The 57,671-nt window shown below is 32.2% G+C and carries 69 protein-coding genes and 3 other annotated features (1 of these 72 running past the window's edge); all 69 genes read left to right on the top strand.

Going from position 1 to position 57,671, the window contains the following annotated elements; all coding sequences use genetic code 11:
* The first annotated feature begins 235 nt into the window (after window positions 1–235).
* A complete protein-coding gene (locus ACEXNK_RS16390) occupies window positions 236–2,170 on the top strand; it encodes an elongation factor G (RefSeq protein ID WP_373600627.1) in 1,935 nt (644 codons plus the stop codon).
* A 154-nt stretch (window positions 2,171–2,324) separates the two neighbouring features.
* Window positions 2,325–4,628, top strand: a complete 2,304-nt coding sequence (locus ACEXNK_RS16395) for an ATP-dependent Clp protease ATP-binding subunit (RefSeq protein WP_373600628.1) — start codon at window positions 2,325–2,327, stop codon at window positions 4,626–4,628.
* Window positions 4,629–4,732: 104 nt separating this feature from the next.
* Window positions 4,733–6,112 carry a DNA repair protein RadA gene (gene radA / locus ACEXNK_RS16400; RefSeq protein ID WP_373600629.1) on the top strand — a complete coding sequence of 460 codons (1,380 nt, stop codon included), beginning with the start codon at window positions 4,733–4,735 and terminating at the stop codon, window positions 6,110–6,112.
* A gap of 2 nt (window positions 6,113–6,114) precedes the next feature.
* Window positions 6,115–7,185 (top strand): DNA integrity scanning diadenylate cyclase DisA, encoded by a 1,071-nt coding sequence (gene disA / locus ACEXNK_RS16405; RefSeq protein ID WP_373600630.1) that lies wholly within the window; start codon window positions 6,115–6,117, stop codon window positions 7,183–7,185.
* A gap of 87 nt (window positions 7,186–7,272) precedes the next feature.
* Window positions 7,273–8,364: a PIN/TRAM domain-containing protein gene (locus ACEXNK_RS16410; protein ID WP_373600631.1), complete on the top strand. Its 1,092-nt coding sequence runs from the start codon at window positions 7,273–7,275 to the stop codon at window positions 8,362–8,364.
* A gap of 128 nt (window positions 8,365–8,492) precedes the next feature.
* Window positions 8,493–9,170, top strand: a complete 678-nt coding sequence (ispD, locus tag ACEXNK_RS16415) for a 2-C-methyl-D-erythritol 4-phosphate cytidylyltransferase (protein WP_373600632.1) — start codon at window positions 8,493–8,495, stop codon at window positions 9,168–9,170.
* An 18-nt stretch (window positions 9,171–9,188) separates the two neighbouring features.
* Complete coding sequence (gene ispF / locus ACEXNK_RS16420) at window positions 9,189–9,674, top strand: 2-C-methyl-D-erythritol 2,4-cyclodiphosphate synthase (RefSeq protein WP_373600633.1); 486 nt, start codon at window positions 9,189–9,191, stop codon at window positions 9,672–9,674.
* A 33-nt stretch (window positions 9,675–9,707) separates the two neighbouring features.
* Window positions 9,708–9,927 (top strand) — a binding site (T-box leader).
* 49 nt (window positions 9,928–9,976) lie between these two features.
* Window positions 9,977–11,422: a proline--tRNA ligase gene (proS, locus tag ACEXNK_RS16425; protein WP_373600634.1), complete on the top strand. Its 1,446-nt coding sequence runs from the start codon at window positions 9,977–9,979 to the stop codon at window positions 11,420–11,422.
* A gap of 68 nt (window positions 11,423–11,490) precedes the next feature.
* Window positions 11,491–11,703, top strand: a binding site (T-box leader).
* Window positions 11,704–11,758: 55 nt separating this feature from the next.
* Window positions 11,759–13,474: a proline--tRNA ligase gene (locus ACEXNK_RS16430; RefSeq protein ID WP_373600635.1), complete on the top strand. Its 1,716-nt coding sequence runs from the start codon at window positions 11,759–11,761 to the stop codon at window positions 13,472–13,474.
* Window positions 13,475–13,682: 208 nt separating this feature from the next.
* On the top strand, window positions 13,683–15,164 hold the full coding sequence (gltX, locus tag ACEXNK_RS16435) for a glutamate--tRNA ligase (RefSeq protein ID WP_373600636.1): 1,482 nt from the start codon (window positions 13,683–13,685) through the stop codon (window positions 15,162–15,164).
* A 135-nt stretch (window positions 15,165–15,299) separates the two neighbouring features.
* Window positions 15,300–15,464 carry a hypothetical protein gene (locus ACEXNK_RS16440; RefSeq protein ID WP_373600637.1) on the top strand — a complete coding sequence of 55 codons (165 nt, stop codon included), beginning with the start codon at window positions 15,300–15,302 and terminating at the stop codon, window positions 15,462–15,464.
* Window positions 15,465–15,588: 124 nt separating this feature from the next.
* Entirely contained in the window at window positions 15,589–16,986 is a 1,398-nt protein-coding gene (cysS, locus tag ACEXNK_RS16445; RefSeq protein WP_373600638.1) for a cysteine--tRNA ligase, read from the top strand.
* Window positions 16,987–16,989: 3 nt separating this feature from the next.
* A complete protein-coding gene (locus tag ACEXNK_RS16450; RefSeq protein ID WP_373600639.1) occupies window positions 16,990–17,385 on the top strand; it encodes a Mini-ribonuclease 3 in 396 nt (131 codons plus the stop codon).
* A 120-nt stretch (window positions 17,386–17,505) separates the two neighbouring features.
* Window positions 17,506–18,264, top strand: a complete 759-nt coding sequence (thyX, locus tag ACEXNK_RS16455) for an FAD-dependent thymidylate synthase (RefSeq protein WP_373600640.1) — start codon at window positions 17,506–17,508, stop codon at window positions 18,262–18,264.
* Window positions 18,265–18,277: 13 nt separating this feature from the next.
* Window positions 18,278–19,009: a 23S rRNA (guanosine(2251)-2'-O)-methyltransferase RlmB gene (gene rlmB / locus ACEXNK_RS16460; protein WP_373600641.1), complete on the top strand. Its 732-nt coding sequence runs from the start codon at window positions 18,278–18,280 to the stop codon at window positions 19,007–19,009.
* Window positions 19,010–19,016: 7 nt separating this feature from the next.
* Window positions 19,017–19,544: an NYN domain-containing protein gene (locus ACEXNK_RS16465; protein WP_373600642.1), complete on the top strand. Its 528-nt coding sequence runs from the start codon at window positions 19,017–19,019 to the stop codon at window positions 19,542–19,544.
* 61 nt (window positions 19,545–19,605) lie between these two features.
* Entirely contained in the window at window positions 19,606–20,253 is a 648-nt protein-coding gene (sigH, locus tag ACEXNK_RS16470) for an RNA polymerase sporulation sigma factor SigH (protein WP_373600643.1), read from the top strand.
* A gap of 68 nt (window positions 20,254–20,321) precedes the next feature.
* Window positions 20,322–21,515, top strand: coding sequence for an elongation factor Tu (tuf, locus tag ACEXNK_RS16475; protein ID WP_373600644.1), 1,194 nt, complete (start codon window positions 20,322–20,324; stop codon window positions 21,513–21,515).
* Between the two features lie 220 nt (window positions 21,516–21,735).
* Window positions 21,736–21,885, top strand: a complete 150-nt coding sequence (gene rpmG / locus ACEXNK_RS16480) for a 50S ribosomal protein L33 (RefSeq protein ID WP_021121979.1) — start codon at window positions 21,736–21,738, stop codon at window positions 21,883–21,885.
* Window positions 21,886–21,910: 25 nt separating this feature from the next.
* Window positions 21,911–22,132 (top strand): preprotein translocase subunit SecE, encoded by a 222-nt coding sequence (gene secE / locus ACEXNK_RS16485; RefSeq protein ID WP_373600645.1) that lies wholly within the window; start codon window positions 21,911–21,913, stop codon window positions 22,130–22,132.
* Window positions 22,133–22,147: 15 nt separating this feature from the next.
* Window positions 22,148–22,693 carry a transcription termination/antitermination protein NusG gene (nusG, locus tag ACEXNK_RS16490; RefSeq protein WP_373600646.1) on the top strand — a complete coding sequence of 182 codons (546 nt, stop codon included), beginning with the start codon at window positions 22,148–22,150 and terminating at the stop codon, window positions 22,691–22,693.
* 29 nt (window positions 22,694–22,722) lie between these two features.
* On the top strand, window positions 22,723–23,148 hold the full coding sequence (gene rplK, locus ACEXNK_RS16495) for a 50S ribosomal protein L11 (protein WP_180702537.1): 426 nt from the start codon (window positions 22,723–22,725) through the stop codon (window positions 23,146–23,148).
* Window positions 23,149–23,231: 83 nt separating this feature from the next.
* The gene (gene rplA / locus ACEXNK_RS16500; protein ID WP_373600647.1) at window positions 23,232–23,930 is read left to right on the top strand and encodes a 50S ribosomal protein L1; all 699 of its coding nucleotides are present in this window, start codon (window positions 23,232–23,234) and stop codon (window positions 23,928–23,930) included.
* Between the two features lie 54 nt (window positions 23,931–23,984).
* Window positions 23,985–24,114 (top strand) — a sequence feature (ribosomal protein L10 leader region).
* A 34-nt stretch (window positions 24,115–24,148) separates the two neighbouring features.
* Complete coding sequence (gene rplJ, locus ACEXNK_RS16505) at window positions 24,149–24,652, top strand: 50S ribosomal protein L10 (RefSeq protein WP_373600648.1); 504 nt, start codon at window positions 24,149–24,151, stop codon at window positions 24,650–24,652.
* A gap of 74 nt (window positions 24,653–24,726) precedes the next feature.
* Complete coding sequence (rplL, locus tag ACEXNK_RS16510; protein WP_373600649.1) at window positions 24,727–25,089, top strand: 50S ribosomal protein L7/L12; 363 nt, start codon at window positions 24,727–24,729, stop codon at window positions 25,087–25,089.
* Window positions 25,090–25,358: 269 nt separating this feature from the next.
* Entirely contained in the window at window positions 25,359–29,060 is a 3,702-nt protein-coding gene (rpoB, locus tag ACEXNK_RS16515; RefSeq protein WP_373600650.1) for a DNA-directed RNA polymerase subunit beta, read from the top strand.
* Between the two features lie 43 nt (window positions 29,061–29,103).
* The gene (gene rpoC / locus ACEXNK_RS16520) at window positions 29,104–32,592 is read left to right on the top strand and encodes a DNA-directed RNA polymerase subunit beta' (protein WP_373600651.1); all 3,489 of its coding nucleotides are present in this window, start codon (window positions 29,104–29,106) and stop codon (window positions 32,590–32,592) included.
* 302 nt (window positions 32,593–32,894) lie between these two features.
* Window positions 32,895–33,317 (top strand): 30S ribosomal protein S12, encoded by a 423-nt coding sequence (gene rpsL, locus ACEXNK_RS16525; RefSeq protein WP_373600681.1) that lies wholly within the window; start codon window positions 32,895–32,897, stop codon window positions 33,315–33,317.
* A 122-nt stretch (window positions 33,318–33,439) separates the two neighbouring features.
* A complete protein-coding gene (gene rpsG, locus ACEXNK_RS16530; RefSeq protein WP_373600652.1) occupies window positions 33,440–33,910 on the top strand; it encodes a 30S ribosomal protein S7 in 471 nt (156 codons plus the stop codon).
* A 53-nt stretch (window positions 33,911–33,963) separates the two neighbouring features.
* Window positions 33,964–36,030 (top strand): elongation factor G, encoded by a 2,067-nt coding sequence (gene fusA, locus ACEXNK_RS16535; protein WP_373600653.1) that lies wholly within the window; start codon window positions 33,964–33,966, stop codon window positions 36,028–36,030.
* Between the two features lie 90 nt (window positions 36,031–36,120).
* A complete protein-coding gene (gene tuf / locus ACEXNK_RS16540; protein ID WP_373600654.1) occupies window positions 36,121–37,314 on the top strand; it encodes an elongation factor Tu in 1,194 nt (397 codons plus the stop codon).
* 428 nt (window positions 37,315–37,742) lie between these two features.
* On the top strand, window positions 37,743–38,054 hold the full coding sequence (gene rpsJ / locus ACEXNK_RS16545) for a 30S ribosomal protein S10 (protein ID WP_147548011.1): 312 nt from the start codon (window positions 37,743–37,745) through the stop codon (window positions 38,052–38,054).
* Between the two features lie 91 nt (window positions 38,055–38,145).
* Complete coding sequence (rplC, locus tag ACEXNK_RS16550) at window positions 38,146–38,775, top strand: 50S ribosomal protein L3 (RefSeq protein ID WP_373600655.1); 630 nt, start codon at window positions 38,146–38,148, stop codon at window positions 38,773–38,775.
* Window positions 38,776–38,803: 28 nt separating this feature from the next.
* On the top strand, window positions 38,804–39,427 hold the full coding sequence (rplD, locus tag ACEXNK_RS16555; protein WP_373600656.1) for a 50S ribosomal protein L4: 624 nt from the start codon (window positions 38,804–38,806) through the stop codon (window positions 39,425–39,427).
* Window positions 39,427–39,717 carry a 50S ribosomal protein L23 gene (rplW, locus tag ACEXNK_RS16560; protein WP_373600657.1) on the top strand — a complete coding sequence of 97 codons (291 nt, stop codon included), beginning with the start codon at window positions 39,427–39,429 and terminating at the stop codon, window positions 39,715–39,717. The genes rplD and rplW overlap by 1 nt, the downstream gene beginning before the upstream one ends.
* A 31-nt stretch (window positions 39,718–39,748) precedes the next feature.
* The gene (gene rplB / locus ACEXNK_RS16565) at window positions 39,749–40,579 is read left to right on the top strand and encodes a 50S ribosomal protein L2 (protein ID WP_373600658.1); all 831 of its coding nucleotides are present in this window, start codon (window positions 39,749–39,751) and stop codon (window positions 40,577–40,579) included.
* A 33-nt stretch (window positions 40,580–40,612) separates the two neighbouring features.
* The gene (rpsS, locus tag ACEXNK_RS16570) at window positions 40,613–40,894 is read left to right on the top strand and encodes a 30S ribosomal protein S19 (RefSeq protein ID WP_021428212.1); all 282 of its coding nucleotides are present in this window, start codon (window positions 40,613–40,615) and stop codon (window positions 40,892–40,894) included.
* 33 nt (window positions 40,895–40,927) lie between these two features.
* Window positions 40,928–41,263: a 50S ribosomal protein L22 gene (rplV, locus tag ACEXNK_RS16575; protein WP_373600659.1), complete on the top strand. Its 336-nt coding sequence runs from the start codon at window positions 40,928–40,930 to the stop codon at window positions 41,261–41,263.
* Between the two features lie 22 nt (window positions 41,264–41,285).
* Window positions 41,286–42,086, top strand: a complete 801-nt coding sequence (gene rpsC, locus ACEXNK_RS16580; RefSeq protein ID WP_373600660.1) for a 30S ribosomal protein S3 — start codon at window positions 41,286–41,288, stop codon at window positions 42,084–42,086.
* Window positions 42,087–42,119: 33 nt separating this feature from the next.
* Entirely contained in the window at window positions 42,120–42,551 is a 432-nt protein-coding gene (gene rplP, locus ACEXNK_RS16585; protein WP_373600661.1) for a 50S ribosomal protein L16, read from the top strand.
* Window position 42,552: 1 nt separating this feature from the next.
* Window positions 42,553–42,756, top strand: a complete 204-nt coding sequence (gene rpmC, locus ACEXNK_RS16590; RefSeq protein ID WP_373600662.1) for a 50S ribosomal protein L29 — start codon at window positions 42,553–42,555, stop codon at window positions 42,754–42,756.
* A gap of 23 nt (window positions 42,757–42,779) precedes the next feature.
* Window positions 42,780–43,034 (top strand): 30S ribosomal protein S17, encoded by a 255-nt coding sequence (rpsQ, locus tag ACEXNK_RS16595; protein ID WP_021122015.1) that lies wholly within the window; start codon window positions 42,780–42,782, stop codon window positions 43,032–43,034.
* A 25-nt stretch (window positions 43,035–43,059) separates the two neighbouring features.
* Complete coding sequence (gene rplN, locus ACEXNK_RS16600) at window positions 43,060–43,428, top strand: 50S ribosomal protein L14 (RefSeq protein ID WP_021122016.1); 369 nt, start codon at window positions 43,060–43,062, stop codon at window positions 43,426–43,428.
* 22 nt (window positions 43,429–43,450) lie between these two features.
* A complete protein-coding gene (rplX, locus tag ACEXNK_RS16605) occupies window positions 43,451–43,756 on the top strand; it encodes a 50S ribosomal protein L24 (RefSeq protein WP_373600682.1) in 306 nt (101 codons plus the stop codon).
* Between the two features lie 24 nt (window positions 43,757–43,780).
* Window positions 43,781–44,323 (top strand): 50S ribosomal protein L5, encoded by a 543-nt coding sequence (gene rplE, locus ACEXNK_RS16610; protein WP_373600663.1) that lies wholly within the window; start codon window positions 43,781–43,783, stop codon window positions 44,321–44,323.
* 17 nt (window positions 44,324–44,340) lie between these two features.
* Window positions 44,341–44,526, top strand: a complete 186-nt coding sequence (locus ACEXNK_RS16615) for a type Z 30S ribosomal protein S14 (protein WP_021127555.1) — start codon at window positions 44,341–44,343, stop codon at window positions 44,524–44,526.
* A 31-nt stretch (window positions 44,527–44,557) separates the two neighbouring features.
* Window positions 44,558–44,956: a 30S ribosomal protein S8 gene (gene rpsH, locus ACEXNK_RS16620; protein WP_373600664.1), complete on the top strand. Its 399-nt coding sequence runs from the start codon at window positions 44,558–44,560 to the stop codon at window positions 44,954–44,956.
* A gap of 30 nt (window positions 44,957–44,986) precedes the next feature.
* Window positions 44,987–45,529 carry a 50S ribosomal protein L6 gene (gene rplF, locus ACEXNK_RS16625; protein WP_373600665.1) on the top strand — a complete coding sequence of 181 codons (543 nt, stop codon included), beginning with the start codon at window positions 44,987–44,989 and terminating at the stop codon, window positions 45,527–45,529.
* 34 nt (window positions 45,530–45,563) lie between these two features.
* A complete protein-coding gene (gene rplR / locus ACEXNK_RS16630) occupies window positions 45,564–45,932 on the top strand; it encodes a 50S ribosomal protein L18 (protein WP_373600666.1) in 369 nt (122 codons plus the stop codon).
* Window positions 45,933–45,950: 18 nt separating this feature from the next.
* Window positions 45,951–46,460: a 30S ribosomal protein S5 gene (rpsE, locus tag ACEXNK_RS16635; RefSeq protein WP_373600667.1), complete on the top strand. Its 510-nt coding sequence runs from the start codon at window positions 45,951–45,953 to the stop codon at window positions 46,458–46,460.
* Between the two features lie 14 nt (window positions 46,461–46,474).
* Window positions 46,475–46,660 carry a 50S ribosomal protein L30 gene (gene rpmD / locus ACEXNK_RS16640; RefSeq protein WP_021127557.1) on the top strand — a complete coding sequence of 62 codons (186 nt, stop codon included), beginning with the start codon at window positions 46,475–46,477 and terminating at the stop codon, window positions 46,658–46,660.
* 33 nt (window positions 46,661–46,693) lie between these two features.
* On the top strand, window positions 46,694–47,137 hold the full coding sequence (gene rplO, locus ACEXNK_RS16645; RefSeq protein WP_055328195.1) for a 50S ribosomal protein L15: 444 nt from the start codon (window positions 46,694–46,696) through the stop codon (window positions 47,135–47,137).
* A gap of 44 nt (window positions 47,138–47,181) precedes the next feature.
* Window positions 47,182–48,450 carry a preprotein translocase subunit SecY gene (gene secY / locus ACEXNK_RS16650; protein WP_373600668.1) on the top strand — a complete coding sequence of 423 codons (1,269 nt, stop codon included), beginning with the start codon at window positions 47,182–47,184 and terminating at the stop codon, window positions 48,448–48,450.
* Between the two features lie 14 nt (window positions 48,451–48,464).
* The gene (locus ACEXNK_RS16655; RefSeq protein ID WP_373600669.1) at window positions 48,465–49,115 is read left to right on the top strand and encodes an adenylate kinase; all 651 of its coding nucleotides are present in this window, start codon (window positions 48,465–48,467) and stop codon (window positions 49,113–49,115) included.
* Entirely contained in the window at window positions 49,115–49,861 is a 747-nt protein-coding gene (gene map / locus ACEXNK_RS16660; RefSeq protein ID WP_373600670.1) for a type I methionyl aminopeptidase, read from the top strand. The genes ACEXNK_RS16655 and map overlap by 1 nt, the downstream gene beginning before the upstream one ends.
* Before the next feature lie 22 nt (window positions 49,862–49,883).
* Window positions 49,884–50,159 (top strand): KOW domain-containing protein, encoded by a 276-nt coding sequence (locus ACEXNK_RS16665; RefSeq protein ID WP_373600671.1) that lies wholly within the window; start codon window positions 49,884–49,886, stop codon window positions 50,157–50,159.
* Window positions 50,160–50,186: 27 nt separating this feature from the next.
* Window positions 50,187–50,405: a translation initiation factor IF-1 gene (gene infA, locus ACEXNK_RS16670; RefSeq protein ID WP_373600672.1), complete on the top strand. Its 219-nt coding sequence runs from the start codon at window positions 50,187–50,189 to the stop codon at window positions 50,403–50,405.
* Window positions 50,406–50,437: 32 nt separating this feature from the next.
* Window positions 50,438–50,551, top strand: coding sequence for a 50S ribosomal protein L36 (gene rpmJ, locus ACEXNK_RS16675; RefSeq protein WP_003373491.1), 114 nt, complete (start codon window positions 50,438–50,440; stop codon window positions 50,549–50,551).
* 166 nt (window positions 50,552–50,717) lie between these two features.
* A complete protein-coding gene (rpsM, locus tag ACEXNK_RS16680; protein ID WP_021122034.1) occupies window positions 50,718–51,089 on the top strand; it encodes a 30S ribosomal protein S13 in 372 nt (123 codons plus the stop codon).
* 24 nt (window positions 51,090–51,113) lie between these two features.
* Complete coding sequence (gene rpsK, locus ACEXNK_RS16685) at window positions 51,114–51,512, top strand: 30S ribosomal protein S11 (protein ID WP_021127562.1); 399 nt, start codon at window positions 51,114–51,116, stop codon at window positions 51,510–51,512.
* 18 nt (window positions 51,513–51,530) lie between these two features.
* Window positions 51,531–52,154 (top strand): 30S ribosomal protein S4, encoded by a 624-nt coding sequence (rpsD, locus tag ACEXNK_RS16690; RefSeq protein ID WP_373600673.1) that lies wholly within the window; start codon window positions 51,531–51,533, stop codon window positions 52,152–52,154.
* Between the two features lie 77 nt (window positions 52,155–52,231).
* Complete coding sequence (locus tag ACEXNK_RS16695) at window positions 52,232–53,179, top strand: DNA-directed RNA polymerase subunit alpha (protein WP_373600674.1); 948 nt, start codon at window positions 52,232–52,234, stop codon at window positions 53,177–53,179.
* A gap of 19 nt (window positions 53,180–53,198) precedes the next feature.
* A complete protein-coding gene (gene rplQ / locus ACEXNK_RS16700; protein WP_021122040.1) occupies window positions 53,199–53,540 on the top strand; it encodes a 50S ribosomal protein L17 in 342 nt (113 codons plus the stop codon).
* Between the two features lie 191 nt (window positions 53,541–53,731).
* Window positions 53,732–54,565: an energy-coupling factor transporter ATPase gene (locus tag ACEXNK_RS16705; protein ID WP_373600675.1), complete on the top strand. Its 834-nt coding sequence runs from the start codon at window positions 53,732–53,734 to the stop codon at window positions 54,563–54,565.
* Complete coding sequence (locus ACEXNK_RS16710) at window positions 54,553–55,419, top strand: energy-coupling factor transporter ATPase (protein ID WP_373600676.1); 867 nt, start codon at window positions 54,553–54,555, stop codon at window positions 55,417–55,419. Before ACEXNK_RS16705 ends, ACEXNK_RS16710 begins: the two co-directional genes overlap by 13 nt.
* Window positions 55,413–56,210 (top strand): energy-coupling factor transporter transmembrane component T family protein, encoded by a 798-nt coding sequence (locus ACEXNK_RS16715; RefSeq protein WP_373600677.1) that lies wholly within the window; start codon window positions 55,413–55,415, stop codon window positions 56,208–56,210. Before ACEXNK_RS16710 ends, ACEXNK_RS16715 begins: the two co-directional genes overlap by 7 nt.
* Window positions 56,211–56,221: 11 nt before the next feature.
* Window positions 56,222–56,953 (top strand): tRNA pseudouridine(38-40) synthase TruA, encoded by a 732-nt coding sequence (truA, locus tag ACEXNK_RS16720; RefSeq protein ID WP_373600678.1) that lies wholly within the window; start codon window positions 56,222–56,224, stop codon window positions 56,951–56,953.
* Between the two features lie 119 nt (window positions 56,954–57,072).
* The gene (gene rplM, locus ACEXNK_RS16725) at window positions 57,073–57,504 is read left to right on the top strand and encodes a 50S ribosomal protein L13 (RefSeq protein WP_021428215.1); all 432 of its coding nucleotides are present in this window, start codon (window positions 57,073–57,075) and stop codon (window positions 57,502–57,504) included.
* A gap of 28 nt (window positions 57,505–57,532) precedes the next feature.
* Window positions 57,533–57,671: the start of a 30S ribosomal protein S9 gene (gene rpsI / locus ACEXNK_RS16730; protein ID WP_373600679.1), read on the top strand. It continues 254 nt past the right edge of the window; the window shows 139 of its 393 coding nt (coding positions 1–139); the start codon lies at window positions 57,533–57,535; the stop codon falls past the right edge of the window.

Raw genomic sequence — 57,671 nt, forward strand, 5'->3', positions numbered from 1 at the left:
GTTAAGCTCTTTAGCGCCGATGGTACTTGGTGGGAAGCTGCCTGGGAGAGTAGGACGTAGCCGCGTAATCTTTTTTTTATATTTAAATTTAAAACAGATAACACATTACTAAATTTGTGTTATCTGTTTTTTACGTTTCACGTAAAACTATATTAAGTTTTTAAAATAAACGTACATAAAGCTTTATATTAAAAGCATATAAATTATAAAAATGATATAAGGTAGGTGCTTAAATATGAAGGTATATAATAGTAAAAATTTAAGAAGTGTAGCTATATTGGGACATAGTGGTTGTGGTAAGACTAATTTAGTTGAAGCCATGGCATATACTTCTAAAACTATGAGCAAGATGCCTAAGTTAACTGATAAGGTAAACATGACGTACAGTATGAATTTAGTTCCTATAGAATATAAAAACTATAAATATAACTTAATCGATACTCCTGGATATTCTGATTTCACAGGAGATGTTATATCTGCAATAAGTGCTAGTGATGTAGCAGTTATTGTAGTAGATGCAACTACTAATATTCAAGTTGGAACAGAAAAAGCTTTAGAACTTACAGGAGAAAATATACCTAAACTTATATTCATAAATAAAATAGACAATGAAAAAGCTAGATACAAAAACTTAATAGAAGAACTAAGAGAAAAATATAATAATAAGATTATACCTATGTATATGCCTATATATGAAGGTGGAAAATTTATAAAATTACATAATATATTTGAAGACATGAATAATTTATGTAATGAATTTAAAGTAGAAGCTGAATCTATAAAAGAAAGCTTAATGGAATTAATAGCAGAATCAGATGATGAAATATTAGAAAAATATTTTAGTGGGGAAGAATTGACTAATGATGATATTCAAAAAGGAATAACGATTGGAATACAGAGTGGAGATATAATACCTGTTGTATGTGGTTCTACTATAAATAATATAGGAACAGAACAAATATTAGATATTATATTAGACTATTTAGAACCTATATACAGCCACGATGAAAAAAACTTAAAAGCTAATGTATTCAAAACTATGGTTGACCCTTTTATAGGAAAAATGTCATATATCAAAATATTAGAAGGGAATTTAACTAAAGATAAAGATATATATAATATAAATAAATCTTTAAAAGAAAAAGTTTATAATCTATATACAATTAAGAATAAAGAATTAATAGAATTAGATTCTGCTAATGCAGGAGATATTGTTATTTTGACAAAGATAAATTCTTTAAAAACAGGAGATATCATATCTACAAATCAAAATGAGCAAATGGATAATTTTATAAATCTTCCAAAACCACAAATATATTTTGCAGTTAAACCTAAAAATAAAGGCGATGAAGATAAAATTAGTTCTGTACTGAATAAAATATCAGAAGAGGATCCAACTATAACTTGGAATAGAGATGTAGAAACAAAACAAGTTTTAATAGGAGGCCAAGGAGAACTTCATATAAGTATAGCTAGAAATAAGATGAAAGAAAAGTTTGGATTAGATGTAGAACTAACTGATTTAAAGGTAGCATATAGAGAAACTATAAAAGGCAAGTCAGATGTGCAAGGTAAACATAAAAAGCAGTCTGGAGGACATGGACAATATGGTGATGTAAAAATAAAATTTGAAAGATCAGAAAAAGATTTCGAGTTTGCTGAAGATATATTTGGAGGTTCAGTTCCAAAGCAATATATACCAGCAGTAGAGAAAGGTATAAGAGAATCTATGGCTAAAGGTATATTAGCAGGATATCCCGTAACAAATATTAAGGCAACTTTATATGATGGATCATATCATGATGTAGACTCATCTGAAATGGCATTTAAATTAGCTGCGAATATAGCGTTTAAAAAAGGCGTAGAGGAAGCAAAACCTATTTTATTAGAACCAATAATGAAGTTAACAATAGTAGTTCCAGATGAGTATATGGGCGATATTATGGGAGATATAAATAAAAAACGTGGAAGAATATTAGGAATGGAGCCTATAAATAATGGAAAGCAAATAATATATGCTAATGCTCCACAAGCTGAAACATTTAAATATGCTATAGATTTAAGAGCTATGACTCAAGGTAGAGGATATTTTGAGATGGAATTAGATAAATATGAAGAAGTCCCTATGCAAATAGCTCAAAAAATAATTTCAAACACGAATAATAATTAACAAAAAATAAAGGTCCTAGATTAAAATCTAGGACCTTTATTTTTATTAAGATATATTATATTGTAAATTTTATTATGAAAGATGCATAGAATAAATCAATAAAATTTAGAAAATAAAAATAACATATCTAATATTTTTTAGGAAGGGGGATAATATGTATTTTGATAAATTTACAAAAAATGCTCAGAAAGCTATAGATTACTCGATAGAGAGTGCAAAAGATTTCGGGCATAGAGTAGTTGGAACTGAACATATATTGCTAGGATTAATGAGTGTTGAAAAAGGAATAGCATTTAGTATTTTAAAAAAGCTAGAAATTAATGCAGATATATTAAGTAAAACAATAATAGATATATATGGAATCGGGATAAATGACAGCTCAGATGATATATTTTTAAGTCCAAGAAGTAAAAGTATATTAGATATATCAGCTGTATTTGCAGATAAATTAAAAAGTAACCTTATAGATACAGAACATATATTATTAGCAATTTCTCAGGAACCAAGTAGCCTAGCTATGAAAATATTAGAGAGAAATGGGATAAGTGATAAAGTATTAATTGATGAAATATCTAAAGTTTTAAATATAGATAAAATAAAAAGTTATAGTATAAACCAGTTAGAAAATAGCGATAATCAAAAAGAAAAATTTAAAATACCAACATTAGAAAAGTATGCTATAAATTTAAATGAATATGCAAAAGCTGAAAAGATAGATCCTCTAATAGGAAGAGAAAAAGAATTACAGAGAATTATACAGATTTTAAGCAGAAGAACTAAAAATAATCCAGTATTAATAGGTGATCCAGGAGTTGGTAAAACTGCAATAGTTGAAGGTTTAGCTAATAAAATTATAAAAAAAGAAGTTCCGGATTCTCTTTTAAATAAGACTATATACAATTTAGAGATAGGTGGAATGCTTGCAGGAGCAAAGTATAGAGGAGAGTTTGAAGAGAGAATAAAAAAAGTTATAGAAGAAGTTATTTCAGCTGAAGAAATAATATTATTTATAGATGAAATTCATACCATAGTAGGAGCTGGGGCAACAGGAGAAAACTCTATGGATGCATCAAATATACTAAAACCAGTTTTATCTCGAGGAGATATACAAGTTATTGGAGCAACTACAATAGATGAATATAGAAAGAACATAGAAAAGGATGTTGCTTTAGAGAGAAGATTACAAACAATATTAATTGAAGAACCTAGTAAAGAAGAAGCTATTAAGATATTAAAAGGATTAAAACTAAAATATGAATTACATCATAATGTAGAAATAACAGATAAAGCAATTAAAGCAGCGGTAGATTTATCAGATAGATATATAACAGATAGGTATTTACCAGATAAGGCTGTTGATGTAATGGATGAATCTGCATCTAGGGTAAGAATGAATAAATATAAAAAATATAACAAAATAGTAAATGATGAAATTGTTGCGGAGGTTGTAAGTTTATGGACAGGGATACCAACAATTAAAATAATAAAGTCTGAATCTAATAAACTATTAAATTTAGAGGAAATACTTCATAAAAGAGTAGTAGGGCAAGATGAAGCAGTAAAAGCTGTATCGAAGGCAGTTAGAAGGTCTAGGTCAGGATTAAAAGATCCTAAAAGACCAATAGGATCTTTCTTATTTTTAGGGCCAACAGGAGTTGGTAAAACAGAATTATGTAAAGCATTAGCAGAAGCTCATTTTGGAAATGAAAATCAAATAGTTAGAATAGATATGTCTGAATATATGGAAAAACATTCAATTTCAAGATTAATAGGATCCCCACCTGGATATATAGGCCATGATGATGGAGGGCAATTGACAGAAAAAGTTAGAAGGAATCCATATTCAGTTGTACTATTTGATGAAATAGAAAAAGCACATGAAGATGTATTTAATATACTACTACAGATATTAGATGAAGGCAGATTAACAGATTCTAAAGGTAGAACTATAGACTTTAAAAATACGGTAATAATTATGACTTCTAATTTAGGCGCAACATCTATAAAAAGTAGCAAAATAATTGGGTTTACTTGTACTTCTAATGAAAATACAATAGATGAACAAGATTACATGGGGATGAAAGACAAAATAATGTCAGAATTAAAAAGTAGATTTAAGCCAGAGTTTATAAATAGAATAGATGACATAATAGTTTTCCATAAATTAAGTATAAAAGACTTAAAAGAAATATCAGAAATAATGATAAAACAATTAATTAATAGAGTTAAAAAAATTAATATAGATTTAGATATAGAAGAAAGTGTAGTTGAATTTATAGCTAATCATGGTATTGATTTAGAATATGGAGCAAGACCTCTTAAAAGAGCTATACAGAAAGAAATAGAAGATTCTTTTGCAGAGGAAATAATAAAAGGAGAAATAAAAAAAGGTGATTGTGTAGCAATAAAGTTAGTAGATAATAAGATAGTATATAAAAGTAAGCAGAAGAATATATAAAGGAGCTTAATTAAGCTCCTTTATATATTATAAATTTACATATTAATGGTTATATATGTTAAAATTAATAGTAGAATAAAAATTACATAAGGGTGAATTTATAAATGGCAAAAATAAAGACTAAATATGTATGTCAAGAGTGTGGATATGAGAATAGCAAATGGCTAGGAAAATGTCCAGAGTGTAATAAATGGAATACATTTGTTGAAGAAATAGAAGAAAAAAAATCTAAAATCAATAAAGAGGTATTTGTTATAGATAAATCTTCGTCTAGACCTCTAAATATAAACTCTATAGAAACTATAAAAGAGCAGAGATTTTCTACTTGTATAAATGAATTAGATAGAGTTTTAGGAGGAGGAGTAGTCAAAGGATCATTAGTATTAGTTGGAGGAGATCCTGGAATAGGAAAATCAACATTACTTATACAAGTATCAAGTAATGTTGCTAATAGTGGCAAAAAGGTCTTATACATATCAGGGGAAGAATCTGCATCTCAAATAAAAATGAGGGCTCAAAGATTAGGAATACAATCCGATAATTTATATATATTCGCTGAAAATAATTTAAGTATAATAGAAGCTCATTTAGAAAGTGTAAATCCAGACTTGATAATAGTAGACTCTATTCAAACTGTATTTAGCCCAGAAATAACATCAGCTCCAGGGACTGTAAGTCAGATAAAAGAAGGTACATCTAGATTTATGAAAATTTCTAAAAAAATGGGTATATCAACCTTTGTAGTTGGACATGTAACTAAGGAAGGTGCATTGGCTGGGCCAAAAGTGTTAGAGCATATGGTAGATACAGTACTTTATTTTGAAGGAGAAAGATTTAACACATATAGATTGGTAAGAGCAGTAAAAAATAGATTTGGATCTACAAATGAATTAGGTGTATTTGAAATGAGAGAAGTTGGATTAGTAGAATTAGAAAATCCTTCAAAAATACTTATAGCAGAAAAGCCAAAAGATGTAGCCGGATCAGTTATAATTTCTACTGTAGAAGGTACTAGACCTATGTTATTAGAATTACAAGCATTAGTATCTCCTACAAGTTTTGGAATACCAAAGAGAACTGCAACAGGAGTAGATTATAATAGAGTATCATTGCTTATGGCGGTTTTAGAAAAACGTGTAGGTATGCAAATACAAAATCAAGATGTCTATATAAATGTTGTTGGAGGAATAAAAATAAACGAACCTTCAATAGATTTAGGTATTGTTATGGCTATAGCTTCTAGTTTTAGGAATATCCCTATAGATGGAAATGTAGCTATAACAGGAGAAGTAGGATTGACAGGAGAAATTAGAGCTGTAAGTTTTATAGAAAAAAGAATTGCTGAATGTAAAAAATTAGGTTTCAAAAAAATTGTTATTCCAAAGAGTAATTATGAAGCTGTTAAAGATGCAAAAGATATAGACATATGTCCCGTTGATAGTGTAAGACAAGCTATAAATATAGTATTAGGGGGGAATAAATAGACATGGATGACTTTTTTAGTGGTAAAGAAGCAATTGCTACATTAAAAATGATATCTCCTGGTACAAGCTTAAGAGTAGGAATAGACAATGTATTAAAGGCTAAAACAGGAGGTCTTATAGTTATAGCGGATAGAGATGAAGTCATGAGTATAGTAGATGGTGGATTTAACATAAATGCGGATTACTCTCCCGCATATTTGTATGAGCTTGCTAAAATGGATGGAGCAATAGTGCTAAATGGAGATATAAAAAAGATTTTATATGCAAATGCACAGCTAATACCAGACTATTCTATAGAAACCAAAGAAACAGGAACAAGACATAGAACTGCAGAAAGGGTTGCAAAACAAACAGGATGCATAGTAATTGCTATATCTCAAAGACGAAATGTTATAACTGTTTATCAAGGTGATAAAAAGTATGTAGTTGAAGAGATTTCAAAGATATTTACAAAAGCAAATCAAGCTTTGCAAACACTAGAAAAATATAAATCAGTTTTAGACCAAGCTATAATTAGCTTAAATGCATTAGAATTTAGAGATATGGTAACATTATATGATGTTGTTTTAGTAGTTCAAAAAATAGAAATGGTTATGAGAGTTACCAATATAATAGAAAAGTATATAGTTGAACTTGGTGTAGAAGGAACACTTCTAAGTATGCAGGTTGATGAATTAATGGGAACTACAAAAATAGACCAAAATCAAATTTTAAAAGATTACAAAAGAAATGATCTTACTTTAGGTGAATTTAAGAAAAAAATTATATCATTATCATCAGAAGAACTTTTAGATTTAGCAAATATAGCTAAAATATTAGGATATACAGGTTTCACAGAAAGTATGGATATGCCAGTAAGAGCTAAAGGTTATAGAATTTTAAATAAGATACATAGATTACCAAGTACTATAATAGAAAATTTAGTTAATTATTTTGAGGATTTCCAAGATATATTAAGAGCATCTATAGAAGACTTAGATGATGTTGAAGGAATAGGTGAAATAAGAGCAAAGTATATAAAAAATGGACTTATAAAAATGCAAGAGTTGTCACTTATAGATAGACATATATAAAGGATTGATACAACTTTGTTCTTGAATATAATTAACAGTTTGATTATAATAAGAAAATATTAAGGAAAAAATATAGGGGGTGAAAGTTTGTTATCGAAGATAATAAGAGTCATGATAGGAATATTAGGATTTGCACTTGGTATGACAACATACATATCAGCAGCTCAAAATTTTCCTCATCTTTCATTTGGATCAGAACTATATGGATTTATAATTTCTATAGTTGTAGGCTTAATAATAGGGGTCGTATTTTATATAATGGGACCTTGGATTATGAAAAAATCTAAAAAATTAGCTAAAGATATGGATAGGGAAATATCTAAGTATCCTCAAACAGATATAATATTAGGAGCTATAGGACTAATAGGAGGTCTTGTTATAGCTTATCTAGTAAGTCAAATAATACTAATGTTAAAAATACCGATAGTAGGAAACTTATTATCACTAATTACATATATATTCTTAGGATATTTAGGTAGTAGAATTGCATTAAAAAGTAAAGATGATATACTAAATTTAAACAAGTTAACAAGATTGGCACCTAATAGAGATAAAAACTCTAAAAAAGAAGAAAAAAGTATACCACCTAAAGTATTAGATACTAGCGTTATAATAGATGGTAGAATAGCCGAAATATGTCAAACTGGGTTTATAGAGGGAAAACTAGTAATACCTACTTTTGTACTAGATGAATTAAGACACATAGCAGATTCTTCTGATGATTTAAAAAGAGTTAGAGGTAGAAGGGGCTTAGATATACTTAATATAATACAGAAAGAACTGAAAATAGAAGTTGAAATAAGCAACAAAGATTTTGATGATATAGCTGAAGTAGATGCTAAGTTACTAAAATTAGCAGAAACATTGGGTGGGAAAGTTGTAACAAATGATTATAACTTAAATAAAGTTGCACAAGTTCAAGGTGTACAAGTTTTAAATATAAATGAATTAGCTAATGCAATAAAACCAGTAGCTATTCCTGGTGAACATATGATGGTACAGGTTGTAAAAGAAGGTAAAGAATCAAATCAAGGTATTGCATATCTTGATGATGGAACTATGATTGTTGTTGATGGTGGTAAGAAATACATGGGTGAAACTATAAGAGTTTTAGTTACATCTGTATTACAAACACCAGCCGGAAGAATGATATTTGGAAAACCTAATAAAGCAGATTAATAAAAAGTCTTCAGATTTAAATCTGAAGACTTTTTTGTATCTAATCAAATTTTTAACTTTATTAAATAATTAAAGTAATGTATATGTTAAAATGTATATAATATTGAATTTAAAAAGAGGTGATAAAAATGAATGGAGTTGTAATAGTAGCAGCAGGAACTGGGAGTAGAATGAATGCTGATATAAATAAACAATTTATAAAGTTAAATGATAAAGAAGTTATAGTACATACTATAGAAAAATTTTATAAAAATAAAAATATTAACGATATAGTTGTGGTTATAAGAGAAGATGAACAAGAATATTTTAATGAAAATATAATAAATAAATATAAATTTAATAATATAAAGATAGCTTATGGTGGAAAAGAAAGACAAGATTCTGTTTATAATGGAATAAAGAAACTTGATGATAATTGTGATGTAATACTTATTCATGATGGGGCAAGACCATTTGTTACAAACAGTATAATAGAAAATGCAATAAAAGAAGCTAAACAGCATAATGCTGTTGTAGTAGGTGTAAAAGTAAAAGATACAATAAAAGTTGTAGGTGAAAATGGAAATGTTATAGATACACCAAATAGAAGTTACTTGTGGTCTGTACAAACACCACAAGTTTTTAAGTGTGATGTTATAACAAAAGCATATGAAGATGCATATAATAACAATTACTATGGTACAGATGATGCAATGTTAGTAGAAAGAATAGGTTATGATATAAAAATGGTTGAAGGCTCATATGATAATATAAAGATAACAACGCCAGAAGATTTAAACTTTGGAGAACAAATACTAAAAAAATAAATTTAACGGAGGATAATTATGAGAGTAGGAATGGGATATGATGTTCATAAATTAGTTGAGGATAGAAAATTAATATTAGGTGGAGTTGAAATACCACATAAAAAAGGGTTACTAGGTCACTCAGATGCTGATGTATTACTACATGCAATAATGGATTCTATATTAGGAGCACTAGCTCTTGGAGATATAGGTAAGCACTTCCCTGATACAGATGAAAAATATAAGGGTGCAGATAGTATGAAATTATTAGAACATGTATATAATCTAATAAGTGAAAAAGGTTATGCTATAGGAAACTTAGATGCTACAATTATAGCTCAAGCACCTAAAATGGCTCCCCATATATCTAAAATGAGAGAAAATATAGCGCGAGTTCTTAATACAGATATATCTAATATAAATGTAAAAGCAACTACTGAAGAGGGATTAGGATTTACAGGAAGTAAAGAAGGTATATCATCGCAAAGTATTTGTTTATTAATTAACATTGACAATGGGAAATAATTACTATAAAATTTATAATAAATAAATGATATGTAAAAAGCTAAGAAGAGAAATAGTAAAAGATATTAGTTTTTACAGAGAGGAAGCAATGGTGAGAGCTTCTAAAAATAAATCTTTGAACCAGTCTCAGAGCTTAAGAATGTTAAAAAACTCTTACGGTAAGGACCGTTATATCCTATAAAGAGAGTCATTAGAATTAATTTTATGACTAACTAGAGTGGTACCGCGGAAAATATAACCTTTCGTCTCTATATTTTAGAGATGAGAGGTTTTTTTATATAAAAAATCAGGAGGGAAATAAAATGGGAAAAAATTCAAATCAATTTGTTCAAGAGATAACACCAATGGAAGTTGACTTTCCACAATGGTATACCGATGTAATAACAAAAACAGATTTAGTTGATTATGCACCAGTTAAAGGATTTATGGTTATAAAGCCATATGGATATGCTATATGGGAAAATATCCAGGGTTATTTAGATAAAAGATTTAAAGAAACTGGACATAAAAACTGTTATTTTCCATTACTAATACCAGAAAGTTTATTAACAAAAGAAGCAGAACATGTTGAAGGATTTGCACCAGAGGTTGCATGGGTTACACACGGGGGACATAAAGAATTGGAAGAAAGATTATGTGTAAGACCAACTTCAGAAACTATAATATGTACAATGTACTCTAAGTGGTTAAAATCTTACAGAGAACTACCATATTTATATAATCAGTGGTGCTCTGTTGTAAGATGGGAAAAAACTACTAGACCATTCCTAAGAACTTCAGAGTTTTTATGGCAAGAAGGGCACACATTACATGAAACGTCTGAAGAAGCACAAGATGAAACTATAAAAATATTAAATATATATAAAGATATGTGTGAAGAATTACTAGCAATGCCAGTTGTATCAGGACAAAAAAGTGAAAGTGAAAAGTTTGCAGGAGGAGAAAGAACGTATACTATAGAGGCATTAATGCATGATGGTAAAGCATTACAATCAGGTACGAGTCACTTCTTAGGTCAACATTTTACTAAAGCATTTGATATAACATTTGCTGATAGAGATAGCAAACTAGCTCACCCATACCATACTTCTTGGGGGGTATCGACTAGACTTATAGGTGGACTTATAATGACTCATAGTGATAATAGAGGTTTAGTGTTACCACCAAGAGTAGCACCTACTCAAGTTGTTATAGTTCCTATAGCTGCAAAAAAAGGAAATGTAATGGAAAAGGTTGATGAACTATATGCAAACTTAAAGGATAAAGGGATAAGAGTTGAAGTAGATGATAGAGTTAATTACTCTCCGGGGTGGAAGTTCAATGAATGGGAAATGAAAGGTGTACCTGTTAGAGTAGAAATAGGTCCAAAAGACATAGAAAATAATCAAGCAATGATATTTAGAAGAGATTTATTAGAAAAAGATCCGATGTCATTAGATAATATAGAGGAATCAATAGAAGCTTTATTGGAAGATATTCATAAAACATTATTAAATAAAGCAACAACTCATAGAGAAGAACACACATATGAAGTTAAAGATATGAATGAATTTAAAAAGGCAATAGAAGAAACTCCAGGATTTGTTAAAGCTATGTGGTGTGGAGATGCTGAGTGTGAGAAACATATAAAAGATGAAACAGGAGCTACAATAAGATGTTTACCATTTGAGCAAGAAAAGCTAGGTAATAAGTGTTTATATTGTGGTAAAGATGCAGATAAGATGGTATATATAGCAAAAGCTTATTAAAATAAGAATTAAGGGCGTTGACAAGGGAATTTAATTGCTATAAAATAATAGCATCAAATTGTAAATGTACAAAAGCAAAGAAGAGAAATAGTAAAAGATATTAGTTTTTACAGAGAGGAAGCAGTGGTGAGAGCTTCTAAAAATAAATCTTTGAACCAATCTCTGAGCTTAGGAATGGTAAAAAATTCTTACGGGAAGGACCGTTATATCCTATAAAGAGAGTCATTGAATTTATGACTAATTAGAGTGGTACCGCGGAAATATAACCTTTCGTCTCTATTAATTTAGAGATGAAGGGTTTTTTTTATAAATTTAAAATATAGGAGGACGTTAAAAATGAAAATGTCAAGAATGTTTATGCCTACTTTAAGAGAGGTTCCAGCAGATGCAGAGATAACAAGTCATCAATTAATGATGAGAGCTGGGATGATAAAGAAAATGTCATCAGGAGTATATAATCAATTACCTATGGGTATAAGAGTTTTCAAGAAAATAGAAAACATAATAAGAGAAGAGTTAAATAAAAAAGGATGTCAAGAAATAATATGTTCAGCATTAATACCATCAGAATTATGGCAAGAGTCTGGAAGATGGGATGTAATGGGAGCTGAAATGTTTAGATTAAAAGATAGAAATAATAGAGATTACTGTCTAGGACCTACTCATGAAGAAGTTTTTACAGATATAATTAGACAAGAAGTTAACTCATATAAGCAATTACCTTTAAATTTATATCAAATTCAAACTAAGTATAGAGATGAAAGAAGACCAAGATTCGGAGTTATGAGAACTAAGTCTTTCACAATGAAGGATGCATATAGTTTTGATATTGATGAAGCTGGTTTAGATAAATCATACCAAGATATGTATGAAGCATACACAGAAATATTTAGAAGATGTCAATTAGAAAATAGTCCTGTTCAAGCAGATTCAGGAGCTATAGGTGGATCGACTTCAGCAGAATTTATGGTTAAGTCACCAGTAGGAGAAGATGAAATAGTATTCTGTAGTGGATGCGATTATGCAGCTAACATAGAAAAAGCTCATTCAGTAGATGATTTAAAAGCTAAAGAAGATATGAGAGAATTAGAGCCTGTTCATACTCCAGGAGTAACTACTATAGAACAATTATGTGAGTTCTTTAATACAACAGCTGATACTTTTGCAAAAACTTTAATATATGAAGCTGATGGAAAAACAGTTGTTGTTTTAGTAAGAGGAGATAGAGATGTTAATGAAGTAAAAGTAGCTAATGCTATAGGTGAAGTTATAGAGTTTGATTTAGCGAGAGAAGAAGTAGTAAAAGAGTTAACTAATGCAGAAGTTGGATTTGCTGGACCTATAGGAATGAAGGCTGATTATATATTCATAGATAAAGAAGTAGCAGAGCAAAGTAATATAGGTGTTGGTGGAAATAAAACTGACTACCATATAAGAAATGCTAATTTCGGAAGAGATTTTGATGGAATAGTAGGAGATTTTAGAAACGTACAAGTAGGAGATAAATGTACTTGCTGTGGCGCTGAATTAGAAATAGCTAGAGGCGTAGAAGTTGGACATATATTTAAACTAGGAACTAAGTACTCTGAAACTATGGGTGCAACTTTCATAGATAAAGATGGAAAGAGTAAACCAATAGTTATGGGATGTTACGGTATAGGTGTAGAAAGAACAGCTGCGGCAGTAATAGAGCAGCATAATGATGAAAATGGTATAAAATGGCCTTTAGCAATAGCTCCATATCATGCAGTTGTAGTTCCAGTAAATATAAAGAAAGCTGAGCAAATGGAAGCTGCTGAAAAAATATACAAAGAACTTCAAGAAATGGGTGTAGAAGTCTTACTTGATGATAGAGATGAAAGAGTTGGAGTTAAGTTTAAAGATTCAGAGTTAATAGGTATTCCTATGAGAATAACTGTTGGAAAAGATATAACAGATGGTAAAGTTGAGTATAAGTTAAGAAATGAATCTGAAAAAGAATTAATAACTTTAGATGAAATAAAAGATAAAGTTAAAGCTGAATTTGTCAAAAATGAGGTTAAATTAGGATAATTTTTATAAATAGTATATATAATCCACTAAGTTATTAACATTTTTAATAAAATGTGGATATATATACTATTTAATTTTTGTTTAAAATTAAATTTATCCACAGATTATAAAAATATAAAATTAAGTATAAAATATGGTATTTATATTATAAAGATTGAATAAATTTGGTATTATAATAGATATTGATATTAATTAAGGAGGTAAGAATATGAACGTTAGAGTAAGATTTGCTCCAAGTCCGACTGGATTTGTACATATAGGTAGTTTAAGAACGGCTTTATACAACTATTTATTTGCAAAAAGAATGGGTGGAGAGTACATATTAAGAGTTGAAGATACTGATAGAACAAGAATAGTTGATGGTGCTATAGAGAATATGTTAGAGGCTATGGCATGGGCTGGAGTTAACCATACAGAAGGTGTGGTACTAAATGAAAATAAAGAAATAACTCAAGTTGGACCATATGGACCATATATACAATCAGAAAGATTAGATATATACAAAGACTATATACAACAGTTATTAGATAGTGGGAAAGCTTACTACTGCTTCTGTTCAAAAGAGAGATTAGATGAAGTAAGAGAGAAACAAAAAGAAGCTGGTGAAACTCCAAAATACGATGGACACTGTAGAAACTTATCAAAGGAAGAAGTAGAAGCTAAGTTAGCAGCTGGAGAAGAACATGTAATAAGATTAAGATTACCAGAAAATCATGTTATAAAGTTTACAGACTTAGTAAGAGGAGAAACAGAATTTAATACTGATGAATTAGATGATCAAGTATTAATAAAAACAGATGGATTCCCTACTTACCATTTTGCAGTTGTAGTAGATGATTATATGATGAAAATAACTCATGTTATAAGAGGTGAAGAGTGGATATCATCAACTCCTAAACATGTATATTTATATGAAGCATTTGGATGGGAAGCTCCAACATTTGTACATCTTCCAAATATACTTAATAAAGAAAAGAAAAAATTAAGTAAGAGACATGGGGATGTAGCAGTAGAAGACTTTAAGAAAAAAGGATATTTACCAGAAGGATTAGTTAACTATGTAGCTTTAGTTGGATGGTCTCCAGAAGATAACCAAGAGTTATTCACAATGAAAGAATTAGAAGAGCACTTCTCTATAGAGAGAGTATCTAAGAGTGGTGGAGTATTTGATACTGATAAATTAAATTGGGTTAACCAACATTATATAAAAGATGCATCAGATGAATATATAACTGATTTAGCTATACCGTTCTTAATAGAAGCAGGATATATTACAGAAGAAGACGTTAATAATAGATATGAATTTGTAAAAGGTATGGTTTCTGTTGTTAAAGAAAAATTACAGTATGTTAAAGAAGTTACAGATCATGTTAATATATTCTTTGGAGATGAAGTTAAGCTTGAAACTGAAGAATGTGCTGAGTTCTTAAAATTAGAGCATATACCAACATTAATAAATGCATTAGAAGAAAAAATAACTGCAGCAGATGAAATAAGTGAAGAATTCTTTAAAGCTATGTTCAAAGAGATACAAAAAGAGCATGGAATAAAAGGTAAAAACTTATTCATGGGAACTAGAGTTATATTAACAGGACAAATGCATGGTCCAGATTTACCAAAGGCAGCAGCTGTTATAGGTAAACAAACTTGTTTAAATAGAATTAAATATGTAAAAAATAATTTATTATAAAAATAAGACTCATCTTAATAAGATGGGTCTATTTTTATTTTGTAAAATATATAGCTAAAATAGAGGAGTTTGATATTCTTAAACTTAATATATAAAAATAGTTAGATTTTAAATCTATATTTTTAGGAGGCAGACATGCGAATAAATATTAATGAAATAAAGGAGGATTTAAATCAACTTTGTAAAGACTACATAAATATAATTAATAAAATGAAAGAAAATAATATTATAAATAATGAGACGTATGTAAAGTGTATGTCAAATAAGATTGAGTTTTTAGAAACTAAAGAAAAACTGTAAAAGTAAAAGGTTTCTTTATGAATATAAGAGGGTATAATAGTAGTACTGTTAATTAAGCAAAATATAAACTATAATAGATTATATGGTTAAATTTTATATAAATAAAAATAGTGAGGTGAATAGAATGAAGTTATACAATACGTTAACTAGGTCAAAAGAAGAATTTGTACCATTAGAAGAAGGAAAGGTAAAAATGTATGTTTGTGGACCTACAGTTTACAACTACTTTCATATAGGTAATGCTAGACCATTTATAATATTTGAGACATTTAGAAGGTACTTAGAATATAGAGGATATGATGTAAGCTATGTTCAAAACTTCACAGATGTAGATGATAAGATAATAAAAAGAGCTAATGAAGAAGGGATAACTCCGGAACAAGTTGCGGATAAATACATAGAGGAATATTTTAAGGATGCAGATGGACTAGGGATAACAAGAGCAACTGTACATCCAAGAGTAACTGATAATATAAAAGAAATTATAGATTTCATAAAAGAATTACAAGATAAAGGCTATGCTTATGAAGTAGATGGAGAAGTATACTTTGACACTCAAAAATTTGAAGGATACGGTAAACTATCTAAGCAAAATCAAGAAAATTTAGAAGCTGGAGCTAGAATAGAAGTAGATTCTAAAAAGAAACATCCAATGGACTTCGTTTTATGGAAACCTAAAAAAGATGGAGAACCAGGTTGGGAAAGTCCATGGAGTGTAGGTAGACCAGGTTGGCATATAGAATGTTCAGTAATGTCTAAGAGATATTTAGGAGACACTATAGATATACATGCAGGTGGACAAGATTTAGCATTCCCTCACCATGAAAATGAAATAGCACAAAGTGAAGCTAGAAGTGGAAAAACATTCTCTAATTACTGGATACATAATGGATATATCAATATAAATAATGAAAAAATGAGTAAATCTAAAGGTAATTTCTTTACAGTAAGAGATATTGCTGATAAGTATGATTTAGAAGTAGTAAGATTCTTTATGCTTTCTGCTCATTATAGAAATCCAGTAAACTTTAGTGATGAAATGTTAATGCAAGCTAAATCTGGACTTGAAAGATTATACAATACTAAAGAAAAATTAGAGTTTACAATAAGTAACTTAAAAGATGAATCTATAAAAGAAAATGAAAAAGAATTACTAAAAGAGTTAGATTCATATAGAGAGAAATTTATAATAGCTATGGATGATGATATAAATACAGCAGATGCTATAAGTTCTATATTTGAATTAGCTAGATTTATAAATTCTAATGTAAATGAAGAATCATCAATTGAGTTTGCTAAAAAATGCTTAGCAGAATTTGAAGAATTAACTAATGTATTAAATATAGTAAACAAAAAACAAGAAGAAGTATTAGATGCAGATATAGAAAAGCTAATACAAGATAGAGTTGATGCTAAGAAAAATAAAGATTTTGCATTAGCAGATGAAATAAGAAATAAATTATTAGATATGGGTATCGTATTAGAAGATACTAGACAAGGAACTAAATGGAAAAGGGTGTAATAAATGGATAATATAAACTTAGCTACGGTATCACCACTAGTGCTTGCTTATTTAGGAGATACTGTTTATGAATCATATGTAAGAGAGTATCTTATAAGTAAGAATGTAAATAAAAAAGTTAATGATTTACATAAGACAGCGATAAAGTATGTAAAAGCTAAGGCACAAGCTAATATAATACTTACCATAGAAGATTCCTTAACAGAAGAAGAGCACAGAATATACAAAAGAGGCCGTAACCAAAAGTCTCATACATCACCCAAAAATGCAGATATTATAGATTATAAAAATGCAACAGGGTTTGAAGCTTTAATAGGATATCTTCATATGAAAAAAGATTATGACAGGCTTAATGAGATAATGAAAAAAGGAATTGAAATAACAGAAGATAACATGTAACAATAAGAGGGCTATCTCTAAAATAGAGATAGCTCATTTTTTGTAATAAAACTATATTATGACTCATTTTGTCTAAAAATAAGGTATAATATAATAATAAACTATTAAGGAGGTACAATTATGAAAGTTAAAGTAATAGCTCATACACCGGAACCAGAAAAGGTAATATCTATGGCTGCAAAATTATGTTATTCATCTGTTGGAGTTGATGGAATAGAAGAAAATTTAACTGATGAAAGCGTAGAAAAGTTTTTAAATATGTTAATAAATATAGGACATGAATCTCCATTAGAGCATGTTTCATTTACATTTGCTGTAGAAGGTATATCAAGAAGTTGTTCGCATCAAATTGTTAGACATCGTATAGCAAGCTTTTCACAACAAAGTCAAAGATATGTTAAACTTAATCAATTTGAATATATAGTTCCTCCTGAAATAGATCAGATCGAGGAAGCTAAAGAGTTATTTATAGATGCTATGAAGAAAGATCAGGAGAGTTATGATAAGTTAGTAGATATCTTATTTGAAAAACATTATAATAATTTAATAAAAAATGGAAAAAATGAGAAAGAAGCTAAAAGAGATGCAGAAAAGAAAGCAATCGAAGATGCAAGATATGTTTTCCCTAATGCATGTGAAACAAAAATGGTATTTACGATGAATACTAGAAGTTTATATAACTTCTTTAACCATAGATGCTGTGAAAGAGCTCAATGGGAAATAAGAGCATTAGCAATCGAAATGTTAAGACAGGTAAGAGAAATATCACCTATATTATTTAAGAATATAGGACCTAAATGTATAAAAGGACCATGTCCAGAAGGAAAAATGACATGTGGAAAAATTGTACAAATAAGAGAAAAATTTAATAATTTATAGGCGGTGAAGTATTTTGGCAAATATAGAAGGTAGAAACCCAGTTATAGAAGCTATAAAAAATGACAGAGAAATAGATAAATTAATGATAGCCAATGGAGCTAAAGAAGGATCTATAAAAAAGATAATAGCTATGGCAAAAGAAAAAAACATAGTTATTCAATATGTAGATAAACACAAATTAGATGAAATAAGTACAAGTCATGCACATCAAGGCGTAATAGCTAGTGTAAGTGAATATGAGTACTATGAATTAGATGAATTAATTAAAAGTGTAGCTGAAAAAGGAGAAGACCCATTTTTTATAATATTAGATGAAATAACAGATCCTCATAATTTAGGGTCAATAATAAGAACTGCTGATGCTGTAGGAGCACACGGAGTTATAATACCTAAAAGAAGATCAGTACATATAACGCCTACAGTAGTAAAGGCATCTGCAGGTGCTGTAGAGTATGTTCCAGTATGTAAAGTAACAAATATAGTGAATACTATAAAGACATTGAAGGAACATGGATTATGGATTGCAGCAGCTGACATGGATGGACAAACATTCTATGAGCAAAACTTAACAGGACCAATAGGGCTAGTAATAGGAAGTGAAGGCTTTGGAATATCAAGACTTGTCAAGAAAAATTGTGACTTTACAGTTAAGATGCCTATGGTAGGAAATGTTACTTCATTAAATGCATCAGTAGCAGGAAGTATACTTTTATATGAGATATTTAAACAAAGAATGGGTAAGTAAATAGGTAATGAAACGCAAGATTAATCATTATCTAATAATTGATGGATATAATATTATAAATGCATGGGAAGAGTTACAGAAGATTTCAGTTGATGATTTAGATGCGTCTAGAGAAAAATTAGTTGATATTATTATAGAATATGCTGAATTTTCAGGGCAGAAAGCTATAGTAGTATTTGATGCTTATAATGTGAAAAATTCTATGGAAAAAGTTGAAAAAAGAAAGCATATAACAGTAGTTTACACAAAAGAACACCAAACAGCAGATAGTTATATTGAGAAATTAATAACATCTTTATCTAGATATGATGTTGTTAAAGTAGCGACGAATGATTATGCAGAACAACAAATAGTTCTAGGAAAAGGAGCTAGTAGAATTTCAGCAAGAGAGCTAAAAATAGACATTGAAGATGCTAAAAATAAGATGAAAAGTAAACAAATAATATCAGAACGCAAAATACAAAGAAATTGGTTAGAAGATAGATTAGATAAAGAAACTTTGTCGAAACTTGAGAACATTCGTAGAAACCGTTGAAAATACTAAGTTTTTTAAACTATAATATACCTATGAAATTAAGTAATGGGGGAGATTAAAAATGTTAGTAGCTAAAGAAAAGGGGATTGAATTTATAAATAGTTCACAACAAGATGAGTATGAAATAGTATTAAAAGCTAATAAAGGGGATAAACTAGCACTAGAATATATAATTACTAAATATAAAAACTTTGTTAAATCAAAGGCAAAGTCATATTTTTTAGTGGGTGCGGATAAAGAAGACATAATTCAAGAAGGTATGATAGGTCTTTATAAAGCTATAAGGGATTTTGACGGAAGTAAGACGAATTCATTTAAGTGTTTTGCAGAGATATGTATAACTAGACAAATTATAACTGCAATAAAAACTGCAACAAGACAAAAACATATACCTCTTAACTCATATGTATCTTTAAATAAGCCTATATATGATGAGGAATCAGATAGAACTTTGTTAGATATAATTGCTACGAGTATAATAACTGATCCAGAAGAGTTAATAATAAGCAAAGAAGAGCTTAGAAATATAGAATCTAAGATGAATGAAATTTTAAGTAAATTAGAATTAGAAGTTTTAGAATTGTATTTAAATGGCAAGTCTTATCAGTATATAGCTGATAGACTAAATAGAGATGTTAAATCAATAGATAATGCGTTACAAAGAGTAAAGAGAAAATTGGAAAAATATCTTGAAAACAGAAATAATTAATAGTAAAATACTTAGCATAAGCTTAATGTAAGCATTAACAAATTTAATATTAAAGGGAGGAATTCAAAATGGCTAAAGCTAAATTTGAAAGAAATAAACCGCACGTTAATATAGGAACTATAGGTCACGTTGACCACGGTAAAACTACACTAACAGCTGCTATAACAAAAACATTATACGATAGATATCAATTAGGAGAAGCTGTAGACTTCGCTAATATAGATAAAGCTCCAGAAGAAAGAGAAAGAGGAATCACAATATCAACTGCACACGTTGAGTATGAGACTCCAAACAGACACTACGCTCACGTTGACTGCCCAGGACATGCAGACTACGTTAAGAACATGATAACAGGTGCTGCTCAAATGGACGGTGCTATATTAGTTTGTTCTGCAACAGATGGACCAATGCCTCAAACAAGAGAGCATATATTATTATCAAGACAAGTTGGTGTACCATATATAGTAGTATTCTTAAACAAATGTGATATGGTAGACGATGAAGAATTATTAGAGTTAGTTGAAATGGAAGTTAGAGACTTATTAAATGAGTACGAATTCCCAGGAGATGACACTCCAATAGTAAGAGGATCAGCTTTAATGGCATTACAAGATTCTTCTTCAGAGTGGGGAGATAAAATAGTTGAGTTATTCGAGCAAATAGACGAATATATACCAGCTCCAGAGAGAGATGTAGATAAAGACTTCTTAATGCCAGTAGAAGACGTATTCTCTATAACAGGAAGAGGAACAGTTGCTACAGGTAGAGTTGAAAGAGGAGTATTAAAGGTTCAAGACGAAGTTGAATTAGTAGGTTTAGCTGAAGAGCCAAGAAAGTTAGTAATAACAGGAGTAGAAATGTTCAGAAAGTTATTAGATCAAGCACAAGCTGGAGATAACATAGGAGCATTAATAAGAGGTATACAAAGAAATGAAATAGAAAGAGGACAAGTTTTAGCTAAGCCAGGAACTGTTAAGCCTCACACTAAGTTCAATGCAGAAGTATACGTATTAAAGAAAGAAGAAGGTGGAAGACATACTCCATTCTTCGATGGATACAGACCACAATTCTACTTCAGAACAACTGACGTAACAGGAGCTTGTAAGTTACCAGAAGGTGTAGAAATGGTTATGCCTGGAGATAACATCCAAATGACTATAGAGTTAATAAACTCAATAGCAATAGAAGAAGGATTAAGATTCGCAATAAGAGAAGGTGGAAGAACAGTAGCATCAGGTGTTGTTGCTTCTATAATAGAGTAATCTCTTATTCCTTATAAAATAGTTTTTTAAAACTAAAAAAAAGAGGGGGATGTCCTCCTCTTTTTTTAACTTGAAAGTAACAAAAACATTGACATGCCTACTGATTTGTGATAATTTATATGAGGTGATGATTCAAAAATGAGATATTGAACCTATTATACAGAGTAGGCAATAAAGTTAACAATATATATATTGTATTTACGAGTTGGAGGTGTAGCAGATGAGAGTAAAAGTTACTTTAGCATGTACAGAGTGTAAGCAAAGAAACTACAACACTACTAAAAACAAGAAAAATAACCCAGATAGAATAGAACTACAAAAGTACTGTAGATTCTGTAAGAAGCATACTGCTCATAAGGAAACAAAATAGTTTTTATTAAGGATGTGAGTGTGGAATGGCTGCCCAAATAAATGAAAGTCCAAGAAGCAAGAAAAAGTTTAGCTTTTTTAGATATGTTAAAGAAACTAAACAAGAATTAAAAAGAGTTACGTGGCCAACAAAGAAAGAGCTTTTAAAGAACACAGGAGTTGTTTTAACTGTTGTTGTTTCGGCTACTATCTTAGTATGGGCTTTAGATAGTGTATTATCTGGTGCACTAAATCTAATACTAAAATAGAAAGGAAGAATCAGAATGTCGGAATTACAAGAGGCTAGATGGTATGTTGTACATACTTACTCAGGTCATGAAAATAAAGTTAAAGCAACAATTGAAAAAGCTGTTAAAACAAGAGGTATGGAAGATTGCATAACGCAAGTAGTTGTTCCTACTGAAGAAGTAGTTGAGACTACAAAAACTGGTAAAGAAAAAACTAGACAACGTAAGGTATTTCCAGGGTACGTTCTAGTTAAAATGGTAATTACTGATGAATCTTGGTATGTCGTAAGAAATACTAAAGGGGTTACTGGGTTTGTAGGACCAGGGTCTAAACCAGTTCCTTTAAGTGAAGAAGAAGTAATTGCTATGGGCATAGATACAGCTGTTCCTAAATTAGTAAGCGGAGACATCAATTTTGAAATTGGAGAAATTATAAAGGTTGCTAATGGTCCTTTTGAAGGTCAAATAGGAACTATAGAAGAAATAGACCTGGAAACAAAAGAAGTAAAAGTGTGTATAGATGCTTTTGGTAAAAAAACTCTATTTGCAATAGATTACAAAGGCATAGAAAAATATAACTAGAGAATAAATAATCTGAGGAGGTGCGCTCAATGGCTAAAAAAGTTATAGGTCAAATAAAATTACAAATACCTGCAGGGAAAGCTACACCAGCTCCACCAGTTGGACCAGCATTAGGACAACACGGTGTTAATATAATGGGATTCACTAAGGAATTCAATGCTAAAACTGCAGATCAAGCTGGGATGATAATACCAGTTGTTATAACTGTATATCAAGATAGATCTTTCAGTTTCATAACAAAAACTCCTCCAGCTGCAGTATTATTAAAGAAAGCTGCTGGATTAGATACTGCTTCAGGAGAGCCAAACAAGAAGAAGGTTGCAACTTTATCTTCAGCTAAAGTAAGAGAAATAGCTGAGTTAAAAATGCCTGACTTAAATGCTGCTTCTGTAGAAGCTGCTATGAGTATGATAGCTGGTACTGCTAGAAGTATGGGTATCGTTGTTGAAGACTAATTACTAATTAATTTTTAATTAGTTATCTTCACTTGAAAAAGTGGGAGGTAAAAAACCAATATAACCACAAGGAGGACATGAAAATGGCTAAAAAAGGTAAAAAGTACGTAGAAGCTTTAAATAAAATAGATAGAACTAGATTATATGATGCTTCAGAAGCTTTAGCTTTAGTTGCTGAGGTAGCTAGTGCTAAGTTTGATGAGACTGTAGAAGCTCATATAAAATTAGGTGTTGACTCAAGACACGCTGACCAACAAGTAAGAGGTGCGGTTGTATTACCACACGGAACTGGTAAAACTAAAAGAGTTTTAGTTTTCGCTAAAGGAGCAAAAGCTGAAGAAGCTACTGCTGCTGGAGCTGACTTTGTAGGTGCTGAAGATTTAGTACAAAAAATACAAGGTGAAAACTGGTTTGAATTTGATGTAGTTGTTGCTACTCCAGACATGATGGGTGTAGTAGGTAGATTAGGTAGAGTATTAGGACCTAAAGGTTTAATGCCAAACCCTAAATCAGGGACAGTTACTTTCGATGTAGCTAAAGCTATAGATGAAATAAAAGCTGGTAAGGTTGAATACAGATTAGATAAAACTAACATAATACACGTTCCAGTAGGAAAAGTATCTTTCGGTGGAGAGAAATTAGCTGAGAACTTTGCAGCATTAATGGATGCAATAGTTAAAGCTAAGCCAGCTGCTGCTAAAGGACAATACTTAAGAAGTATAGCTGTTACTTCAACTATGGGACCTGGAGTTAAAGTAAACCCAGCTAAAATAGCTGAGTAATAAAAACTCTTGACAATAGTAAATGACGATGTTAAAATAAAACACGTTGATAAATAAAAAAGAATAGATTTGCCGTAGACAGTAGGTGCTTTAAGCTTAATATTCCTACCGAGGTTTTAGATAAATTTTGATGCTAAAGCTTTTGTACGTCTATATAGATTGCAAAAGCTTTTGATATTTACGGCAGATACCTATCGGATAAAGGAGGTGCTGACTAGATGAGAAAAGCTATAGAAGTAAAATCACAAGTTGTTGCTGAAATAGTTGAGAAGTTACAAAACTCTTCTTCTGCTATAGTTGTTGATTACAAAGGATTAACAGTTGAAGAAGTAACTGAATTAAGAAAGAAAATGAGAGAAGCTGGTGTTGAATACAAAGTATACAAAAACACTTTAGTTAGAAAAGCAGCTAAAGAAGTTGGTATAGAACAATTCAATAACGAGTTATTAGTAGGAACTAATGCGATAGCATTTGGATACGAAGATCCAGTTGCTCCTGCTAGAATAATAAAAGAATTCATGGATTCTCATCCTAAGATGGAATTAAAAATGGGTGTAGTTGAAGGAGAATTCTACGGTAAAGAAGATATCGTTGCATTCGCTAACATACCATCAAGAGAAGTACTTCTTGCTAAGTTACTTGGAAGCTTAAAAGCTCCAGTATCAAACTTCGCATACTTAATAGATGCAATGATCAAGAAGCAAGAAGGACAAGAAGCTTAATAATAGCTTGAAATTAAAATAAAAATTAATTAACAATTAATAAATTAAAAGAATATAATTCGGAGGTGCTAACAATGACAATAGAACAAATATTAGAAGCTATAGAAAATATGAAAGTTTTAGAATTAAATGAATTAGTTAAAGCTGCAGAAGAGAAATTCGGAGTATCTGCTTCAGCTCCAGTTATGATGGCTGGTGCAGTTGCTGGTGGAGCTGCTGAAGAAAAAACTGAGTTTGACGTAGTATTAGCAAGCGCTGGTTCTTCAAAAGTTGGAGTTATAAAAGCAGTTAGAGAAATAACTGGATTAGGATTAAAAGAAGCTAAAGAATTAGTTGACAATGCTCCTAAGACATTAAAAGAGGGAGTTTCTAAAGACGAAGCTGACCAAATGAAAGAGAAATTAGAAGGTGCTGGAGCTTCAGTAGAAGTTAAGTAGTTTTCTTTTGAAGAAGATGTCCTTGAGGCATCTTCTTTTTTTTTCTAAAAAATACAGAAAATAGTTGTATATTTTATAAAAAAGAGAATTATAGTTTGATTTTTTGAACATAATAAATAATGCATATTTTATGTCGAACAAAAAAAGTGCAATATTATGCATATACATAAAAGTTATATATTGAAAAAAGCTTGCAATTATGTTAAAATTATTAGATGCGTTAGAATAAACTATGGTTTTATTTTTAATTAATGAGAGGTGAAAAGTGAATGCCACATCCTGTCACGATAGGTAAGAGAACTAGAATGAGCTACTCTAAAATAAAAGAGATAGCTGATGTACCAAATCTTATAGAAATACAATGCGATTCCTATGAGTGGTTTTTAAAAGAAGGTTTAAAAGAAGTGTTTGAAGACATTTCACCTATAGAAGATTATACAGGTAATCTTATATTAGAATTTGTTGACTATTCTTTAGATGAGAAGCCGAAGTATGACATAGAAGAATGTAAAGAGAGGGATACTACATATTGTGCACCTCTAAAAGTTAAAGTAAGACTTATAAACAAAGAAACAGGTGAAATAAAAGAACAAGAAGTGTTTATGGGTGATTTCCCTTTAATGACAGAAAAGGGAACATTTATAATAAACGGAGCAGAAAGAGTTATAGTAAGTCAGTTAGTTAGATCTCCTGGAGTTTACTATGCTCAAGAGATGGATAAATCAGGTAAAAAACTGATATCATCTACTGTTATACCTAACAGAGGTGCATGGTTAGAATATGAAACAGATTCTAATGATGTTATATCTGTAAGAGTTGACAGAACTAGAAAACAACCTGTTACAGTCTTATTAAGAGCATTTGGAATAGGGTCAGATGCAGAGATAATAGAGTTATTAGGTGAAGATGAAAGACTAATGGCTACATTAGAAAAAGATAACACTAAAACTGTAGAAGAAGGTCTTATAGAAATCTACAAGAAATTAAGACCAGGCGAGCCGCCAACAGTTGAAAGTGCATCATCACTATTAAATGCATTATTCTTTGATGCTAAGAGATATGATTTAGCTAAAGTTGGTAGATACAAGTTTAATAAAAAACTTGCATTATGCTATAGAATAATGAACAAAGTAGCAGCTAATGATATTATACACCCAGAAACAGGTGAAGTATTCGTTAAAGCTGAAGAAAAAATATCTTTAGAAGAAGCAATAGCTATACAAAACTCAGGAATAAATGTTGTTGAGTTATTAACTGAAGATGAAAAAACTGTTAAAGTTATAGGAAACAACTTTGTAGACATAAAATCACATATAAGCTTTGATATAGATGATTTAAATATAAAAGAAAAAGTTCACTATCCAACTTTAAAAGAAATTTTAGACGAATATAGTGATGAAGAGGAAATAAAAGAAGCAATAAAATCTAGAATGAAAGAGCTTATACCAAAGCATATATTACTAGATGATATAATAGCTTCTATAAGTTACCAATTTAATATATTCTATGGAATAGGTAATATAGATGATATAGACCACCTAGGAAATAGAAGAATAAGATCAGTTGGAGAGTTATTACAAAACCAAGTTAGAATAGGTCTTTCAAGAATGGAAAGAGTTATAAAAGAAAGAATGACTGTTCAAGATATGGAATCTATAACTCCTCAAGCTTTAGTAAACATAAGACCTGTGTCAGCTGCTATAAAGGAATTCTTCGGAAGTTCGCAGTTATCACAGTTCATGGATCAAACAAACCCATTATCAGAGTTAACTCATAAGAGAAGACTATCAGCACTTGGACCAGGAGGTCTTTCAAGAGAAAGAGCTGGATTCGAAGTTCGTGACGTTCACCATTCTCACTACGGAAGAATGTGTCCAATAGAGACTCCAGAGGGACCAAACATCGGTCTTATAAACTCACTAGGAACATATGCAAAAATAAATGAATTTGGATTTATAGAATCTCCTTATAGAAAAGTTGATAAAGCTAATAAGAAAGTAACTGATGAAATACATTACTTAACTGCTGATGAAGAAGATTTATTCATAAGAGCTCAGGCTAATGAGCCTTTAGATGATAATGATGCATTCGTAAATAGCAGAGTTGTATGTAGAACTGTAAATGGAGCCATGGAATTAGTTCCAACTGATAAGGTTGATTACATGGATATATCTCCTAAGCAGGTTGTGTCTATAGCAACAGCTATGATACCATTCTTAGAGAATGACGACGCCAACCGTGCACTTATGGGATCAAACATGCAACGTCAAGCGGTGCCTCTAGTAAGAAGAGAAGCTCCTATCATAGGTACAGGAGTTGAGTACAGAGCTGCAAAAGATTCAGGAGCAGTTGTAGTAGCTAAAAACTCTGGTATAGCAGATAGAGTAACTGCAAATGAAATAATAATAAAAAGAGAAGACGGAAATAAAGATAGATACAAGCTTCTTAAGTTTAAGCGTTCTAACCAAGGTACTTGTATAAACCAAACACCTATAATAACTAAAGGTGATAAGATTGAGGCTGGAGATGTTATAGCTGATGGACCATCTACAGAAATGGGAGAAGTAGCATTAGGAAGAAACTGCTTCATCGCATTCATGACTTGGGAAGGTTATAACTACGAGGATGCTATATTAATAAATGAAAGACTTGTAAAAGAAGATAGATTATCTACTATTCATATAGAAGAATATGAGTGTGAAGCAAGAGATACTAAACTAGGACCAGAGGAAATAACTAGAGATATACCTAACGTTGGAGAAAGTGCTATTAAGAACTTAGACGAAAGAGGTATAATCAGAATAGGTGCAGAAGTAGATTCTGGAGATATATTAGTAGGTAAAGTAACTCCTAAAGGAGAAACAGAGCTTACAGCAGAAGAAAGATTACTTCGTGCAATATTTGGAGAAAAAGCTAGAGAAGTAAGAGATACTTCATTAAAAGTTCCTCATGGAGAATCTGGTATAATAGTAGATGTAAAAGTATTCACTAGAGAAAATGGTGATGACTTATCTCCAGGTGTTAATGAATTAGTTAGATGTTATATAGCTAAGAAGAGAAAAATAAGAGTTGGAGATAAGATGGCCGGGCGTCATGGTAACAAAGGGGTTATATCTAGAGTATTACCTGAAGAAGATATGCCATTCATGGAGAACGGACAACCACTTGACATAGTACTTAACCCACAAGGTATACCATCACGTATGAACATCGGACAGGTTCTTGAAGTTCACTTAGGACTTGCAGCTAAGACTTTAGGATGGCACGTAGCTACATCTGTATTCGATGGAGCTAAAGAGCCAGATATAAGAAAAGCATTAGTTGAAGCTGGTTATCCAGATGATGGAAAAGTAACTTTATATGATGGTAGAACTGGAGATGCTTTCGATAATAGAATCACAGTAGGATACATGTACATGCTTAAACTACATCACTTAGTTGATGATAAGTTACATGCAAGAAGTACAGGACCATACTCTTTAGTAACTCAACAACCTCTTGGTGGTAAAGCACAATTTGGTGGTCAGAGATTCGGAGAGATGGAGGTTTGGGCACTAGAAGCATATGGTGCAGCTCACATACTTCAAGAGATACTTACTGTTAAGTCTGATGACGTTGTAGGACGTGTTAGAACTTACGAAGCTATCGTTAAGGGTGAAAATATACCTGAGCCAGGTATACCAGAATCATTTAAAGTATTAATAAAAGAACTTCAAAGTTTATGCTTAGATGTAAAAGTATTAACAGAAGAAGATCAAGAAATAGAAGTAAGAGAATCAATAGATATCGATGAAGATGCTAAAGAATTTGAGTTAGACGTTATGGAGAATGTAAGTGAACTTGAAGAAAATAGCATAGTAGAAGAAATCGATGAATTTGAATCAGAAGAAGACGATATACAAGAATTAGATTTTGAAGAAGATGTAGTTTATGAAGAAATAAACTATGAAGATGAAGACTTTGATATATAGTTTCTTATTTTAAGTAAATCTCAAATAGAAGGGAGAGAACTCCTTGTTTGAACTAAACAATTTCGAGTCAATAAAAATAGCATTGGCTTCTCCAGAGAAAATAAGACAATGGTCTAGAGGAGAAGTAAAAAAGCCTGAAACAATAAACTACCGTACGCTTAAGCCAGAGAAAGATGGTCTTTTCTGTGAAAGAATATTTGGACCTCAAAAAGACTGGGAGTGTCATTGTGGTAAGTACAGAAGAGTAAGATATAAAGGTGTTGTTTGTGATAGATGTGGAGTAGAAGTAACTAAGGCAAAGGTAAGAAGAGAAAGAATGGGACATATAGAGCTAGCAGCTCCTATGTCTCATATCTGGTACTTCAAAGGTATACCAAGTAGAATGGGACTTTTACTTGATATGTCACCTAGATCACTAGAGAAAATACTATATTTTGCATCTTATGTAGTAACTAATCCAGGAGAAACTGGATTAAATGAAAAGCAATTATTAACAGAAAAAGAGTACAGAACTGCTGTAGAAAAGTATGGATATAATACTTTTGAAGTAGGAATGGGTGCTGAAGCTGTTAAAAAGCTTTTACAAAATATAGATTTAGAGCAACAAAGTAAAGAATTAAGAGCTGACTTAAAAGATAGTACAGGTCAAAAAAGAGTTAGAACAATAAGAAGATTAGAAGTTGTAGAAGCATTTAAGAAATCTGGAAATAAACCGGAGTGGATGATACTAGATGCAATACCAGTTATACCACCAGATTTAAGACCTATGGTTCAATTAGATGGTGGAAGATTTGCTACATCTGACTTAAATGATTTATACAGAAGAGTTATAAATAGAAATAATAGATTAAAGAGATTATTAGAGCTTGGAGCACCTGATATCATTGTAAGAAATGAGAAAAGAATGCTTCAAGAAGCTGTAGATGCTTTAATCGATAATGGTAGAAGAGGTAGACCAGTAACTGGACCTGGTAATAGACCATTAAAGTCATTATCAGATATGCTTAAAGGAAAGCAAGGACGTTTCCGTCAAAACTTACTTGGTAAGCGTGTTGACTACTCAGGACGTTCTGTTATAGTTGTTGGACCAGAACTTAAATTCTATCAATGTGGTCTTCCTAAGAAGATGGCTCTTGAATTATTCAAACCATTTGTTATGGATAGACTTGTTAAAGAAGGATACGCACATAATATAAAAAGTGCAAAATCTATAGTAGAAAAAGTTAAACCAGAAGTATGGGATGTATTAGAAGATGTTATAAAAGGGCATCCTGTAATGCTTAACCGTGCTCCGACTCTACACAGACTAGGTATACAAGCATTTGAACCAGTTTTAGTTGAAGGAAAAGCTATAAAGCTACATCCTTTAGTATGTACAGCATACAATGCTGACTTCGACGGAGACCAAATGGCGGTACACGTTCCGTTATCAGTTGAAGCTCAAGCAGAGGCAAGATTCTTAATGTTATCTATAAATAACATACTTGCTCCTAAAGATGGTTCTCCTATAACTACTCCTTCTCAGGATATGGTTTTAGGATGTTACTACTTAACAATAGAGGCTCAAGAAGGTGCTAAAGGTACTGGATTAATATTTAAAGACTATAATGAAATGATGCTTGCTTATGACAATGGTGCAGTTACATTACACTCTTTAGTAAAAGTAAGAAGAACTATTGAAGGTATAGGAACTCAATTAGTAGAAGCTACAGTAGGTAGATTTATATTCAATGAAAATATTCCTCAAGACTTAGGTTTTGTTGATAGAAATGAAGATAAATTTGCATTAGAAGTAGATTTCTTAGCTGATAAAAAGTCTTTAGGTAAGATAATAGATAAGTGTTTCAGAAAACATGGAAATACAGTTACAGCTCAAATGCTAGACCACATAAAAGCTTTAGGATTTAAATATTCTACAAGAGGTGGTATAACAGTTGCGGTTGCCGACATGAAGATTCCAGAAGCTAAAAAAGGATATTTAGCTGAAGCTGAAACTAAAGTTGATAAGTATGAAAAAGCATACAGAAGAGGACTTATATCTAATGAGGAAAGATATGAGAGAGTAATAGAAACTTGGACAGAAACAACTGAAAAAGTTACAGACGCTCTTATGGCTAACCTAGATAGATTAAACAATATATTCATAATGGCTCACTCTGGAGCCAGAGGTTCTAAGAACCAGATAAGACAGTTAGCAGGTATGCGTGGTCTTATGGCCAATGCATCTGGTAAGACGGTTGAGATACCAGTTAAATCTAACTTCCGTGAAGGTTTATCAGTACTTGAGTACTTCACATCTTCACATGGTGCTAGAAAGGGTCTTGCCGATACAGCTCTACGTACAGCTGACTCAGGATACTTAACAAGAAGACTTGTTGATGTCAGTCAAGATGTTATAGTTAGAGATGTAGACTGTGGAACAACAGAAGATACAGAAATCTTTGCAATAAAAGATGGAAATGAAGTAATAGAAGAATTATACGATAGAATAGTTGGAAGATATACTATAGAAGCTGTAGTTAATCCAACTACAGGTGAAGTAATCGTTGAAGCTGACTCTATGATACAAGAAGATCAAGCTGAAAAGATTATAGAAGCTGGAATAGAAATAGTTAAGATAAGAACAGTTCTTAATTGTAAAACTAACCATGGAGTATGTTCTAAGTGTTATGGTAGAAACTTAGCTACTGGAAAAGAAGTTAATATAGGAGAAGCTGTTGGTATAATAGCTGCTCAATCAATCGGTGAACCAGGTACTCAGCTTACAATGCGTACTTTCCATACAGGTGGGGTTGCCGGTGGAGATATAACACAAGGTCTTCCAAGGGTAGAGGAATTATTTGAAGCTAGAAAACCAAAAGGTCTTGCTACTATAACTGAAATAACAGGTAGAGTAGAAATAGATGAAACTGGTAAGAGAAAAGAAGTTACAGTAATTCCAGAACAAGGTGAAGCACAAGTTTATGCTATACCTTATGGTTCAAGAATAAGAGTTAAGAATGGACAATCTGTTGAGGCTGGAGAGGCGTTAACTCAAGGATCAATAAATCCTCATGATATAGTAAGAGTTAAAGGAATCGAAGGTGTTCAAGATTACGTTGTTAAAGAAGTTCAAAGAGTTTATAGAATGCAAGGTGTTGATATCAACGATAAACATATAGAAGTAATTGTTAGACAAATGCTATCTAAAGTTAAAGTTGAAGATCCAGGTGATACTGATTTATTACCAGGAGGATATGAAGATGTTCTTACATTCAACCAAACTAATGAAGAAGCAGTAGCTCAAGGTTTAAGACCAGCTTCAGCTACAAGAGTATTACTTGGTATAACTAAAGCTTCTCTTGCAACAGAATCATTCTTATCAGCTGCATCATTCCAAGAAACAACTAGAGTATTAACTGAAGCTGCTATAAAAGGAAAAGAAGATCACTTAATAGGTCTTAAAGAGAATGTTATAATAGGTAAGTTAATACCTGCTGGAACAGGAATGAAGAGATATAAAAATATAGCTGTTGAAAAGATAGAAGAGTAATTTTACTTTACTATATAAAATAAACATAACTTGACATAGTGCATGTGTGATGCTAAAATGTAAAGGTATGTAAAATAAAGATATTGAATATTACTAAGGGATAACTCCCTTAGTAATATTTTAAATATATTTTAATAAAAAAGCATAATAATATGCACCAAACTAAAGTGCTAAAACCACACTTGTGTGTTATAGACATTTATTGTTAATGTAGCTTATGCTACATCTGATATCAATATGAGTTCATATTGATGTAGTTGGCGGTCATTTAAGATCGAAAAATTTGGAAGGAGGTGCAGATGATGCCAACAATTAACCAATTAGTTCGTAAGAGAAGAAAAGCGATAGAGAAAAAATCTACTGCTCCAGCATTACAAAAAGGATATGATTCTTTACACAAGAAATCTACTGATGCTAGTGCTCCACAAAAAAGAGGGGTTTGTACTTCAGTAAAAACATTTACTCCTAAAAAGCCTAACTCAGCTTTAAGAAAAGTTGCCAGAGTTAGATTAACTAACGGTATAGAAGTTTCTGCTTATATACCAGGAGAAGGACACAACTTACAAGAGCATAGTGTTGTTCTTATAAGAGGAGGAAGAGTTAAAGACCTTCCAGGGGTTAGATACCACATATTAAGAGGTACATTAGATACAGCTGGTGTTGATAAGAGAATGCAAGCAAGATCTAAGTACGGTGCTAAGAGACCTAAAGCTGCAAAGAAATAAGCAATTAAAAATCAATTATAGTTCGGTGCTTTAAATATATATATATTTATGGCATCACGGCGTTTTTAAAGTAATGTCGAGTACCTATGATTTAAGATTAAATAATTAAGGAGGGAAGCAAAATGCCAAGAAAAGGTAATGTTCCAAAGAGAGAAGTTTTACCAGATCCAGTATACGGAAGTAAGGTAGTAACTAAGTTAATAAACAATTTAATGATAGATGGAAAAAAAGGAAAATCTCAAAAGATAGTATATGATGCTTTCGAGATGATCGCTGAAAAAACTGGAGAAGAAGCTTTAGAAGTATTCGAAACAGCTATGAATAATATAATGCCTGTTTTAGAAGTTAAAGCTAGAAGAGTTGGTGGAGCTAACTACCAAGTACCAGTTGAAGTTAGACCTGAAAGAAGACAAACATTAGGTTTAAGATGGTTAGTAAACTATACTAGAGCTCGTGGTGAAAAAGGTATGGTTGAAAAACTAGCTAAAGAAATAATGGATGCTGCTAACAATACAGGAGCTTCTGTTAAGAAGAAAGAAGATACACATAAAATGGCAGAGGCTAATAAAGCATTTGCTCACTACAGATTCTAATAATAGGATATATTTGATATCCTATTATTAGGGATATCGTAAGGAGGATAACCATGACTAGAAAGTTTCCTTTAGAAAGAACTAGAAACATAGGGATAATGGCTCATATAGATGCAGGTAAAACTACTACTACAGAGAGAATACTTTTCTATACAGGGCAAACACATAAAATAGGAGAAACTCATGAAGGAGCTTCTCAAATGGACTGGATGGAGCAAGAGAAGGAGAGAGGTATAACAATAACTTCTGCTGCTACTACTGCTGCTTGGAAAGACCATAGAATAAACATAATAGATACTCCAGGACACGTCGACTTTACAGTTGAGGTTGAAAGATCTCTAAGAGTTCTTGATGGTTCTGTTGCAGTTTTCTGTGCTAAAGGTGGGGTTGAGCCTCAATCTGAGAACGTATGGAGACAAGCTGATAACTACGGAGTACCTAGAATGGCATTCGTAAACAAAATGGATATAATGGGTGCTGACTTCTACAATGTTGTAGCAATGATGAAGGATAGACTAGGAGCTAACGCTGTACCAGTTCAATTACCAATAGGTAAAGAAGATTGGTTAGAAGGTGAAGTAGACCTTGTTGAAATGTGCGCACATATATACAAAGATGATTTAGGTGTTGAGATAGTAAAAACTGAAATACCTGAAGATATGAAAGAATTAGCTCAAGAGTGGAGAGAAAAGCTTGTAGAAGCTGTTGCTGAAACTGATGAAGAGTTAATGATGAAATACCTTGAAGGTGAAGAATTTACTGTTGAAGAAATAAAAGTTGCTATAAGAAAAGCTACTATAGCATGTGAAATGAACCCAGTATTCTGTGGTTCTGCTTACAAGAACAAAGGTGTTCAATTATTATTAGATGGTGTTGTTGATTACTTACCAGCTCCAACTGATATACCAGCTATAAAAGGTGTATTAGAAGATGGTGAAGAAGCAGAAAGACATGCATCTGATGAAGAACCATTCTCAGCTTTAGCATTCAAGATAATGACTGACCCATTTGTAGGTAAGTTAGCATTCTTCAGAGTTTACTCTGGAGTTATATCAAGTGGATCATATGTTTTAAACTCTACTAAGAACAAGAGAGAGAGATTAGGACGTATACTACAAATGCATGCTAATACTAGAGAAGAAATAACTGAAGTATATGCAGGAGACATAGCTGCAGCTGTTGGATTAAAAGATACTACTACTGGAGATACTTTATGTGATCCAGCTAGCCCAATAGTACTTGAGACTATGGAATTCCCTGAGCCGGTTATATCTGTTGCTATAGAGCCTAAATCAAAAGCTGCTCAAGAGAAGATGGGTGTAGCTCTTCAAAAATTAGTTGAAGAAGATCCAACTTTCAGAGTTAGAACTGATGAAGAAACAGGACAAACTATAATCTCAGGAATGGGTGAATTACACTTAGAGATAATAGTTGATAGATTATTAAGAGAATTCAAAGTTGAAGCTAACGTTGGTGCTCCACAAGTTGCTTACAGAGAAACTATAACTCAACCAGTTGATATTGAGCATAAGTACTCTAAGCAATCAGGAGGTAGAGGACAATACGGTCACGTTAAGATCAGAGTTACTCCTCAAGAGCCAGGTTCAGGATATAAATTTGAAAATAAAACAGTTGGTGGATCTGTACCGAAAGAGTACGTTGGACCAACTGATGCAGGTATACAAGGAGCTATGGCTGCTGGTGTAGTTGCAGGATTCCCAGTTGTTGACGTTGCTGTTGAATTATACGATGGTTCTTACCATGAAGTCGATTCATCAGAAATGGCGTTCAAAATGGCAGGATCAATGGCTATGAAGGATGCTCTTAAGAAAGGTAATTCTGTATTACTTGAGCCTTACTTCAAAGTTGAAGTTGTTACTCCAGAAGATTACATGGGAGACGTTATGGGTGGATTAAACTCTAAGAGAGGTTTAATACAAGGTATGGAAGCTAGATCTGGTGCACAAGTTATAACTGCATTCGTTCCACTTTCAGAAATGTTTGGATACTCTACTGAGTTAAGATCTTCTACTCAAGGTCGTGCAACTTACACAATGATATTCGATCATTACGAGCAAGTTCCAGCTTCAGTTGCTAAGAAAATAGCTGAAGGTAAATAATTAATTTAATTAATTTTGTATATAATAAGTAAGGTGGGGTTATCTCACCTTACTATAAAAATAAACCAATATTAAAGGGAGGAATTCAAAATGGCTAAAGCTAAATTTGAAAGAAATAAACCGCACGTTAATATAGGAACTATAGGTCACGTTGACCACGGTAAAACTACATTAACAGCTGCTATAACAAAAACATTATACGATAGATATCAATTAGGAGAAGCTGTAGACTTCGCTAATATAGATAAAGCTCCAGAAGAAAGAGAAAGAGGAATCACAATATCAACTGCACACGTTGAGTATGAGACTCCAAACAGACACTACGCTCACGTTGACTGCCCAGGACATGCAGACTACGTTAAGAACATGATAACAGGTGCTGCTCAAATGGACGGTGCTATATTAGTTTGTTCTGCAACAGATGGACCAATGCCTCAAACAAGAGAGCATATATTATTATCAAGACAAGTTGGTGTACCATACATAGTAGTATTCTTAAACAAATGTGATATGGTAGATGACGAAGAATTATTAGAGTTAGTTGAAATGGAAGTTAGAGACTTATTAAACGAGTACGAATTCCCAGGAGATGACACTCCAATAATACAAGGATCAGCTTTAATGGCATTACAAGATCCAACATCAGCATGGGGAGATAAGATAGTAGAATTATTCGAGCAAATAGACGAATATATACCAGCTCCAGAGAGAGATGTAGATAAAGACTTCTTAATGCCAGTAGAAGACGTATTCTCTATAACAGGAAGAGGAACAGTTGCTACAGGTAGAGTTGAAAGAGGAGTATTAAAGGTTCAAGACGAAGTTGAATTAGTAGGTTTAGCTGAAGAACCAAGAAAGTTAGTAATAACAGGAGTAGAAATGTTCAGAAAGTTATTAGATCAAGCGCAAGCTGGAGATAACATAGGAGCATTAATAAGAGGTATACAAAGAAATGAAATAGAAAGAGGACAAGTTTTAGCTAAGCCAGGAACTGTTAAGCCTCACACTAAGTTCAATGCAGAAGTATACGTATTAAAGAAAGAAGAAGGTGGAAGACATACTCCATTCTTCGATGGATACAGACCACAATTCTACTTCAGAACAACTGACGTAACAGGAGCTTGTAAGTTACCAGAAGGTGTAGAAATGGTTATGCCTGGAGATAACATCCAAATGACTATAGAGTTAATAAACTCAATAGCAATAGAAGAAGGATTAAGATTCGCAATAAGAGAAGGTGGAAGAACAGTAGCATCAGGTGTTGTTGCTTCTATAATAGAGTAATCTCTCTTATTCCTTATATATATAAAAGGAAGATACATTGTATCTTCCTTTTTGTTTTGATAATAAGATAATGGAAGTTTAAACTATGCCTAAACTTTGGAAGTATAAAATTCATTGACAAAGTATAAGAAAAAAGATATACTATCGTAGTACCCGTTAAAAGTTCTCGACACTAGTTTTGTAGTAAAGAATACATACAAAAAAATATTTTGTGAAATTATAAAAAAAACTTGAAAAATAGTAAAAAATAATATAAAATATAATAGTGTGCTTGAGAGATGCGAAATCAAAAAGAGTAAAGTAATATCCTAGAGATAGGCGACGAGATACCGAGTTTATGAAAAAACACAACACACCCGGAACTGTGTATCGGTATCAGTCGTGCGTAACTAAAAAAATTAAACGTACGATAAAGGAGGGAAACTAAAATGGCTAACAATGGAAAAATAAGAATAAGATTAAAGTCATATGATCACAAATTATTAGATTTTTCAGCTGGGAAAATAGTTGAAACTGCTAAAAAAGCTGGATCACAAGTTTCAGGACCTGTGCCACTACCAACTGAAAAGCAAGTTGTAACTATATTAAGAGCTGTACACAAGTATAAGGACTCTAGAGAGCAGTTCGAAATAAGAACTCATAAGAGATTAATAGACATAGCAAACCCAACACCTAAAACAGTTGACTCATTAATGAAGTTAGACTTACCAGCTGGTGTTGATATAGAAATAAAGTTATAAGATAAGCCTCTAAGATACGATCCTATAAGGCAACTATCTTAGAATGATTATGCAAAAACATAATCCGCTGTAAGATTATAGGAGGTGCGATATGAAAGGAATATTAGGTAAGAAGTTAGGAATGACTCAAATATTCACTGAAGCAGGGAATGTAGTACCTGTAACTGTTGTAGAAGCTGGACCAGTAGTGGTTACACAAATAAAAACAACAGAAAAAGAAGGATACAATGCAGTTCAAGTAGGTTTTGTAGATGCTAAAGAGAAATCTTTAAACAAGCCTCAAAAGGGACATCTTGCTGCTGCTAACGTATTAAAGAAACACTTAAAAGAATTCAGAATGGATTCTGTTGAAGAGTTTTCAGTAGGACAAGAAATAAAAGCTGACATATTTGCAGCTGGAGAAATAATAGATGTTACTGGAACAAGTAAAGGTAAGGGATTCCAAGGTCCTATAAAGAGACATGGACAATCTAGAGGTCCTGAATCTCACGGTTCTAGATACCACAGAAGACCAGGTTCAATGGGAGCATGTTCTTTCCCAGGTAGAGTTTTCAAAAACAAAAAATTAGCTGGTCACATGGGTAGCGTTACAGTAACTGTTCAAAACTTAGAAGTAGTTAGAGTAGATGCTGATAAGAACCTTATATTAGTTAAAGGTGCTATACCAGGAGCTAAAGGTTCAGTAGTAACTATAAAAGAAGCAGTAAAGGCTTCTAAATAATAACTAACCTAAGAAAGGAGGAAGCACAATGCCAAAATTAAATATATTAAATGTTAATGGACAAAATGTTGGAGAAATCGAATTAGCAGAAGCTATATTCGGTGTTGAAGTTAACGAGCACGTATTATACGAAGTAGTTAAAAATCAATTAGCAAACAAGAGACAAGGTACTCAATCTGCTAAAACTAGAGCAGAAGTTAGAGGTGGCGGAAGAAAACCTTGGAAACAAAAAGGAACAGGTAGAGCTAGACAAGGTTCTATAAGAGCTGTACAATGGGTTGGCGGAGGAGTTGCTTTTGCACCTAAGCCAAGAAACTACAGATACACTTTACCTAAGAAAGTTAGAAGATTAGCTATGAAATCAGCTTTATCATCTAAAGTTCAAAACAACGAAATAATAGTTTTAGATGCTTTAACTATGGAAGCTCCAAAAACTAAAGAGTTCGCTCAAATATTAAAGAACATAAACGCTTCTAAGAAAGCTTTAGTAGTAACTGCTGAAAACAACGAGAACGTTGTAAAATCAGCTAGAAACATAGAAGGTGTTCAAGCTGCTACAGTTAACACTATAAATGTTTATGACATATTAAAGTACGATACTTTCGTAATAACTACAGATGCGGTTAAGAAAGTGGAGGAGGTGTACGCATAATGACTAATCCACATGATATAATAATGAAGCCAGTTGTAACTGAGCAAAGTATGACTGAAATGGTTGGAAAGAAATACACTTTTGTTGTTGCTAAAGATGCAAACAAAACTGAAATAAAGAAAGCTGTAGAAAGCATATTCGGAGTTAAAGTTGATAAAGTAAATACTTTAAACTACGATGGAAAAGTTAAGAGAATGGGTAGATACGAAGGAAGAACTGCAAGTTTCAAGAAAGCAGTAGTTAAGTTAACTGCTGATAGTAAAGAAATAGAATTCTTCCAAGGTATGTAATTGACCTTAATAAACGAAGGAGGGAAAACAGATGGCTATAAAAAAGTTTAGACCAACTTCTCCTGCCTTAAGACAAATGACAGTTTTAGTTTCTGATGAAATAACTTGTAACGAACCAGAAAGATCTCTTTTAGTTTCGTTAAAGAAGAATTCAGGAAGAAACGCACATGGTAAGATAACTGTTCGTCACAGAGGTGGAGGAAACAGAAGAAAATATAGAATAATAGATTTCAAGAGAAATAAAGATGGAATACCTGCTAAGGTTGCTACTGTTGAGTATGATCCAAACAGAACTGCTAACATAGCATTATTAAACTATGCTGATGGTGAAAAAAGATATATATTAGCTCCAGTTGGAATACAAGTTGGAGATACTTTATTATCAGGACCTGAAGCTGACATAAAGCCAGGTAACGCAATGGCATTAAAAGACATGCCAGTTGGTACAGTAGTACACAACGTTGAATTAAAGGCAGGAAAAGGAGCTCAGTTAGTTAGATCTGCTGGAGCATCTGCACAATTAATGGCTAAAGAAGGTAAGCATGCATTATTAAGATTACCATCTGGAGAAATGAGAATGGTAAGCATAAACTGTAAAGCTACTATAGGACAAGTTGGAAACTTAGAACACGGTAACGTTGTTATAGGTAAAGCTGGTAGAAAAAGACATATGGGTATAAGACCTACAGTTAGAGGTTCTGTAATGAACCCTTGTGACCATCCACACGGTGGAGGGGAAGGTAGATCTCCAATAGGTAGAGCTAATCCAGTTACTCCTTGGGGTAAACCAGCACTTGGATACAAAACTAGAAAGAAAAATAAAGCTTCTGATAAGTTAATAGTATCAAGAAGAACTAAGTAATAGATTTACTTTTGCTCGAAAGGAGGAAATAAAATGTCAAGATCAACTAAAAAAGGACCTTTTATACATGCAAGACTTTTAAAGAAGATAGAAGATATGAACGCTTCTGGAAATAGAGAAGTTATAAAGACTTGGTCAAGATCTTCAACTATATTCCCACAAATGGTTGAACATACAATAGCTGTACATGATGGAAGAAAGCATGTTCCAGTTTATATAACAGAAGATATGGTTGGACACAAATTAGGTGAATTCGTTCCTACAAGAACTTTCAAAGGGCACAAGGACGACGAAAAATCTAATAAGAGAAGATAATTAAAGATCTAACTGAGGAAGGAGGAATTTGTAATGGAAGCAAAAGCTACTGCGAAATACGTACGTGTATCACCTAGAAAAGCAGGTCAAATATGCGGCCTTGTTAGAGGAAAGAATGTTGATGAAGCTTTAGCAATATTAAAGTACACTCCAAGAGGAGCGGCTTCAATAATAGCTAAGGTTGTTAAATCAGCGAAAGCTAATGCAGAAAACAATCACGAGATGGATGTTGAAAAATTATATATAGATTCAATAGTTGCTAATCAAGGACCAACTATGAAGAGATTCATGCCTAGAGCTATGGGTCGTGCAACTATGATAAGAAAGAGAACTTCTCACATAGAGGTAGTTCTTAAAGAGAGAAAATAATTAATAGATAGGAGGGAAACAAATGGGTCAAAAGGTTAATCCACACGGTTTAAGAGTCGGTGTTATAAAGGACTGGGACTCAAGATGGTTCGCTACTGATAAAAAAGAGTTCGGAAACTTATTATTAGAAGACCATAATGTACGTAAATTCTTAAAGAATAAATTATACTCAGCTGGTGTTGCTAAGATAGAAATAGAAAGATCAGCAAACAAATTAAAACTAGACTTACACGTTGCTAAGCCAGGTGTAGTTATAGGTAAAGGTGGGGCTGGAATAGAAGCTCTAAAAGCTGAGTTAGAAAAAATGACTAAGAAAAATGTTATAGTTAACATAGTTGAAGTTAGAAATACTGACAGAGACGCACAATTAGTTGCTGAAAATATAGCATTAGCTATAGAAAGAAGAGTTGCTTTCAGAAGAGCTATGAAACAAGCTATACAAAGAGCTATGAAGGCAGGAGTTAAAGGTATAAAAGTTTCTGCTTCTGGTAGACTTGGTGGAGCTGAAATGGCTAGAACTGAAGGATACAGCGAAGGAAATGTACCTCTTCAAACTTTAAGATCTGACATAGAGTACGGATTTGCTGAAGCAAACACTACTTATGGAAAGACTGGTATCAAAGTTTGGATATGCAACGGAGAAGTTTTACCAACTAGAAACGGTGTAAATCCAAGAGAAGATAGAAGAGATAACAATAGAAGAGATAGAAGAGATAACAGAAGAAACGATAGAAGAAACGACAGAAGAAACGATAGATCAAACAACAATAGATCAAACAACAGAGGACCAAGACCTCAAAGAACTGAGAACAAACAAGCTTAGTAAGAGCACAGTTAAGGAAGGAGGAAAATACTCATGTTAATGCCAAAAAGAGTAAAACGTCGTAGAGTACACAGAGGTAGTTTAGCAGGAAAAGCTCATAAAGGTAACAAAGTTACTTATGGAGAATTCGGTTTAGTTGCTTTAGAGCCATCTTGGATAACTTCTAATCAAATAGAAGCTGCCAGAATAGCTATGACTAGATATATAAAAAGAGGGGGAAAAGTATGGATAAAAATATTCCCTCATAAACCAGTAACAAGAAAACCTGCAGAAACTCGTATGGGAGCTGGTAAAGGTTCACCAGAGTACTGGGTAGCAGTAGTAAAACCAGGAAGAGTAATGTTCGAATTAGCAGGTGTTGATGAAGCAAAAGCTAGAGAAGCAATGAGACTTGCGATGCACAAACTTCCAGTTAAATGTAAGTTTGTAAAACGTGAAGATTTAGAAGTAAAAGGTGGTGAATAGGATGAAAGCTAAAGAACTAAGAGATTTAACAAGCGAAGAATTAATGAACAAGTTAAATGGTTTTAAAAGTGAATTATTTAGCTTAAGATTCCAATTAGCTACTGGTCAATTAGAAAATACAGCTAGAATAAAGTTCGTTAAGAAAGATATAGCTAGAGTTAAGACTGTTCTTGCTGAAAGAAAGTTAAACGAAACTAGAGCTTAATTTTGGAAAGGAGGCTGTCAAACATGGAAAGAGGAAGAAGAAAAGTTAGAGTAGGCCGTGTTGTTAGTAATAAAATGGATAAAACAATAGTTGTTTCTGTTGAAGATTTCGTACGTCATCCATTATATAACAAGCCAGTTAAGAGAACTAAGAAATTTAAGGCTCACGATGAAAACAACGTATGTAGCATCGGAGATAGAGTAAGAATAATGGAAACTAGACCTTTATCTAAGGATAAGAGATTCAGACTAGTTGACGTTATAGAGAAAGTTAAGTAGTTTGTAAAGAAGGAGGGATTACGATATGATACAACAAGAATCACGTCTAAGAGTTGCTGATAACTCAGGAGCTAAAGAACTTTTAACTATCCGTGTATTAGGCGGAAGTAAAAGAAGATATGGTAACATAGGTGACGTTATAGTTGCTACTGTAAAAAGTGCAACACCAGGTGGAGTTGTAAAAAAAGGTAAAGTAGTTAAAGCTGTTATAGTAAGAACTAAGCAAGGCGTAAGACGTAAAGATGGTAGTTATATATCATTTGACGAGAATGCTGCAGTTATAATCAAAGATGATAAGACTCCAGTAGGAACTCGTATATTCGGGCCTGTTGCTAGAGAGTTAAGAGACAACGACTTTATGAAAATAGTATCTCTTGCTCCAGAAGTACTATAATAAGGAGGTGCAATAGGACATGATGCGTGTTAAAAAAGGTGACACTGTTGTAGTTATAGCAGGAAAAGATAAAGGTAAAAAAGGTACAGTTACTAAAGTTTTAACTAAGACTAACAAAGTATTAGTTGAAGGTGTAAACGTAATAACTAAACACCAAAAGCCAACTGCTGTAAACCCACAAGGTGGAATAATAAATAAAGAAGCCCCAATACACATATCTAACGTAATGCCAGTTGATCCTGAAACAGGAAAAGGTACAAGAGTTAGATTTGAAGTTAAAGATGGGAAAAAAGTTAGAGTATCAGTAAAGAGCGGAAAAGAATTATAATAAGCTTGAAAGGAGGGACCACAAATGACTTCTAGATTACAAGAAAAATATGTTAAAGAAGTTGCTCCAGCTTTAATGGAGAAATTTGGATACAAAAACGTTATGGAAATACCTAAGTTAGAGAAAATAGTAATAAATATGGGTATAGGTGATGCAAGAGAGAATCCAAAAGGATTAGAAGCTGCAGTTGCAGAATTAGAAATGATAGCTGGTCAAAAGCCTGTTATAACTAAGGCTAAGAAATCAGTAGCTAACTTCAAATTAAGAGAAGGTATGCCTGTTGGTACTAAAGTTACTTTAAGAGCTGACAAAATGTACTACTTCATGGACAAGTTAGTTAATATATCTTTACCAAGAGTTAGAGACTTCAGAGGAGTTAATGCTAATGCATTCGACGGAAGAGGAAACTACGCTTTAGGATTAAAAGAGCAATTTATATTCCCTGAAATAGAGTACGACAAGGTTGACAAAGTAAGAGGAATGGATGTAATATTCGTAACTACAGCTAAAACTGATGAAGAAGCTAGTGAGTTATTAAGATTATTAGGAATGCCATATTCTAAGTAAATAAAGGAGGGATTCCAGTGGCTAGAAAAGCGATGGTTGTAAAACAACAAAAAAAGCAAAAGTACGCAACTAGAGAGTATACTAGATGTACAATATGTGGTAGACCACATTCTGTATTAAGAAAATTCGGTATATGCCGTATATGCTTTAGAGAATTAGCTTATAAAGGTCAAATACCTGGTGTAAGAAAAGCAAGTTGGTAAAACTTGGTTAAAATGGAAGGAGGGTTACAATATGACAATGACAGATCCAATAGCAGATATGTTAACTCGTATAAGAAATGCTAACATGGTTAAGCATGAAACTGTTGATGTTCCTGCTTCTAATATGAAGAAAGAATTAGCTAGAATCTTATTAGAAGAAGGTTTCGTAAGAGGGTACGATGTTATAGAAGATGGAAAGCAAGGAATAATAAGAATACAATTAAAGTACGGACAAGTAGGCGAAAGAGTTATAACAGGATTAAAGAGAATATCTAAGCCTGGTATGAGAGTTTACGCTGCTAAAGAAGAATTACCAAAGGTATTAAATGGATTAGGTATATCAATAATATCTACTTCAAAAGGTATCTTAACTGACAAGCAAGCTAGAAACGAAGGCGTTGGTGGAGAAGTAATCTGCTACGTTTGGTAATAAAAACGAACAATGTAAGGAGGTGCAACTATGTCAAGAATAGGTTTAAAACCAATAACTGTTCCTGCAGGTGTTGAAGTTACTATAGCTGAGAATAACTTAGTTACAGTAAAAGGACCAAAAGGAACTTTAACTAAAGAATTCAACAATGAATTAGTTATAAAGCAAGAAGAAAACACTATATTAGTTGAAAGACCAACTAATAATAAAAAACATAGATCTTTACACGGATTAACTAGAACTTTAATAGATAACATGGTAACAGGTGTTACTAATGGTTTCGAGAAAAAGTTAGAATTAGTAGGTGTTGGATATAGAGCTCAAAAGCAAGGAAATAAATTAGTTATGAACTTAGGATTCTCTCACCCAGTTGAGATGGTAGATCCAGAAGGAATAACTGTTGAAGCTCCAAACCAAACTGAATTAGTTGTTAAAGGTATAGACAAGCAATTAGTAGGAAACTATGCTGCTAAGATAAGAGCTTGGAGAGAGCCAGAGCCATACAAAGGTAAAGGTATAAGATACGCTGGTGAAGTTGTAAGACGTAAAGAAGGTAAAACTGGTAAGAAGTAATACCAAACATAAAAGTTAGAAAGGAGTGATCTCTGTGTTTAAAAAAGCTAACAAAAACGCAAGCAGACTTCAAAGACACAAGAGAGTTCGTAGTAAAATAACTGGAACTACTCAAAGACCAAGATTATGTGTATTTAGAAGTGCTAATAACATATATGCTCAAATAATAGATGATACTAACAGAGTTACTATAGTTTCTGCATCTTCTTTAGATAAAGAAATAAAGGAAGCTGTTAATCACTGTGGAAATAAAGAAGCAGCTAGAAAAGTTGGAGAACTTGTTGCTAAGAAAGCTGTAGAAAAAGGTATAACTGAAGTTGTATTTGACAGAGGTGGATACTTATATCACGGAAGAGTTCAAGAATTAGCAGAAGGTGCTAGAGAAACTGGACTTAAGTTCTAATACAAAGGAGGGAAAAATATGCTACGTCGTAAACCGATAGATGCAAGACAACTTGATCTTCAAGAGAAAGTTATCGAAGTAAGACGTGTTACTAAGGTTGTTAAAGGTGGTAGAAACTTTAGATTTGCAGCTTTAGTAGTTGTTGGAGATGAAAACGGACACGTTGGTATAGGTGCTGGAAAAGCAATGGAAGTACCAGATGCGATAAGAAAAGCAGTTGAAGATGCTAAGAAGAATTTAATAACTGTACCTATGGTTGGTACAACTATACCTCACCAAACAAACGGACATTTTGGTGCTGGAAAAATATTAATAATGCCTGCTAGTCAAGGTACAGGAGTTATAGCTGGGGGACCTGCTAGAGCGGTACTTGAATTAGCTGGATTAAAGGATGTTAGAGCTAAATCTTTAGGAACTAACAACCCAAGAAACATGGTAAATGCTACAATAGAAGGTTTAAAATCTTTAAGAACAGCTGAAGATATAGCTAAACTTAGAGGTAAAAAAGTAGAAGATCTTCTAGGGTAAGGAGGTAGTAAAGAATGGCTAAATTACAAATAAAATTAGTTAGAAGTACAATAGGAACTACTCCTAACCAAAGAAAGAACGTAGAAGCGTTAGGATTAAGAAAAAGAGAGCAAGTAGTTGTTAAAGAAGACAACGCTCAAATGAGAGGTATAATAGCTAAAGTTAGTCACTTAGTAGAAGTAACTGAAATAGCTGAATAATAAATTAAAAACAAACTAAGGGAGGTGCAATCCATGAAGTTACATGAATTAAGACCTGCTGAAGGTGCAGTTTCATCTAAGAAAAGATTAGGTAGAGGTACTGCAACTGGACAAGGTAAAACTTCAGGACGTGGACAAAAAGGTCAAAAGTCTCGTTCAGGTGGTGGAGTAAGAGTTGGATTCGAAGGTGGACAAATGCCACTTGCTAGAAGACTTCCTAAGAGAGGATTCAAGAATCCTTGTAAGAAAGTTTACTCACTAGTTAACGTAGAAACTTTAAATAGATTCGAAAACGGAACAGAAATAACAGCTGAATTACTTAAGGCAACTGGAGTAATAAGCAAAATAGAAAAAGACGGCGTTAAAATCTTAGGTGAAGGTAACTTAGAAAGAGCTTTAACTATAAAAGCTGCTAAGTTTACTGCTTCAGCACAAGAAAAAATAGAAAAAGCTGGAGGAAAAGCAGAATTAGTTTAATCTAATCTGCTAACTCTTGGCCATAAGGCAGGGGTGAGTTTAACGTGCTGTCAAACTTAAAACAAGCTTGGAAATTAAAAGATGTAAGAAGAAAAATATTATATACTTTGATGATGATTGTTATCTTTAGGATAGGATGTACAATTCCTGTTCCTGGAGTTAATAGAGATGTTATAAAGGGGATGGTTGACGGAAACGGTCTTCTTTCCCTATATAATATGTTTACAGGAGGAGCTTTCAGTAGCTTTACCTTATTTGCATTAGGTATAAGTCCTTACATAACAGCTTCTATAATAATTCAACTTTTAACTATCGGATTCCCATCTCTTGAAGAACTTCAAAAGTCAGGTGAAGAAGGTAAGAAAAAGATAAATAGATACACTAAGTATACAGCACTAGGATTAGCTATAATACAAGCTATCGGTATAACACTAGGAATAGTGAGAGTTGCTTTACAGTCAGATAGTGTATTTTTTATAGTTACAGTTATAATTACATTAATATCAGCTAGTATGTTATTAATGTGGATGGGTGATAAGATCACTGAAAAAGGACTAGGTAATGGAAGTTCTGTAATAATCTTTATAGGAATTATATCAAGAATTCCTCAAGACATAACACAAGCCATGGGACAAGTTGAAAGCGGAAGCATTGGATTATGGGTAATAATTGTTATGGCAATAGTATCGCTTCTTACAGTAGCTGCGGTTACATATATACAAGAAGCTACAAGAAAAATACCTGTACAATATGCTAAAAGAGTTGTAGGAAGAAAAACATATGGAGGTCAAAACTCTCATATACCAATGAAAGTAAATCAATCTGGAGTTATTCCGGTAATATTTGCAAGTTCATTGTTAGCATTCCCTCAAACAGTAGCTATATTTATGGGAAAAGATGCTCAAGCATTTGTAACTAAATATTTATCTCCAGGTGGGGATCCAGGATTCTGGATTTATTTAGCTATAGAAGTTATTTTAATAATATTCTTCTCTTATTTCTACACTACTATATCTTTCAACACTGAAGATATAACTAATAATATGAAAAATAGTGGAGGTTTTATACCAGGTATAAGACCAGGTAAACCAACAATGGATTACTTAAATAGGATATTATCTAGATTAACATTAGCTGGTGCATTATTCTTAGCTGTTATAGCAATAATACCATCTATTATAAGTAAGTTTACTGGTATACATTTAACAATGGCAGGAACATCTTTACTTATAGTTGTTGGAGTTGCACTTGAATTAAAGAGACAGCTAGAATCAAACTTAGTAATGAGAAGCTATCAAGGTTTCTTAAAATAAATGGAGATGATCATATGAGAATAATATTACTTGGACCTCCTGGTGCGGGTAAAGGTACTCAAGCAGCAGGAATAGTAGAAAAATACAATATACCTCATATATCAACTGGAGATATATTCAGAAAGAATATAAAAGAAGGTACAGATCTTGGTAAAAAAGCTAAAGGATTTATAGATCAAGGGCTTTTAGTTCCAGATGAATTAACTGTAGGTCTAGTTACAGATAGAATATCTCAAGCTGACTGTGCAAATGGATTCATGTTAGATGGATTCCCAAGAAATGTAGCTCAAGCTCAACACTTAGATGAATATCTAAAAGAAGTTGGTATATCTTTAAGCACAGTAGTTAACATTGAAGTTGACAAAGATATATTAGTTGGTAGAGCAGTTGGAAGAAGAATATGCAAATCTTGCGGTGCTACTTACCATGTTGAGTTTAATCCTCCAAAAGTAGATGGCGTATGCGATGTATGTGGAGGAGAACTTTACCAAAGAGCTGATGATAATGAAGAAACAGTATCTAAGAGAATACAAGTTTACTTAGATGAAACTAAACCATTAGTTGATTATTATTCAAAAGAAGGTATAATAGCTAACATAAATGGTGAACAATCTATAGATAAGGTATTTGAGGATATAGTTAAAGCTCTAGGAAGTGAAAAATAATGATTATTTTAAAATCTAAACAGCAAATTGAACTTATGAGAGAATCTGGTAAGATTGTTGCTGAAACACATGAGATTTTAAGAGATGCTATTAAGCCGGGAATATCTACTTTAGAGTTAGATACAATAGCTGAAAATCATATTAGAAAATATAATGCTATCCCATCTTTTAAAGGATATCATGGATTTAAAGGATCTATATGTGCATCTATCAATGAAGAAGTTGTACATGGCATTCCTGGATCTAAAACTTTAAAAGACGGTGATATTATAAGTATCGATATAGGTGCTTATTATAAAGGATATCATGCAGATGCAGCTAAAACGCATGCAGTAGGCATAATATCTGAAGAAGATAGGAAATTAATAGAAGTAACAAAAGAAAGCTTCTATGAAGGAATAAAGTTTGCTAAACTAGGATATAGACTTTCTGATATTTCGCACGCAGTACAAACACATGTAGAGAAAAATAATTTTTCTGTAGTTAGAGATCTTGTTGGTCATGGAGTTGGAACACAACTACATGAAGATCCTCAAATACCTAATTACGGACGACCAGGCAAAGGACCAAAACTTAAAGAAGGTATGGTACTTGCAATTGAACCTATGGTTAACTATGGTACACACTATGTTAATATGTTAGGTGATGGTTGGACAATTATTACAAGAGACTCTAAAAAGTCAGCTCATTATGAGCATACGATAGCAATTACTGAAGATGAACCTTTGATATTAACAAAGTTATAATCTTAAAAAGTAGGTGAATAACATGCTATCAGAAAAAATATGTATAGGGCAAGTTGTAGAAAATACATCTGGAAGAGATACTGGGAGATTATTTTTCGTAGTGAAAGCAATTGATGATCAATATGTACTTATATCAGATGGAAAGAAAAGAAAACTTGATAAACCTAAACTAAAAAAAGTTAAACACTTAAAAACGTATAATATTATTAACAATAAGGTTAAAAATATGGTAGAATCTAAAGAGTCTATTACAGATACTTTTTTAAGAGTTGAACTTGGAAAGTTAAACAATGTTTAGCTTATTGAATGGAGGTTTGGTTAGTTAATGGCCAAAAAGGATGTTATAGAATTTGAAGGTATAGTTACAGAAAACTTACCTAATGCTATGTTTAAGGTTAAACTAGAAAACGGACACGAAGTTTTATGTCATCTTTCTGGGAAATTAAGAATGAACTTTATAAGAATTCTTGAAGGAGATAAGGTTAATGTTGAACTTTCTCCATATGACCTTACAAGAGGCAGAATTACTTGGCGTAAGAAGTAGACTAACAATGCTAGTCTAAGGAGGGATTAATAATGAAAGTAAGACCATCAGTAAAACCAATATGTGAAAAATGTAAAGTAATAAAGAGAAAAGGTAGAGTAATGGTTATATGCGAAAATCCTAAGCACAAGCAAAAGCAAGGTTAATAAATTGTGCTAGCATTTTGTTAAATATTATAGTATAATATTATATTGTGATAATTAACAAACTTTTTTTGGATTTTGTATAAACATGAATCGGAATTCACTTATTATTTGAACAAATTTAATCATGAAAAAAGTTTAAAAAGTTAAGTTGTAGGAGGTGCAAAGTATGGCAAGAATAGCTGGGGTAGATTTACCTAGAGAAAAAAGAGCAGAAATAGGCTTAACGTATATCTATGGTATAGGTAAGGCAACTGCTAACGAAATATTAGCTAAAGCTGACATAGATCCTAACGTAAGAATCAAAGATTTATCTGAAGATCAAGTTAATGACTTAAGAAAGATAATAGATAATGATTTCTTAGTTGAGGGAGATTTAAGAAGAGAAATAGCTTTAAATATAAAGAGATTAAGAGATATAAAATGTTACAGAGGTATGAGACATGCTAAAGGTCTTCCATTAAGAGGACAAAAGACTAAGACTAACGCTAGAACTAGAAAAGGTCCTAGAAAAACTGTATCTCGTAAGAAGAAGAAGTAATAGTTAGAAGAGGAGGGAAGAACAATGGCTAAACCAAAAAAGAAAGTTACTCGTGTTAGAAGAAGAGAGCGTAAGAACATAGAACGTGGACATGCTCATATACAATCAACTTTTAACAATACTATAATAACTTTAACAGACGTTCATGGTAATGCGTTATCTTGGGCAAGTTCTGGACAATTAGGATTCAAAGGATCAAGAAAAGCAACTCCATTTGCATCTCAAATGGCTGCTGAAACTGCTGCTAAAGCTGCAATGGAACACGGATTAAAGAGTGTAGAAGTATTCGTAAAAGGACCAGGTTCTGGTAGAGAAGCTGCTATAAGAGCTCTACAAGCAACTGGATTAGAAGTAACTATGATAAAAGACGTTACTCCAATACCACACAACGGATGTAGACCACCAAAGAGAAGAAGAGTGTAATTTTAGGAGGTGTAATTAATGGCAAGATATACAGGTGCATCATGTAGACAATGTCGTAGAGAAGGAATGAAATTATTCCTTAAAGGTGACAGATGTTATACTGATAAATGTGCTATAGTTAAGAGAAACTATGCTCCAGGACAACATGGACAAGGAAGAAAGAAAGTTTCAAACTATGGTTTACAATTAAGAGAAAAACAAAAAGTTAAGAGAATATATGGAGTTTTAGAAACTCAATTCAGAAACTTATACGAGCGTGCTGAGAAAATGCCTGGTATAACAGGGGAAAACTTATTAAGCTTATTAGAAAGAAGATTAGACAACGTAGTTTACAGAATGGGATTAGCATCTTCTAGAAAAGAAGCTAGACAATTAGTAAGACACGGTCATTTCACTTTAAACGGACATAAGGTAAATATACCTTCTTTAACAGTAGAAAACGGAGACGTTATAACTGTTAAGGAAACATCTAAGTCTTCTGCAAAATTCAAAGGATTAGTAGAAAATAACTCAAGAATAGCTCCTAAGTGGTTAGATGCTAATGTAGAGAACATGACAGCTTCTGTTGTTGCTAATCCAGGAAGAGAAGATATAGATCTTGAAATAGCTGAACACTTAATAATAGAGCTTTACTCTAAGTAATAAGTATAGTTATAAAAAATATTTTAAGATTTTGTTTACCCTCAGTGGATTAATAAATTTTAAGGAGGGTTTTGTCCATGATAGAAATAGAAAAACCAAGAGTAGATATAATTGAAATTAGCGAAGACCATAGATATGGTAAATTCGTTATAGAGCCTCTAGAAAGAGGATATGGAATAACTATAGGTAATGCATTAAGAAGAATATTATTATCATCTTTACCAGGAGTAGCTGTTAAGGCTATAAGAATCGATGGAGTTCTTCATGAATTCTCTACGGTTACTGGAGTTAAAGAAGATGTAACAGAAATAATATTAGCATTAAAAGAATTATCAGCTACTATAGACGGTGAAGGAAGTAGAACACTTAAAATAGAAGCTCAAGGACCATGTACTGTAACAGGTGCTGACATAATATGTCCTCCAGATGTTGAAATAATAAGCGAAGATTTACATATAGCTACGCTAGATGACAATGCTAAGCTTAATATGGAAATAACTGTAGATAAAGGAAGAGGATATGTATCTTCTGAAGACAATAAAACAGAGCATATGCCTATAGGAGTTCTTCCTGTAGACTCTATATATACTCCTGTTGAAAAAGTTAGCTACCATGTAGAAAACACTAGAGTTGGTCAAAAATCAGATTACGATAAATTAATACTTGAAGTTTGGACTAATGGAAGTATAAATCCTCAAGAAGGAATATCACTTGCAGCTAAGGTTCTAGTTGAACATCTTAATCTATTCATAGATTTAACAGAGCATGTAAGCAATGTTGAAATAATGGTAGAAAAAGAAGAAGATCAAAAAGAAAAAGTTCTTGAAATGACTATCGAAGAATTAGACTTATCAGTTAGATCTTACAACTGTTTAAAGAGAGCGGGAATAAATACAGTTGAAGAACTAGCTAATAAATCTGAAGAAGATATGATGAAAGTTAGAAACTTAGGTAAAAAGTCATTAGAAGAAGTAATCCAAAAGTTAGAAGAACTTGGATTAAATCTTAAACCAAGCGAAGAGTAAGCGCAAAGGAGGGATAAGCATGGCTAAGTACCGTAAATTAGGACGTGTAACTGCTCACAGAAATCTTATGTTAAGAAACTTAGTAACAGACTTACTAAGAAATGGAAAAATAGAAACTACAGTTACTAGAGCAAAAGAAACTCGTAGAATGGCAGAAAAGATGATAACTCTTGCTAAGAGAGGGGATCTTCATGCTAGAAGACAAGTTTTAGCTTATGTTTTAGATGAGACAGTAGTTAACAACTTATTCACTGATATAGCTCCAAAGTATGCTGAGAGAAACGGTGGATATACTAGAATAATAAAAATAGGACCAAGAAGAGGCGACGCTGCTGAAATGGCTCTAATAGAATTAGTATAGTATGTAAAGGATTAGGCAAAAGCCTAATCCTTTTTTTATTATATTGATAAATTTGATTGATTATTAAAGGATTGAACGATACTGAATTATACTAAGGTAGATTTTTTATATTAATCTGTAATTTGATTTATGATATAATACAATAGAAATTGTAATTTAATAAACACTACTACTTAAAGGAGAATAAATATATGAAAGATATAGTAAGTGTTAAAAATGTATCGTTTGAATATATAACTGAAGATAGTAAGTTTAAAGCTATAGATGACTTAACATTAAATGTTAAACAAGGTGAATTTGTTGTGGTTATAGGACACAATGGATCAGGCAAATCAACACTTTCTAAAAACTTAAATGCAATTCTTATGCCAACAGAAGGGGATATTCATATAGATGGATTCAATACCAAGGAAGAAGAACATTTATGGGATATTAGGCAAACTGCAGGAATGGTTTTTCAAAATCCGGATAATCAAATAGTGGCTACTATAGTAGAAGAAGATGTAGCTTTTGGGCCTGAAAATTTAGGTATAGAACCTATAGAAATAGTAAAAAGGGTAGAAGAATCATTAAAAAGTGTAGGAATGTATGAGTTAAGAGATAGACAACCTCATTTGTTGTCAGGTGGTCAAAAACAAAGAGTTGCCATAGCGGGAATAATAGCTATGAAACCTAAATGCATAATATTTGATGAAGCTACGGCTATGTTAGACCCATCAGGAAGAAAAGAAGTTATGAAAACTATAAAAAGACTTAATAAAAAAGAGGGTATAACTATAATACATATAACTCATTTTATGGAAGAAGCTGTAGATGCAGATAGGGTCATTGTTATGGAAAAAGGTAAAAAGGTATTAGAAGGAACCCCTAAACAAGTGTTTTCTAAGGTTGAAAAATTAAAAAATATAGGGTTAGATGTGCCGTATATGACGGAATTGAGTAAAGAGTTGCGTGATCAAGGTATAGATATAGATGGTGATATACTAACTGTGGATGAGATGGTGATGGAATTATGTCAATTGTAATAGAAAACTTAACGCATATATATAATGAAGGAATGCCATTTGCTAGTAAAGCATTAGATGATATAAATATGAAAATTGAAGATGGAGATTTTGTAGGACTGATAGGTCATACAGGATCAGGAAAATCTACATTAATTCAACATCTAAATGGAATATTAAAACCTTCTTCTGGAAAAATTTTAATAAATGAATTTGATATAACTGATAAAAATTTAAATCTAACAGATATAAGGAAAAAGGTTGGAGTCGTATTTCAATATCCTGAATATCAACTATTTGAGGAAACTGTTGAAAAGGATATAGCCTTTGGACCTTCTAACTTAGGTTTAGACGAGGTAGAAATAAATAATAGGGTTAAACTATCTATGGAGTCAGTTGGGCTTAAATATGAAGAATTTAAAGATAAATCACCTTTTGAATTATCAGGGGGGCAAAAACGTAGAGTAGCTATAGCTGGAGTTATAGCTATGAACCCAGAAGTATTGATATTAGATGAGCCAACAGCAGGATTAGATCCTAAAGGTAGAGACGAAATATTTGAATTGATAAAGAGTTTACACAAAGATAAAAATATGACTATAATATTATCATCTCATAGTATGGATGATATGGCTAAATTAGTTAAAACTATAATAGTTATGAATTCGGGTAAAATAGAATTTATGGGGCCTACAAGAGAGATATTTAAAAATCATTCTGAGAGACTTAAGGAAATAGGATTAGATATTCCTCAAGTTCTAGAATTATGTATTAAGCTAAGAGATAAAGGCTTTGATGTAAAACCTGATATAATTACTATAGAAGAGGCAAAGAATGAAATAATGAGAGTTATGAGAGGTAAAAAGAAATGTTAAAAGATATAACTATAGGACAATACTATCCTACTAACTCGGTTATTCACAAATTAGATGCTAGAGTAAAGCTTATAGCAACTTTTATATTTATGGTATCATTGTTTATAATAAATAAATTTTGGCCATATTTAATAGTAGTAGGTAGCTTAGCAGCTGTGATAAAACTGTCTAAAATACCAGGTAAATATATAATAAAAGGGTTAAAGCCTTTAAAATGGATTGTTATATTTACATTTGTAATAAATATATTTTTTATACCTGGAGATACAATATGGTCTTTTGGGTTTATTAAAATAACTAGGCAAGGATTAAGTCAAGCTATATTTATGGCGCTTAGACTTATATTTTTAGTTGTAGGTACATCGTTGCTTACACTGACTACATCTCCAATCGAGCTTACAGATGGAATTGAAAGATTATTAAACCCTCTTAAAAAAATAGGGTTTCCAGTTCATGAGTTAGCTATGATGATGACTATTGCATTGAGATTCATACCTACATTACTTGATGAAACAGATAAAATTATGAAGGCTCAAATGTCTAGAGGTGCGGATTTTGAAAGTAAGAATATAATAAATAGAGCTAAAAACTTGGTACCGCTGTTAATCCCTTTATTTATAAGTGCATTTAGAAGAGCTGATGAGTTAGCTATGGCTATGGAAGCTAGATGCTATAGGGGTGGAGAAAATAGAACTAAGATGAAACAAAGCATAATGACTAAAGGTGATTATATAGCATATGCTATCCAATTAATATATATATGTGTAATAGTGGTTATTAGATTTATATAAAGAGGTAATATATGAGAAATATAAAATTAACTATCCAGTATAATGGTCAAAACTATTGTGGATGGCAAAAACAAAATGATTCTTTAGGTATACAAGGAACTATAGAAAAAGCTATAGAGGATATAACTAAAGAAAAAGTAAAGATAATAGGATCAGGACGAACTGATGCAGGGGTTCATGCCCTAGGGCAAGTTGCAAATTTTAATACTGATTGTAATATACCTATTGAAAAAATACCAAATGCATTGAATTCTAAGCTACCAAAAGATATATCTATAATAGCTGCAGAGGAAAAGAATATGGATTTTCATTCAAGATATTCTGCAAAAGGCAAGAGATATAGATATATGATATATAATAATTCTTATAGAACTCCTATATACAACAATATATCATATTTTGTTAAGTATAATTTAGACATAGAAAAGATGAAAAAAGAAGCTAAAGCTCTTGTTGGAACTCATGATTTTAAAGGCTTTATGAGCTCTGGATCATCAGTTAAAGACACTGTTAGAACAATTTATGATATACAAATATTTAATCAAGATGATTTAATAATAATAGAAGTAGAAGGTAATGGATTTTTATATAATATGGTAAGGATTCTAGTAGGAACATTGGTTGATATTGGCCGAGGAAGAATAGATATTGACATGCTAAGTATAATAAAATCTAAGTCAAGATCTATGGCTGGACACACGGCTCCAGCACATGGATTATTTCTTAAAAAAGTTGATTATTAGCTTGACACGCCAGGGTGCATGTATTAAAATATACAAGAGTGTGTTAATAAGTCCACTTGCCCCGGACTTGACATAGACGGTAAAATATCATATGGAAATAAGATAAGGAGGGACTTGTAATGAAAAGTTATATAGCTAAGCCAGCTGACGTACAAAGAAAATGGTACGTAGTTGATGCTGAAGGAAAAACATTAGGTCGTATGGCTACAGAAATAGCTACAATATTAAGAGGAAAGCATAAACCAACTTTCACTCCTCACGTTGATGGTGGAGATTTCGTTGTTGTTGTAAATGCTGATAAGGTAGTTTTAACAGGAAAGAAATTAGATCAAAAGATGTACAGATACCACACTGGATATGTAGGTGGATTAAAGGAAATAACTTATAGAGAAATGATGGAAAAGAAACCTGAAGAGGTTGTTATGCATGCTGTTAGCGGTATGTTATGTAAGAACAAATTAAGAAGCAGAATGATGACTAGATTAAGAGTATTTGCTGGACCAAACCACGGACACGAAGCTCAAAATCCAGAAGTTTTAAACTTCAAATAATCATAACGGGTGAAAGGAGGAGTTAATCATGGCTAACGTTCAATACTACGGAACAGGAAGAAGAAAGCACTCTGTAGCAAGAGTAAGACTAGTTGCAGGTGAAGGAAATATAATAGTAAATGGAAAAAATGTTGAAGAATACTTCAACTATGAAACTTTAATAAGAG

The sequence above is a fragment of the Paraclostridium bifermentans genome, from assembly GCF_964259345.1.
Classification (GTDB): domain Bacteria; phylum Bacillota; class Clostridia; order Peptostreptococcales; family Peptostreptococcaceae; genus Paraclostridium; species Paraclostridium bifermentans_B.

Coding starts and splice junctions, on each gene's coding strand:
- ACEXNK_RS16390 (WP_373600627.1), top strand. CDS start 236: ATGAAGGTATATAATAGTAAAAATTTAAGAAGTGTAGCTATATTGGGA.
- ACEXNK_RS16395 (WP_373600628.1), top strand. CDS start 2,325: ATGTATTTTGATAAATTTACAAAAAATGCTCAGAAAGCTATAGATTAC.
- radA (WP_373600629.1), top strand. CDS start 4,733: ATGGCAAAAATAAAGACTAAATATGTATGTCAAGAGTGTGGATATGAG.
- disA (WP_373600630.1), top strand. CDS start 6,115: ATGGATGACTTTTTTAGTGGTAAAGAAGCAATTGCTACATTAAAAATG.
- ispD (WP_373600632.1), top strand. CDS start 8,493: ATGAATGGAGTTGTAATAGTAGCAGCAGGAACTGGGAGTAGAATGAAT.
- ispF (WP_373600633.1), top strand. CDS start 9,189: ATGAGAGTAGGAATGGGATATGATGTTCATAAATTAGTTGAGGATAGA.
- proS (WP_373600634.1), top strand. CDS start 9,977: ATGGGAAAAAATTCAAATCAATTTGTTCAAGAGATAACACCAATGGAA.
- ACEXNK_RS16430 (WP_373600635.1), top strand. CDS start 11,759: ATGAAAATGTCAAGAATGTTTATGCCTACTTTAAGAGAGGTTCCAGCA.
- gltX (WP_373600636.1), top strand. CDS start 13,683: ATGAACGTTAGAGTAAGATTTGCTCCAAGTCCGACTGGATTTGTACAT.
- ACEXNK_RS16440 (WP_373600637.1), top strand. CDS start 15,300: ATGCGAATAAATATTAATGAAATAAAGGAGGATTTAAATCAACTTTGT.
- cysS (WP_373600638.1), top strand. CDS start 15,589: ATGAAGTTATACAATACGTTAACTAGGTCAAAAGAAGAATTTGTACCA.
- ACEXNK_RS16450 (WP_373600639.1), top strand. CDS start 16,990: ATGGATAATATAAACTTAGCTACGGTATCACCACTAGTGCTTGCTTAT.
- thyX (WP_373600640.1), top strand. CDS start 17,506: ATGAAAGTTAAAGTAATAGCTCATACACCGGAACCAGAAAAGGTAATA.
- ACEXNK_RS16465 (WP_373600642.1), top strand. CDS start 19,017: ATGAAACGCAAGATTAATCATTATCTAATAATTGATGGATATAATATT.
- sigH (WP_373600643.1), top strand. CDS start 19,606: ATGTTAGTAGCTAAAGAAAAGGGGATTGAATTTATAAATAGTTCACAA.
- tuf (WP_373600644.1), top strand. CDS start 20,322: ATGGCTAAAGCTAAATTTGAAAGAAATAAACCGCACGTTAATATAGGA.
- rpmG (WP_021121979.1), top strand. CDS start 21,736: ATGAGAGTAAAAGTTACTTTAGCATGTACAGAGTGTAAGCAAAGAAAC.
- secE (WP_373600645.1), top strand. CDS start 21,911: ATGGCTGCCCAAATAAATGAAAGTCCAAGAAGCAAGAAAAAGTTTAGC.
- nusG (WP_373600646.1), top strand. CDS start 22,148: ATGTCGGAATTACAAGAGGCTAGATGGTATGTTGTACATACTTACTCA.
- rplK (WP_180702537.1), top strand. CDS start 22,723: ATGGCTAAAAAAGTTATAGGTCAAATAAAATTACAAATACCTGCAGGG.
- rplA (WP_373600647.1), top strand. CDS start 23,232: ATGGCTAAAAAAGGTAAAAAGTACGTAGAAGCTTTAAATAAAATAGAT.
- rplJ (WP_373600648.1), top strand. CDS start 24,149: ATGAGAAAAGCTATAGAAGTAAAATCACAAGTTGTTGCTGAAATAGTT.
- rplL (WP_373600649.1), top strand. CDS start 24,727: ATGACAATAGAACAAATATTAGAAGCTATAGAAAATATGAAAGTTTTA.
- rpoB (WP_373600650.1), top strand. CDS start 25,359: ATGCCACATCCTGTCACGATAGGTAAGAGAACTAGAATGAGCTACTCT.
- rpsL (WP_373600681.1), top strand. CDS start 32,895: ATGCCAACAATTAACCAATTAGTTCGTAAGAGAAGAAAAGCGATAGAG.
- rpsG (WP_373600652.1), top strand. CDS start 33,440: ATGCCAAGAAAAGGTAATGTTCCAAAGAGAGAAGTTTTACCAGATCCA.
- fusA (WP_373600653.1), top strand. CDS start 33,964: ATGACTAGAAAGTTTCCTTTAGAAAGAACTAGAAACATAGGGATAATG.
- tuf (WP_373600654.1), top strand. CDS start 36,121: ATGGCTAAAGCTAAATTTGAAAGAAATAAACCGCACGTTAATATAGGA.
- rpsJ (WP_147548011.1), top strand. CDS start 37,743: ATGGCTAACAATGGAAAAATAAGAATAAGATTAAAGTCATATGATCAC.
- rplC (WP_373600655.1), top strand. CDS start 38,146: ATGAAAGGAATATTAGGTAAGAAGTTAGGAATGACTCAAATATTCACT.
- rplD (WP_373600656.1), top strand. CDS start 38,804: ATGCCAAAATTAAATATATTAAATGTTAATGGACAAAATGTTGGAGAA.
- rplW (WP_373600657.1), top strand. CDS start 39,427: ATGACTAATCCACATGATATAATAATGAAGCCAGTTGTAACTGAGCAA.
- rplB (WP_373600658.1), top strand. CDS start 39,749: ATGGCTATAAAAAAGTTTAGACCAACTTCTCCTGCCTTAAGACAAATG.
- rpsS (WP_021428212.1), top strand. CDS start 40,613: ATGTCAAGATCAACTAAAAAAGGACCTTTTATACATGCAAGACTTTTA.
- rplV (WP_373600659.1), top strand. CDS start 40,928: ATGGAAGCAAAAGCTACTGCGAAATACGTACGTGTATCACCTAGAAAA.
- rpsC (WP_373600660.1), top strand. CDS start 41,286: ATGGGTCAAAAGGTTAATCCACACGGTTTAAGAGTCGGTGTTATAAAG.
- rplP (WP_373600661.1), top strand. CDS start 42,120: ATGTTAATGCCAAAAAGAGTAAAACGTCGTAGAGTACACAGAGGTAGT.
- rpmC (WP_373600662.1), top strand. CDS start 42,553: ATGAAAGCTAAAGAACTAAGAGATTTAACAAGCGAAGAATTAATGAAC.
- rpsQ (WP_021122015.1), top strand. CDS start 42,780: ATGGAAAGAGGAAGAAGAAAAGTTAGAGTAGGCCGTGTTGTTAGTAAT.
- rplN (WP_021122016.1), top strand. CDS start 43,060: ATGATACAACAAGAATCACGTCTAAGAGTTGCTGATAACTCAGGAGCT.
- rplX (WP_373600682.1), top strand. CDS start 43,451: ATGCGTGTTAAAAAAGGTGACACTGTTGTAGTTATAGCAGGAAAAGAT.
- rplE (WP_373600663.1), top strand. CDS start 43,781: ATGACTTCTAGATTACAAGAAAAATATGTTAAAGAAGTTGCTCCAGCT.
- rpsH (WP_373600664.1), top strand. CDS start 44,558: ATGACAATGACAGATCCAATAGCAGATATGTTAACTCGTATAAGAAAT.
- rplF (WP_373600665.1), top strand. CDS start 44,987: ATGTCAAGAATAGGTTTAAAACCAATAACTGTTCCTGCAGGTGTTGAA.
- rpsE (WP_373600667.1), top strand. CDS start 45,951: ATGCTACGTCGTAAACCGATAGATGCAAGACAACTTGATCTTCAAGAG.
- rpmD (WP_021127557.1), top strand. CDS start 46,475: ATGGCTAAATTACAAATAAAATTAGTTAGAAGTACAATAGGAACTACT.
- rplO (WP_055328195.1), top strand. CDS start 46,694: ATGAAGTTACATGAATTAAGACCTGCTGAAGGTGCAGTTTCATCTAAG.
- ACEXNK_RS16655 (WP_373600669.1), top strand. CDS start 48,465: ATGAGAATAATATTACTTGGACCTCCTGGTGCGGGTAAAGGTACTCAA.
- map (WP_373600670.1), top strand. CDS start 49,115: ATGATTATTTTAAAATCTAAACAGCAAATTGAACTTATGAGAGAATCT.
- ACEXNK_RS16665 (WP_373600671.1), top strand. CDS start 49,884: ATGCTATCAGAAAAAATATGTATAGGGCAAGTTGTAGAAAATACATCT.
- infA (WP_373600672.1), top strand. CDS start 50,187: ATGGCCAAAAAGGATGTTATAGAATTTGAAGGTATAGTTACAGAAAAC.
- rpmJ (WP_003373491.1), top strand. CDS start 50,438: ATGAAAGTAAGACCATCAGTAAAACCAATATGTGAAAAATGTAAAGTA.
- rpsM (WP_021122034.1), top strand. CDS start 50,718: ATGGCAAGAATAGCTGGGGTAGATTTACCTAGAGAAAAAAGAGCAGAA.
- rpsK (WP_021127562.1), top strand. CDS start 51,114: ATGGCTAAACCAAAAAAGAAAGTTACTCGTGTTAGAAGAAGAGAGCGT.
- rpsD (WP_373600673.1), top strand. CDS start 51,531: ATGGCAAGATATACAGGTGCATCATGTAGACAATGTCGTAGAGAAGGA.
- ACEXNK_RS16695 (WP_373600674.1), top strand. CDS start 52,232: ATGATAGAAATAGAAAAACCAAGAGTAGATATAATTGAAATTAGCGAA.
- rplQ (WP_021122040.1), top strand. CDS start 53,199: ATGGCTAAGTACCGTAAATTAGGACGTGTAACTGCTCACAGAAATCTT.
- ACEXNK_RS16705 (WP_373600675.1), top strand. CDS start 53,732: ATGAAAGATATAGTAAGTGTTAAAAATGTATCGTTTGAATATATAACT.
- ACEXNK_RS16710 (WP_373600676.1), top strand. CDS start 54,553: ATGTCAATTGTAATAGAAAACTTAACGCATATATATAATGAAGGAATG.
- ACEXNK_RS16715 (WP_373600677.1), top strand. CDS start 55,413: ATGTTAAAAGATATAACTATAGGACAATACTATCCTACTAACTCGGTT.
- truA (WP_373600678.1), top strand. CDS start 56,222: ATGAGAAATATAAAATTAACTATCCAGTATAATGGTCAAAACTATTGT.
- rplM (WP_021428215.1), top strand. CDS start 57,073: ATGAAAAGTTATATAGCTAAGCCAGCTGACGTACAAAGAAAATGGTAC.